Below are 57,671 nucleotides of genomic sequence, written 5' to 3' on the forward strand. Positions count from 1 at the left end.
GCGAGAGTGTGTAACAGTCACTGTTGCATTTCCAACCTTGTTGTTGCGTGACATCAAAATGCTAATGGGAGTTCCCACAATATTACTCCTCCCGATAACAACACAGTGTTTACCTTCTGTTTCAATATCGTAACGATCGAGGAGTTCTACAATTCCCCTGGGTGTTGCTGATATAAAAGAAGGCAGGTTGAGCGCCATTCTCCCAAAGTTTTCGGGGTGGAAGCCGTCAACATCTTTATTGGGATTTATAGCTGCAATGATTTCGTTTTCATCAATGTGATCGGGGAGAGGTAGTTGAACGATAAAGCCGTCAATATTATCGTCATTGTTGAGTTGATCGACTTTATCCAAAAGATCTTTTTCTGAAATAGTTGCAGGCAGATCGACAAGTGTGCTTTCGTAACCTATTTGTCGACAATCTTTGACTTTGGCGTTGACATAAGTATGGCTTGGACCATCATCTCCAACTAACACAGCCGCAAGGTGGGGCGGTCGTTCACCGTTGTTTTTTAACGATTCGACTTTTTCTTTTAGTTCTTTCCTAATTTCCTGAGCCGTGCCCTTACCGTCAAGTATTGTCATGTTACATTTTCATTCCGGGGATATTCTTCATTTTGTTCATCAAGCCGGCCATTTGCTGCTTGTTCCCCATCATTTTCATCATTTTGCGTGTTTCGCCAAATTGCTTGAGTAGTCGGTTTACTTCCTGCACTGAGGTTCCCGATCCTTTCGCAATTCTGTTTCTTCGGCTACCGTTGATGATTTGTGGTTTTTCGCGTTCTTCAGGTGTCATAGAGTGGATGATCGCTTCAATTCCTGAGAATGCATCATCGTCAACGTCAACATCTTTTAAAGCTTTACCCATTCCGGGAATCATACCAACGAGATCTTTGACGTTACCCATCTTTTTGATCTGTTGAAGTTGCTGAAGGAAATCGTTGAAATCGAATTGATTCTTCGCGATTTTTTTGTTCAGCTTTCTCGCCTGTTCAGCATCGAACTGTTCCTGAGCGCGTTCAACGAGTGACACAACATCACCCATTCCCAGGATTCTGTCAGACATCCTCGATGGATGGAAAGGTGTGAGCGCATCCATTTTCTCACCCGTACCGATGAATTTGATCGGTTTTTGAACTACGGCTCTGATCGAGAGCGCAGCACCACCGCGAGTATCACCATCTAATTTTGTGAGAATAACACCTTCGTAATCGAGTCGTTGGTTGAATTCTTTTGCTGTATTCACAGCATCCTGACCCGTCATGGCATCAACCACAAAGAGCGTTTCGTTTGGATTGAGTGCATCTTTGAGCGATGAAATCTCATTCATCATGTCCTCGTCAATGGCGAGTCGGCCGGCTGTATCGACAATAACAGCGTTAAAGCCATTTTGCTTGGCGTATTCAACCGCATCTTTGGCGATTTTTACCGGATCTTTTTCTTCTTTATTGGAGTAAACTTCAGTTCCAACCTGTTCACCCACAACATGCAACTGGTCTATCGCAGCGGGACGGTAAACGTCACAGGCAACGAGTAATGGTTTTTTCCCTTTTTTGTTTTTGAGGAAATGAGCGAGTTTACCTGAGTGAGTTGTTTTACCGGAACCCTGTAAACCGGCCATCAATATTACAGCTGGATCTCCGCTGAGGTCGAGTTCTTCATGTTCAGAACCCATTAGCTCTGTGAGCTCCTCGTGTGTGATTTTTACAAGTAACTGACCGGGAGAAACGGTGTTGAGAACATCGCGTCCCAGTGCTTTATCTTTTACTCTATTGGTAAAATCTTTAGCGATCTTGAAGTTGACGTCAGCATCGAGTAACGACCTGCGGACTTCCTTCATGGTTTCGGCTACGTTCACTTCTGTGATCTGACCGTGACCTTTTAAAACTTTAAACGAACGCTCTAATTTATCCTGTAAATTTTCAAACATGGAGTCTGCTGTTTTTGAGGGCTACAAAGGTATAAAAATGACAGCATTAATCTACTAATACTACCTGTTCAAAGACTAAAGGATATGATAGAAGTAGTAATGAAGCGCATTTTGAGGTGAGATGTGGCATATAAGAAATTGATTTTTACATTTGTAGGAAACTTAAACCTCACTGAAAACAAATGTCTAACCCCTTAAAGACAAATTTGGTTGATGATCTTTTGTCTTTTTTAACGAGTCACTCTGAACTGATTCATGACTTGTATGAAAAGATTGAGAAGGATTCAAATGGCAATATTGACCAGAGCGAACTGTTGGGTAAACTCATCGAACAAATATCTGATGTTGATGAGGGTGAATTGTCTTTGCTCAACCCCAGGATAGCTTACAGTATTCTCAAAACAATACCCGGAATCGTTTTCATGTACGATTTGGAGAAGAAAAAGAGCTTTTACATCAATAATCAAATCAATAATATTCTTGGGTATTCTGATTCTGAGCTCAATATTGATGAACGATTTAATGAATTGATTCACCCTGATGATGTTGAAGTATTTGCTCGTTTTTTTCCAAGATTATTGAGTTTGGGGGAAGATGAAGAAATGGAGTATTCCTACCGGGTAAAGCATGCTAATGGGAGTTATGTTTGGCTCTCTGTAAGGGAAATTGTTTACAGTAGAGATGAAAATGGACTCCCTTCCAAAACAGTTGGTATTGCGCAAGATGTTACTGATCAGGTGAGTAAAAAATACCGATTGAGGGAAAGTGAGATTTTGCAAAATGATTTGTTGAATAACACGAGTCAAAAATTCTTTTATCTCGATAAGAATGGCAGAATTCTCACATTGAATGAAAAGTCCAAAAATGAGTTTGTTGCCGCTAATAAAGTAGATCCAATTGGGAAGGTGTTGGGAGAATTTTTGCCAGATCTTCAAAGTGAAAATTTTTGGCATCATTTTAATCGCGCTTTAGCCAGTGAGCTTACGGTTTATGAGGATTTTCTCGATTACGGGCCAAACGAACGAAAATACTACCGCATTTCGATGAACCCGGCTCTCGATGAAGAGGGAAGTGTGAGAGCTGTAACAGTTGAGCTCACTGAAATGACTCAGGAAGTTCATTATCGGGAGAGACTGAAAAGAAGCCAGGAAAGGCTTCAATTTGCGCTGGAGAGTTCGCGCGATGCTGTTTGGGAATGGAATTTAGACAGTAATGAAGTTTTTTACACCGGCTTTTTAGTGGATATACTCGGTTATGATAAACAATCAGAACCGTTTAACCGAAAAGATTGGCTCAATCACATTCACAGGGAAGATAAAAGACGTGTTTTCAGTGAGTTTGAGAAATTGTTGAAAGGGCAACAGGATCGTTATTCTCATGAATACCGGTTGAAAGGAGACGATGATAGTCATCGCTGGATCCTGGATAGAGGTCAGGTTGTGGAATATCGCGATTCCAGGCCTGTTCGCATCATCGGTACATTTACAGATATAACCGAAAGGATTGAACAGGAACAACGACTTCAAAAAAGCGAACAGCGTTTTCAGCTCGCAGCTAAGGGGATGGGAGTAGGTATTTGGGACTGGAACATCAAAACCGAAAGGTATTACTGGTCACCACAACTTTTTGAAATACTGGGTTACGAGCCATTTGAATTGAAGTCTGGATTCGAAGGGATAGAAGGGTTTATGCACCCAGATGATAAACCCAAAGTAATTGCAACTCTCGCCCGGTATTTTAAGAAACAAATTGATGAATTCAGTGTTGAATATCGAGTGAAACATAATAATGGTGATTACATTTGGGTAAGAAGTAACGGACAGGCAGTTTTCAACAACAAAGGTGAGCCTAAGCGAATGGTGGGCTCTCTCGAAAATATTCACGATGGTAAAGTTGCACAAATTGAGTTGTCAAAAAGACAACAACTCCTCAACAATATCAATCAAAACATCAATGAAGGCATTTACCGCAGCACACCCGATCAAAAACTCCTCTACTGTAATGATGCTTTTTTGAGACTTTTTGGTGTCGAAAATCTATCTGAAGTTGAAAAGCAGGATTTTAGCACAATCGTGTTTTACGCTGATGGTAATGATCGTGAGACTCTTCGCAATGAACTCGAACAAAAGGGCTATCTCAATAACTGTGAAATAAAGTACCAAAGGAGAGATGGATCAACTTTTTGGGCACTTTTAAATTGCTCGGTCGGAACCGATGAGGAAGGCAATATGGTGTACAACGGAGCTATTCGTGATATTACGGAAATGAAAGGTATTAGGAAAGAGCTCATCGAAGCCAAGGAACGAGCCGAGGAAATGAACAAACTCAAGTCGAGCTTTTTGGCAAACATGAGCCATGAAGTACGCACCCCTATCAACGGTATTTTGGGTCTGACCGAGATAATTGAAGAAACCGATGATCTCAGCCAGCTCAAGGAGTATTCTGAAATGATCAGGGAGAGCGGAACCCGCTTATTGAATACGATTAACAGTATTCTGCATCTTTCCCAGATGGAGGCTTCATCGGGTAATTTTGATCTTAACGAAATCGAGCTGAATAACTTTGTGAAAAGCAATGTGAACCTGTTCACCATGCCGGCTCAAAAAAAGAATATCAAACTCACATTTGAGCCACATAACAAGGATGCTAAAGTTTTAGGTGATGAATCGATGATCGATCAGATCCTCAATAACCTCATAGGTAACGCAATCAAATTCACTGATGACGGTGAAGTGAAGGTTTCCATTTCTGAAAAAACGAGAAGAAAAAAGCTTTTCTATCAGATTGCAGTGAGTGATACCGGAATAGGCGTATCAGAAGACTTTTTACCGCGTATTTTCAACGAGTTTGAGCAGGAGAGCTCAGGTTATGCCCGCAAGTTCCAGGGAAGCGGATTGGGTCTCGCAATCTGTAAAAAATACACTGAATTACTGGGTGGAACCATCAAAGCCGAATCCAAAAAAGGTGAATGGACCAGGTTTATCGTGCAGTTGCCAGCTAAGTGAAAGCTTTCTTTTAACTTTATCTATTAGGGTTCTGTAAAAGTGGTGACCCTAGCAGGAGTCGAACCTGCAACCTTCAGAACCGGAATCTGACGCTCTATCCAGTTGAGCTATAGGGCCGTTTCAAGAATTTTGACAAAAGTATGCTTTTTAGAAAAAAAGAAAACCGCTCGATTGAGCGGCTTCCTTACCTTAGTAATTTTGTCTCGACCAAAAGACAAAATTAACTCTCCTACAACACACCAAAAAAGTGTAAGCCAAATATACTAATTATTTAGCATTACCGGCATTACAAGCATTAAAATTTCTTCGTTATCGTCTGAGTTATCGGGGAGTAGAATACCAGCCCTGTTTGGTGCACTCATCTCGATGTTAACCTGGTCTGTTTCAATATTGTTGAGCATTTCGAGGAGGAAACGCGAGTTGAATCCGATTTGCATATCATCACCTGCATAGTTACAGGTCAATCGTTCAACTGCTTCGTTTGAGTAATCCAAATCCTCAGCAGAAATATTCAGTTCACTTCCCGTCATTTTCAAACGCACCTGGTGAGTGGTTTTGTTCGAGAAGATACTCACACGCTTCACAGAATTGAGAAGTTCCTGGCGAGCAATTGTAAGTTTATTCGGGTTTTCTTTTGGAATTACAGCATCGTAATTCGGGTATTTACCATCGATGAGGCGACAAACGAGCTGAATGTGCTCAACTTTGAAGTGAGCGTTTGTCTCGTTGTACTGAACCTCTACGCTGCTGTCGATTCCGGAAGTGATATTTTTAAGTAAGTTGAGCGGCTTTTTAGGCATGATGAAAGAAGCCTCTTTACTGCTTTTTACATCTTTCCTGCGGTAGCGAACGAGCTTGTGCGCGTCAGTTGCTACAAAAGTTGCGCTCTCTTTGCCGAGCTCGAAAAGAACTCCGCTCATCACGGGGCGCAGGTCGTCATTACCTGTGGCGAAAATCGTTTTATCGATCGCGTTAAAAAGCGTACCCGATTCGAGCTCCAATTTGTTAGCTCCTTCGATTTCGGGAACTTTTGGAAACTCTTCACCGTCCTGACCACTCAGTTTGTATTTACCGTTGTCAGAAGAGATCTCGATACCGAAACTCTCTTCTTCAATCGTGAAAGTGAGCGGTTGGTCAGGGAACGTTTTCAAAGTGTCGAGAAGCAACTTGGCCGGAATAGCGATTAAACCATCTTTTTCAGCTTTTTCGAGCTGAATAGTGGTTGTCAATGTTGTTTCCAGATCACTCGCTGAAATCGTGAGATCCTGATCTTTGATTTCAAATAAAAAATTATCGAGAATTGGGAGCGTATTGCTGCTGTTCAGCACTCCTGATATTGTTTGCAATTGTTTGAGCAACGCACTGCTTGAAACGATGAATTTCATGTAGCTGTTTTTGTTGTGTTTCTTTTAGAGAAGAGCAAATTTATAGTAAGGTCTCAGTTTAACTGACTTTTAGATCAATAAGAATTGAACATTTTATTAACAACCTGTAAATCGGTTGTTACTTTTTGAAATAATCCAACTCTGCAGTTACCGGATCAAACACAAAGTACTGAACAACAATAAAGTTGGAGTCGTTCAGTGTCGCGTAAAAGCGGTCCAGGTCGTATTCGATTTCGTTACCATCGAGGTCTTCACCGTTTTCGATTCGCTTTTTGAATGTTTTAACTGTCGTTTTTTCTCCCGCTGTATCTGTCACGGATACGATCATTTCAGGAGTTTGTGCAGCCACGCTGTCCTGGAAACTCTGTGCTTCTATTTCTTCAAAGCTCTCGAAATTGCGTTCCTTGAACATGCTCACGTAGCTGAGGAGCTTCGGTTTGTCGATGTTTTCGACTTTTTGGCTCTGACCGTTATACAATTCAAAATTGTTGTTGCCGAGGCTTTTAATGGTGAAATCTTTTTGCGGTTCATCTGGGTATTTCGTGCTGATTTCAGCGATTTCACCAAAAGCGTATTTGAAAATATGTTTCTTGCGCCAGTCGTTTGAGCGCACGATAAAACGCGGAGTCAGATAGCCGTAAAATCCTTCAACGTGCATGAGGTAAGGGCGAGTCGCATTTTCCAAAAGCATGTAGTTTCCTGTGTGGTCGATGTTGCTGGAGCCCACATAAAACGTTTTGAAAGGCTTGTCGTGATTGTTGTTTTTGTAAATTTCAACTTTGATTCCTTCACTCGCGATTTTCTTCAGAACCGTTTCGTATTTGTTTTTGGAAACAGGTGCCTGAACAGCCAACTGATTTATCGTACTCAACAGCACATTCACGCCAGATTCTCTCGCTTCAAAATCTCCGTCAACGATCCAGTCATTTCCCTTTCTCTCAAGAGTAACATCGTTGCCGTTTTTATCGGCTAAAAACAACTTGGTAATGTTCCCGGTATCCTCAACGGCAAAAGCTGTTTGGTCGCTGACGATCGTTGAACTCGTATTTTTTTGAGAAAAATAGATGGCAACTCCGGCAATGAGTGCCAAAACTAATATTGAAATGATGGTGTTTCTTCTTCTCATCCTCTAAGTGTATAGTTTTTTGCGAATGTAAAACTGAATGACTCCAAAAATCAAGATTAATATTACAGGAGCAGCTGTATTGAGAATTTGCCAAAAACGTCTTTCTCTTTCTACTCGTGGTTTGTCGAGTAATCGCATCTTGAAATCTTTTGATCGGGCAGTGATTAAGTTGTCATCTTCAAGGAGGTAATTCATCGCGTTGAGGACAAATTCTTTGTTCCCGTATATTTTGCGCGTGTACTTGTCATAGCCCAGCGTGAAGAACTTTTCTTCACTGCGGTTCACATTGTTTCGTATGATATCAGCATCAGAAACTACAAGCATTTTGGTTGGTAAACTCTTCTCCTTGAAGCGGAATTCAGGATTCTCCGTAATTTTTCGTGTGAGTCTGTTTTTGAAAACGCTCTCAAATTCTCCTTCAAGCAGCGCTGCTACAATTTGGTGCGAGTTGTTGTACTGTCTTTGATCGGGCTCGTGACGCAAGATATTCAGAGCCACACGATGCGGAGCACTGGCAACTTTCGTGTATTTTGAGGTTCTGAGTAGTGGTGTCTTTTTGATAGCAGTATCACCAACGAGATCAATGCTACTCGCAAACTGTGTCTTGATTGCATCCAGATTGTGAACAATAGGATGTTGCGATTGCGGAAATAAGAGCGGATAGTAATACCACGGGAAAAATTCCTGCTTGGGCTGATTTCCAACCATTCCAGTAACAACCGGAATAGGAACTGCCTGCAAGTCGAGGAGGAAGTCTGAATTGATGCGAGCTCCGTATTTGAAAAGCTGATCACTCAGATTAACATCTTGCGGAACACCAAGTGTAATGCCTTTTTTACGAATACTGTCCATGCTAGCTGTAACAGGTTCTACAAACCACATTACTTTTCCGCCTTTCATGATGAACTGGTCGATCACGTATTTATCTTTCTCGCTGATTTTCTCTTTAGGACCGGCAATGACGATAGCATCGTGGAGTTGAAGTGCATCGAGCTGACCATTAATTCGCACCGAGTCAACGATGTAGAAATCGCTCAGTGATTTTTGGATATCAGCTGTTTCGAGATCATCTAATTCTCCGTGTCCTCGGACAAATCCAACACGTTTTTTCGCGTATTGTGTCATCACCTTCACCTTACTCATCAACTCGTATTCGAGCTGTTGAATCGAGTTGTTGAGCATCACCTCAGGCTTGGTTTGCATTTGGCTCTGAAGCAATTGAACAGCTTCTTCCTGATCTCTGTAAGTAACAATAGCACCCGGGAAAATAATTTGCTCGCTGCGCTTGTCGCCTTCATTGACGCGAACGTTCGTGTATTCCAGGCCTTTGTCAGAAAGCTTTTGATAAAACTGTTTCCGCTTTTCTTCATTGGGATTAGCTGACGGATCGATGAACTCGTACTGAATATTGTCGCCTGCGTAGGCTCTAAACTCATCGAGCATTTCCTGTGTGGCATCGCGCAATCGTTCATAGCCGGCCGGCAGATCACCTTCCAGGTACACTTTGATGAAAACAATGTCTTCAAGTTCCTGCAGTTTTTCTGTTGTAGCATCAGTGAGTGAGTAGCGTTTATCTTCGGTCAGATCCAGCCTTGTGAACGTCATTGTGGCGAGGTAATTCAACAGCACAATAGCAGCCACAATCGACACAAACTGAATGATATCATTGCGTTTGCGCTGGTTCGATTTATTTTGTTTGCTTGTATCCTTCGCCATAATTACCACTTTCTACTTTCCAAACGCAATTTAGTGAGCATGATAAAGACAGCTATCAGGCTCAAAAAATAGATGAGATCTCTTGAGTCGATTACCCCTCTGCTGATCGAGATGTAATGCTCGTTGATGCCCAGGTTCATGATAACACTGTCAAAACTCCCCATCAAATCAAAACTGGCTATTTGCTCAAATCCAACATAACAAAAGAATGAAAGGAACATTGCTATGATGAACGAGATGATCTGGTTCTGACTGAGAGAACTCGCAAATATGCCTATTGCTACAAAACAGCCCGCTAAAAACAACAAACCAATATAGGATCCGATTACAGCTCCGGTATCGATATTACCCGCTGTTGAGCCCAGTTCGTAAATCGAGAAATAATAGATAAGTGTTGGGAGCAGACTAAACAGAACGAGTAGGAAACCGGCTAAAAACTTGGATAAAATGATTTGTAAATCGCTGAGCGGTTTCGTGATGAGTAATTCGATGGTACCTGTTCGCTGCTCTTCAGCAAAGCTCCGCATGGTGACTGCTGGAGCCAAAAACATGAAAACCCACGGAGCGATGATGAATAATGTATCGATGTTGGCATATCCCGAGTCCATTACATTATATGAACCGGGGAAAACCCACATGAACAGGGAAATAGTAATTAAAAACACACCGATTACGATGTAACCGATTAGTGAACTCAAGAAGGCTGCAACTTCCTTTCTCAGCAATGTTAGCATGCGCTGTTTCTCTTTAAGTGACGAGCAAAAATAGATTTTCTCAACTACCTCGAATGACAACAACTTCACAAAGTCTTAAAAATTGTGAAAGTCCCCATTATATTTGCGGCAAATTAACAAGATAAAATGAAGGTACTCAAGTTTGGAGGTACATCAGTTGGAGAACCGGACCGGATGAGGCAGGTGCTCGATATCAGTTCGCAAAGTGACGAATCGAATATCGTGGTGCTATCGGCCCTTAGCGGCACCACAAATTCACTGGTGAAACTCAACTCGCTGTTGCGTGAAAACGCCAAAGAGCAATTTAGCAGGGAACTGGATAAATTGCAGAATCATTACGAAGACTTTATCCAAAAACTCTACAAGGAGGAAAAAGTCAAACGCGAGGCTGAGAAGACTATTTCCAAACACTTTGAAGTAATCAATTCTTTTGCGCAGGATGTTTACACAGCCAACGAAGAAAAGTTGATGCTCGCTCAGGGTGAGCTCATGTCAACGGCTCTGTTCAAACTACTGTGTGATGAACAGGGCGTAAATGCAGAGCTATTGCCGGCACTCGACTTCATGCGCATCAATAACAACAAAGAACCCGATTACTACTTCATTGATATCAACCTCAAGCGATTGATCGAGGAGAATAAAAGCGATGAAAAAGTCATCTTCATCACGCAGGGTTTCATTTGCCGAAATGCTTACGGAGAGGTGGATAATCTTCAAAGAGGAGGATCTGACTATACCGCATCTTTAATTGGTGCTTCGATCAGAGCCGAAGAAATACAGATTTGGACTGATATTGACGGGATGCACAACAACGATCCGCGAATCGTAAAACCGACACGCCCAATCCAGGAATTGTCATTTGATGAAGCAGCAGAGCTGGCTTATTTTGGAGCTAAAATTCTGCACCCATCGAGTGTACGCCCGGCTAAAGATGCCAATATTCCGGTTTACTTGAAAAGCACCCTTAATCCGGGAGCAAAGGGAACAATAGTGAGCCAAAAATCATCGAGCGATCGTATCAAAGCGGTTGCAGCCAAAGATGGTATTACGGCAATCAAAATAACGAGTGGCAGAATGCTTCTCGCATACGGATTCCTCCGTCACATTTTTGAAGTATTTGAGTGGTACAAAAAACCGATCGATTTGATCACGACATCAGAAGTGGCAGTTTCACTCACCGTTGATGACGATGAAAATCTGGATGCTATCGTGAAAGATCTTGAAAAATACGGATCGGTGGAGATTGACAGAGACCATACGATTATTTGTGTGGTGGGCGATTTCCTCGCTCAGTCTGCCGGATACGGAGCTCAAATTCTCACAGCTCTCAAGAATATTCCGCTCCGCATGGTTTCGTACGGAGGAAGCAACAACAACGTGTCGTTTTTAGTGGAGAGTCGCTACAAAAAAGATGCGCTCACTGCTCTTAATTCACTTTTTGAAATCGGGAGATCATGACGCGCAACGAACAGATAAAATGGTTTAAAGAGCAGGAAACGCCTTTTTACTTTTACGATTTGGAAAAACTCCGCATGGTGCTCAAAGCCCTCGATCACGAAATGGATCAATACGGCTATCACATGCATTATGCGCTCAAGGCAAATGCGAACTTCAAGGTTCTCACCGAAATGATCGACCACGGTTACGGTGCTGATTGTGTGAGTGGAGGAGAAGTAAAACGTGCACTGGAAGCGGGATTCGATCCGCAGAAAGTCGTGTTTGCCGGAGTAGGTAAGAGCGATAGCGAGATTAAATACGCGCTGGAAAATGAAATCGGTTGTTTCAATGTTGAATCGCTCGAGGAACTCGAAGTGATCGAGGAGCTCGCAAAAGAGATGAATAAAACCGCAAACATCGCCCTTCGTCTCAATCCGGATGTGGACGCCAAAACGCATCACTACATCACGACTGGTTTGAATGAGAATAAATTTGGGTTAAATCCAAACGATCTCGACAGCACGCTGGCTCTTCTCAAGAAATCGAAAAATTTGACATTCAAAGGAATTCATTTTCACATCGGTAGTCAGATCACGGAGTTGAGTGCGTTCAAGCACCTCTGCCTCAAAGCGAACGACTTTTTGCAGTGGTTCCGCGATCACAAACTCAAAGTAGAGTGGGTGAATGTTGGTGGCGGACTCGGAATCGATTACGAAAATCCGGATGAAAAACTCATCCCTGATTTTGCGAACTTCTTCCGTATTTTCCACCAGTTTTTGAACCTGGAAAACGGTCAGAGCCTGCATTTCGAACTCGGTAGGGCAATCGTAGCTCAAATGGGTGAGTTCATAACACGTGTGCTCTATATCAAAAAAGGGATTTCGCGCTCTTTTGCCATTGTAGATGGCGGGATGAGTGAACTGATAAGACCTGCACTTTACCAGGCTTTTCACAAGATTGAAAATCTTTCTCAAAAAGGCGACCCCGATCACAAGTACGATGTGGTGGGCCCCATTTGTGAAACATCAGATACTTTTGGAAAACAAGTATCTTTACCCAAAACCAAACGAGGCGATTTGATCTCGGTCAGATCCTCAGGTGCTTACGGAGAAGTAATGGCGAGCCAGTACAACCTCCGCGGACCTCTAAAAATTTTAACGTCAGATGATGAAATGGATTAATATTCTTTTTGCGTTGTGTCTTTTCCAATCGGTTACGGCACAGGAGTGGACTTGCTATTTGAACGATGAAAAAGCACAACCGCGTGAGCGACTTGTCGATTTCAAACACATTGAGCTCGATATTGAAATTATGCCTTATCAGCATTTGGTGAAAGGAAGAGCTACGTTTGATATTGAACCACTGGCCATTCCAACTGATTCTATTTGGCTGGATGCTCCCGATATTTCGGTTTTGGGTGTGAGTTCTGACCAAAACGACTCTATAGCTTTCACGCAAAACCGCGAAGGAATAGCGATAAAATTAGAGAGCCCTATTCAGCCGGGCGGAATGTTCAAATTGTATGTCGATTACAGCGCTCACCCGCAAAAAGGATTGTATTTCGTTGGTTGGAAAGACTCAGCCGATGTTCGTCAAATTTGGACGCAGGGACAGGGAATTGACAACCGTCACTGGCTCCCACATTTTGATTACATGGCTGAAAAGCAAACGACTGAGTTGATCGTGAAGTTTCCAAAAGGCTATCCGCTCTTGAGCAACGGGAAACTGGTTTCTAAAAAGGATGATGGCGATAAAACAACGTGGCATTACAAGATGGAAAAGCCACACTCCAGTTATTTGTTGATGTTGGCTGCGGGAACTTACGAGAGTGATACGATTACTAATGCACGCGGACTCGAAATTTCGCAGTGGTATTATAAAGGTCAGGAAGATATGGTTCCTTACACCTACAAAGGAACTAAAGAAATGACAGAGGTGATCACCGACTTCATGGGAGTCGATTATCCGTGGGATCGCTACAGCATGGTACCAACACGAAATTACCTTTACGGAGGAATGGAAAATACTACGGCTACCATTTTTGCTGAGACTTTTGTTTGTGATAGCCTTCAATACCATGATAAAAACTTCGTGTATGTCAATGCGCATGAATTTGCTCACCAGTGGTTTGGCGATTTAGTGACATCAGTAAGTCCGGAAGCTCACTGGATTCACGAAGGTTTTGCAACTTTTTTCCATCATTACTGGCTTGGCGAGTTCTTTGGAAAAGATGAATACTACAAACAATTAGATATTTATCGTTCAGCGAGCTTTGCTGCCAGTGAGAAGAACATCAGGCCGATATCGCACAGTGGAGCGGGAAGTGCGCGCCACTATTTCAAAGCATCAATCGTGATTGAAATGCTGCGCCAGGAACTGGGCGAAGACGCTTTTAGGACAACGCTCACCGAGTTCCTTAAACGCTACGCCCACAAAACGGTGAGCTCTGAAGATTTCCTCAGAACCGTTTACGATGTTACCGGAAAACCGATGAACTGGTTCTGGGATCAGTGGGTTTACAGAGGAGGAGAACCAATGGTCAGAGCCGAACTCACCAAAAAATGGGGTAAATCATATCTCATTTTAGAGCAAACACAACCCGATTCATTCGGAACATTTCGCCTGCCGATGAACATGAAGTTCGCGGTTGATGGATCTGACCGTGAAATGGGCATAGATTTTAATGCCAGAAAAGACACGGTTGAACTTTCTTTTGATGTTAAAGATGTGGATTATTTTATTCTGGATAACGCGCACAAACTGCTGATGCAGGAAGATAAGCAACAAAAAGAGGAACAATGGTTGAATCAGATGCTCAATGATAACCATCCGATGGACGTTGTGCAGGCGATGCGAAATTTGGAACTCACAGATTACGATAAAGAGTTGAAAAAACTCTTTGAAAAGAGCGAATTTGATTTTGTGAAAATCAAGCTCATTTCGATGGTCAGTGAGAATAAAGAGTTGGTTGACGATTTATTGAAATTAGTTAAAGAGGAATCTGTAGAGGTGCGCAAAGCTTATGTGGAAAACTGTAAAGTTACTAATGTGGGTTTCCTCGAAACTCAATTGATTGCACCGAGCTATGAGTTGCGCAGGGAAGCTCTGAAAAAAATAATTGAAGCAGATCGCGAGAATGCTGAAACCTACATGCGCATCACGGAGGAACTAAAAACAGATCACCAATTTTTGTACAGGATGGATTGGCTTCATTTGGCTCATTCGGTAGAGTACATTACTGAGGAAAAGTTCATCAGCGAAATGGAAAAATATTCTGGTCCGGGATATGATTTTGTGACGCGAAATAGAGCTTTGATGATTTTAAGGGCTAAAAATATCCAATCTGAAAAAGTTATCGACAACGCGATGGATGCCGCTCAATCTTTCAACAGGAGCTTGCGCAGCAGCGGTTGTCAGTACTTGAAAGACCTTGATGAAGACACGAGAAAAGAACTTTTGCAGAAAGTTATGCTGAGTAGCAATAGTTTGAAAATTAAAAGGTTAGAGCGTTGTTTGAAATAATTGCTTTAATTTATAGGTAGTCACATTGAAAGCATTAATTTTGCAAAATTCAAATCGCGACTCATTTTGAGTTAAAAGTAGGATTAAACAATTGAGGAGTCATTCCACACACGGAGTGACTCCTTTTTTGTTGATAAAAATGGAAGTGGCTTTATGAAGCTGTATTTTTGCACAAATATTCGATTATGAGTAAATCATTTTTAGTAAAAACACTCCGTTATTCAGCTCTTTTGGAAGGGCTTTCATTGCTTTTACTTTTGTTTATTGCAATGCCGTTGAAGTACATGTTTGATCAGCCGTTGATGGTTGAAGTAGTAGGGATGGCCCACGGAGTATTGTTTATCCTGTATTGCGTTGTCCTCTTTGGAGTAGGTGTGAAATTCAAGTGGTTTGGAATGCCACTTGTGTTGTCGTTTATCGCGTCATTTATTCCGTTTGGAACATTTTACGTTGACAGCAAATATTTTAAGAAACTCAATCCGGCTCGATGAACTTTCTAATAGAAGGAGTGTTAGTATAGTCAGGTGATTTGATTCTTCATTTCATAAAATGAAGTGTGGGTTATAACCTTGCAGAGATTGAATTCTCTGCAAGGTTTTTTTGTTTTATGCTTTCCCTTTGTACTCGTATCCGAGGTCGTGAATCGTTTTTTCTATTGTAGATTCATCGAATTGATCAGCTTCAAGTGTCACAGTGTGAGATGCTAAATCAGCATTCACTGATTTGATTCCTTCGAGCTGACCAACGTTTTTCTCTACACTTGAGGTGCAGTGATTGCACGACATTCCGTCAACTTTTATCTTGTATTCCATATTGTTATTTTTAGTTGTTTGCGTTTTCTTTTTCGGCAGGTAAGGCAGGAGGATTACGTAAATCATCATTACTCCTAAAAATACTGTGGATCCAACTTGTAACCAGTGCGGAATAATGTGATGGGCGTGGCTGGTAATCATTTCTACATCAAACCATGCAGCCGGCAGTAGTTCATTGATGATGATACCAAAAATAATAGCTCCGGAGATGATGCTCGCCATGTAAGTAAAGAGCGCTTTTTTGCCCAGGCTCTGACCGATAACTGTCATGGTTCCTGCGTTGGTTGCAGGTCCGGCCATGAGGAAAACAAAAGCAGCGCCCGGTGAAATTCCTTTCATCAAAAGTGCTGTTGCAATAGGAATGGAGCCGGTTGCACAAACATACATCGGAACAGATGCCAGCAATACCAAAAACATATTAAGGTACGGGTTGCTGAGGTAATTCTCAAAAACAGAATCAGGGATGGCAACAGTGATGAGTGCAGCAATCCCAAGCCCGATCAGGAGCCATTTGGCAATATCCTGTAAAAAATCGACAAAAGCGTAGCGCAACATTCTCTTAAACTTGTTGCCTTTATTGATGGTTTCTGTTTCAATGGTCGGAGCCGGCTCCGGTTCTGACTGAAGCGCTTTATTCGTAAAAAAACCACCTGTAATGCCGGTTATCAATGCCACAATGGGTCTGATCACAGCAAAAGGAAGCCCCATCAAAGAATACGTAGCCAAAATAGAATCGACACCGGTTTGTGGAGTGGAGATCAGGAACGAAACCGATGCTCCTTTACTCGCTCCGTTTTTGTGAAATGAAACGCCTGTTGGAATCACTCCACATGAACAAAGTGGCAGCGGTACACCAACGAGTGCAGCATTGATAACAGATTTCAGATTGCGCTTACCCAGGTATTTGTTGACTTTGTCTTTTGGGAAATAAACGTGCAGAATACCCGCTAGCAAAAAACCCAAAACGAGGTAAGGAGACATTTCACTAAAAAGATCCCAAAAAGCGACAACCAGCGATTTTAAAAAATCGAGAATCATGATTTATTCAATTTCTCCTCGTACTTTTCTTTAACCATCATAGGAATTGGTACAGGCTCTCCCGATTCATCTATACGGACAAATGTCATTTTTGTACTGCACACAATTGTTTCCTCTTCAGAGATCACGTTGTACTTGCGCGCCTCAATTTTCATTGTGAGTGAGGTATTTCCCATGCGCACGACTTCTCCGTATATCTTGATCAAAAAGCCAACTTTAACAGCCTTTTGAAAAATTACTTCATCTATTTTGAGCGTCACCATATTGGGGGAACGACAAATTTCTGAAGCTAATGTTCCGGCAGCTTCATCAATCCAGGCGAGCATGTTACCACCAAATAAGTTTCCGTGGACCCCCAGGTCCTTGCCCATGCATATCTTTTGAGTTATGAATTCCATTCTTTCAGTTTTCTGTTGCAAATGTACAGTTCCTTGTTATTTTTAATTAATCTAAATAGAATTTTTAAGTGACGTTTATCACACGATTGCCAGCAAAACGCAACCAAAACACAAATGTTCGGTAGCTTTCAAAAGTAATCTGTTCAAATCTCTAAGGGCATTTAAGCAGGAGATGGAGGCAAATTCATAATTTGCGATCAAATTCATTTAAATGAAACGAGTTATGTGAAATCTTTTTCACACAGGAGAAAGATCAAATATAACGAGTTCCATGTGGCATTAAATAATCATATGAACACATGAAAGTACATCTCATCGCGATTGGGGGAAGCGCCATGCATAACATGGCTATTGCACTCAAGGAGAAAGGATATGAAGTTACCGGGAGTGATGATCAAATCTTTGAGCCCTCGCGTTCCAGATTGAAAAAACACGGACTCCTACCCAAAAAAGAAGGCTGGAACCCGTCTTCGATCACGAAAGATCTCGATGTCGTGATTTTGGGGATGCACGCCCGCCCAGATAATCCTGAACTGAAGAAAGCTCAGGAACTCGGTTTGTCGATCTATTCTTATCCCGAGTATATCTACAATCAGAGCCGGGAAAAAGTACGTGTTGTCATAGCCGGCAGTCACGGAAAAACGAGTATCACTGCGATGGTTCTGCACGTCTTGCATCATTACAATCGCGATGTGGATTACATGGTTGGTGCACAACTCGAAGGTTTTGATACAATGGTCAGGCTGACTGATGAAGCACCAGTCATCATTTTGGAAGGCGATGAGTACCTTTCCTCACCGATTGACAGGCGGCCAAAGTTTTTGTGGTACAAACCGCACGTAGCGTTAATCAGCGGAATTGCCTGGGATCACATAAATGTTTTTAAAACCTACGAAGATTACGTTGAGCAATTTGAGTCATTTGTAGAAGACATGAAAGACAATTCAACGCTAATCTATTGTGAAATCGACCGTGAACTCAAGCGTATTACGGAGGAAAAAGCAGCTAAAAAAGTCAATAAAATTCCATACCGCACACCCTCTCACAAAATCATCAATAACCAAACTTTCCTCAAGACTGATGAAGGCGATGTTCCATTAAAAGTATTTGGAAATCACAACCTTCAAAACCTTAATGGAGCCAGGTTGATCCTCAATCAACTCAACATCACTGATGAGCAGTTTTACAAAGCTATTCAGTCGTTTACGGGAGCAGCTAACCGATTACAAAAACTCGAAGAAAATGACACAGCCTGCATTTTCAAAGATTTTGCTCACGCACCATCTAAATTGAAGGCTACAACAGCTGCTGTAAAAGCACAGTACCCTGATCGGGAGTTGATCGCAATTATGGAACTTCACACGTTCAGTAGTCTCACAAAAGAGTTTTTGAAAGAGTACAAAGGTGCCATGAACTCGGCAGATAGAGCAATCGTGTACTACAACCCAAAAACGATAGAACACAAAAAACTCGACCCAATCGAAAAAGAGGATGTTCGCCAGGCATTTGATCGCGAAGACTTATCGGTCAGAACCGATAGCGAGCAACTCGAGAATTATCTGCGTGGTTTGTCATTAGAAAACGCCAATTTGCTAATCATGACGAGCGGAAACTTTGATGGAATAGATGTTGAGAAACTGGCCGGAGAGATTATCAACAAAGGAGTAGAAACAAAAGCGAAAAACGGATAAAGTAAATCGGTTTGATGTTGACCCTCCTCATCTCAATTCGCTAATTTTGGATCGCTTCGTTGCGCTATAAAAATCACGTTATGAAATTCGATACATCCGGTTTCTCAAATGAGGAGCTACTCGATATTTACGATAAATTACTACTACCTCGTTTAATAGAAGAGAAGATGCTCATTCTTCTCCGCCAGGGAAAAATCTCAAAATGGTTTTCAGGTTACGGACAGGAGGCTGTTTCTGTCGGTTCAGCTTACGTGATGAACCCTGATGAGTACATGCTACCAATGCACCGAAATCTGGGAATTTTTACTACGAGAGGAGTTCCGCTGAATCGATTGTTTAGTCAGTTCCAGGGGAAAATGAACGGCTTTACAAAAGGACGTGATCGCTCATTTCACTTTGGTTCAAAGGAGCACAATATCGTTGGTATGATTTCTCATCTGGGACCACAAATGGGTATTGCTGATGGAATAGCACTCGCTACCAAACTTCAAAAAGAAAACAAAGCCACTCTTGTTGTTACAGGTGATGGCGGAGCCAGTGAAGGTGATTTTCACGAATCGGTGAATACTGCTGCCGTTTGGGATCTCCCTGTTATTTTCATGATCGAGAACAATCAGTGGGGATTATCGACTCCCAGTTCTGAACAGTTTCGTTGTGATCAATTTATCGATAAAGGAATTGGTTATGGAATGGATACTGAGCAGATTGACGGTAATAATATTCTGGATGTTGTTCGCGGATTGCGGAATGTAGCCGCTCGCGTGAGGGAAACAGGCAAGCCGGTTCTGACCGAAATGATCACTTTTAGAATGCGCGGTCACGAAGAAGCATCGGGAACTAAATATTACCCTGATGGTCTGCAGGATGAGTGGGCTAAACACGACCCAATTGACAATTACGAATCATTTTTGGTGGAATCCGGGGTTCTGACCGAAGAAGAAAAAGAGAAAAAACGAAAGGAAATAAAAGAGCTTATTAATGCTGAGTGGAAGACCGCGGTTGAAGAAGATGATGTTTCTTCGAGTATTGAAAATGAGCTGAATGATGTTTATGCGCCTTTTGATTTTGAGGAAGTTAAGCCTGGTAAGAAGTCAAAGGAAATGCGCTTTGTGGATGCCGTTTCTGACGGTTTGCGTGAGGCAATGAAAAAACACGATGGCCTTGTTTTGATGGGGCAGGACATTGCTGAATACGGAGGTGTTTTCAAAATAACGGATGGTTTTGTTGAGGAATTTGGCAAAGAGAGAGTTCGGAATACTCCGTTGTGCGAGTCAGCTATTTTGGGAGCCGGACTCGGACTCAGCGTAAAAGGCCAAAAGGCGATGGTAGAAATGCAGTTTGCTGATTTTGTCTCAGAGGGAATCACTCAAATTTGCAATAACCTGGCAAAGATTCATTACCGCTGGGGACAAAATGCCGATGTCGTTGTTCGCATGCCAACAGGTGCCGGAGTAGGAGCGGGACCTTATCATTCTCAATCAAATGAAATGTGGTTTGCACATATTCCGGGTTTAAAAATCGCTTATCCGGCTTTTCCTGAAGATGCAAAAGGATTGTTATTGACTGCTTTTGAAGATCCAGGCCCTGTAATGTTTTTTGAGCATAAAGCACTTTACCGGAGCAAAACCGGAAATGTATCGGAAGGCTATTACAACAAGCCATTCGGAAAAGCTTCACTCGTTAGAGAAGGTGAAGATATCACAATTGTAACTTACGGTATGGGTGTCCACTGGGCAATGGATTATCTCGATCAGAACCCGAATATCAATGCCGATTTGATCGACTTGCGAACATTGGTTCCGCTCGATTCAGAGACAGTTTATCAATCGGTTCAAAAGACATCAAAAGTGATTATCCTGCATGAGGATACACTCTTTGGCGGCTTTGGTGCTGAGCTCGCAGCTCAAATCACCGAACACTGTTTCGAATACCTGGATGGCCCCGTTAAACGTGTAGCAAGTATTGATTCTCCAGTACCATTTGCAGGGAATTTAGAAAAGGAATTTTTGCCAAATGAACGCTTTGCAAAAGCAGTGAAAGAGCTTTTGGATTATTGAATGTTGAGCGTTTGTTTGATTTGAGCGAGACGTTTTAATCTACTCGCTAAAGTTTCTTGACGCGTTACGTTTTGATTGTAATAATCATTCGTAATCACCTTTTGATAAAGGATTTGTTGTTCCAGTCTTTTAATACGATCTAGTATTTTCTTTTTCTTGTCCATAACACTAATATAACGTATTAATTTTAAATAGGTTTACTATAACTAAAACTTATTTTGTGGTCAGAGCCCTAATCAGACTGCGGTTCAGGTAGTTACTTGTAGTTTTTTTCTCCGGCTCTGACCGAAAAGTCAAGGCTGTTTTCAGGCGGAGGAATAGGACAGGAGTAGTTGTAATTGTAAGCACAATAGGGATTGTAAGCTTTGTTGAAGTCCAATAATACAGAATCCTGATCGGTTTTTGGAGGCTTTACATCCAAATAGCGACCGCCTCCATAAGTTGATACCGCTGATGTGAGATCGCTAAATGGAATGAAGTAGAGCGAATCCTGAGGGTTATCAAGGTTTTCAAAAATTGTCAATCGATGACGCATGCCTTCTACTTCGAATTTTGCAAAACCTTTCCTGATGTAAAGAGGTGTACGATCTGTTGAAGTTGGCATTTCAAATGGTTTTGCTGTGTCAATCGGGATGTACTCAGCTTTGATGCGAAAAAATGTATCGACAGGAAAGTAATTGAGACTGACGAAATTCTCTCGATCTTTTTCTTCGAGCGGACCATCAGCACTTGAAAAGAGCTTGTTCTTTTCTTTTCGTTCCTCGAGGACTTTCTTCTCGTACTTTTGACTTTTTTGGCCTCCGCAACTCAGTAAAAATAAAATTGGGACAAACAGTATTATTCGCATCATGCATGCGAATATAAAAATTGTCCTAGGAACAAATCTCAAAGTCCTTTTTGAGGTCGTCAATCATTTTTTGGGGAACGTCTTTCAAATCTAAAATCATGAGTCCGTCAAGCGCACTCTCAAACTTTGGATCAATGTTAAATCCAATAATACGTGCGTTTTGTTTCATGTACTTTTTGAGTAAAACCGGGATGGTATGTCGGTTTGGTTCAATGTCCTGAATGAATTTATCGAGTTGTAAAAAGTTGTTTTTTGAGTATTCGAGCAATACATCTGGCTCAACATTCTTGACTTTTAGTCGGAACCGTTTGCGCGGTTTTACATGCTTTGCCAGCTCATCTTTATAAAAGTGATTTTTGATAAATCCTACCATTAGAGCTCTGGACAGCTTTGAGTAGCGATTACTGATTGTAACAGGTCCCAACAAGTAGCGGTAATCAGGATTTTTGAGAAGGAAATACAAAATCCCTTTCCAAAGGATAAACAATGGAAGTCGAGCCTTTTGGTAATCTTCAACAATGAAAGAACGACCCAGCTCAATTGTATTTTCCAAAATATTGTTGAAGTCCTTTTTGAACCTGAACAGGCTATTGGTATAAAAACCACGTTTGCCGTACTGATTCATAATATCACGACCTTTTCCCAAGCGGTAAGCTCCCACAATTCTGTGTTTGTCTTTATCCCAAATAAAAAGATGTTGGTAGTAGAGGTCGTATTCATCGAGATCGAGATTGCGGTTTGTGCCTTCTTCAATACTACGAAATGTCACTTCTCTCAATCTGCCGATTTCAGTCAGGATATTGGGAATATCATTGCTCGATGCAATAAACGTTTCAAAGTTGTTTTGGCTGTGGATTTGTTTTTTGTTCTGCTTCAGGATCTCAATTTCTTCGATGAGTTTTGCGGTTGGAACCGCTTCTGCAATTTCCAGGCTAGTGGTGTTTGGCTTAAAGAATTTTTTCACCTCGAGCGGAGATCCAAGAGCATAGGTCTTTGCCCTCAGGAATCTTCCCATTTTGAGAGGCTTATTGAATTCTGAGAGTTCTTTTGTACTTACTGGTGATCCTATTCTAACCCTGATGGTTTTGTTCTTTTTGTTGAAAAGCTCAGAGGGGAGCTTTGCTGTTCGAAGGCCGGGATGTATAGATGATAGGATCTGAAAGGACAAGCTGTTCTGACCATTGAAATAAATGGGCACAACCGGAACCTGAGCGTGCTGGATCATTTTTAGTATTCCCGGCTGCCATTCGCGATCAGTAACCGTTTTGCTTTGCGTTTTGAAGCAGGAAACCTCTCCGGCTGGAAAAGTCCCGAGGGGATGACCGGCTTTTAGATGTTCGAGAGCTTTTCTCAAACCCGAATAATTTGAGCTGAGTTCTTTTTTATTTTCAAAAGGATTGAGCGGAATTAAAGCTTCCTGGATAGGTTCTATTCGTTGAAGCAGAAAGTTCGCTGTGATTTTTGCGTCATTTCTGTGCTCGAAGAGTAGTTTAATGAGGAATAATCCTTCAATTCCGCCAAAAGGGTGATTTGAAACAGTGATAAAAGCTCCGTCCTTTGGAAGTTTATCAAGATCTTTTTCATCGATCACAAAATCTATGTTCAACTCTTTAAACAGCGAGTCGATAAAAGAAAGTGCATCTTTATTGGCATTTCTCGAGTAAAAGTCATTGAGCTTATCAATAGATAGCAGATTCATTAAAAAGGATGAAAGTGGATTGTTGAACTTGAACTTGTCTAATCTCGCAGCTTGTATGAGATCGTTTTCATTAATCAGTTGATTGATCATATAAAATGAAAATTTCTTCCGAAATTACTGGCTATGATTGACTTATAGGTTAAGAAGACTTGAGCGGATCGTTAAGGAAAGGAAAATGTAATGTTAACGACTAAGAAGTGTTATGCTGAAATGGAAACAAAAAAACCAGAGCGATAAACGCTCTGGCTGTCTAAAAGGGGTCGTTAAAAATAGGGGAAATCTAACAACTTATAGACTTTACAAAGTTGCGATAAAAAAATGATTTAATAGCAAATATTTTAATTAAAATTTCAAAAATGAATTGGTTTTTAGATTGTTGCGTGGCTTTATTCCTTTAGCATAGAAGTAAAATAGGTGTGTCTAGTTCAGTAGTTAGAATTGATTGTTTCAATAAGAAGTTTATTACTGTATTTGAATAGAATTCCACTAAATCTAAATGAATCGACTTTACCTTTTCCTAATTCAACCAAATCAAAAGCCTAGTTAACTTTTTGATATTATCTGCAAACGACTGTCTATAGTTGCACTTTACATTGTTCAGGTAATTAAATCTAGATCAGTTTTATAATAACACTTTTTTAAAAATTAACTGATTTTAGTTAGTCGGTTGATCTTTGTGACTAAATGTAAGCATTCAAACTTATTAGACAGGTTAGGTGTAATAATTTCTATTAATTACGTTTGTAGACTAATTGATAAAGTTTTATAAGCCCCCAACTATTATTGACAAATGAAAAGCAATTTACCAGAAGAAGAAAAAATTGGATCAGTTGTAAATGATCTTGAAAAGCTTTTTATCAAGTTTTGGAACTCTATTAAAGTCTTACTTGCAAATCTCAAGTCTGCTATTAGTGAACTTTTTAAATCTTGGAAAAAACTAATGGCTTGGGGAGTGATTGGAGCTATTGTAGGCGTAGCCACGTTATTAATTGTACCAAGAAAATATGAGTCAAGTATAATCTTGAGGACACATATAGATGCTAATGAACAGCTTTCAAATGATGTTGATTATTTAAATTCCTTAATTAGTTCAGGTAGCCATGATCGACTTGCAACTATTTTGGGGACTAGTGACGAGGAGACTAAAAAAATAAGCTCAATTGAGATGCTTTCGGCAGCTAACATCACTGAGCGGTTGAGTAGCTTGAATAAAGTTTACAGTGGATTAGATTCTGCATTAAAGCAAAATATAATAATTGAAGATCTATTAGAGGATGATAAATACACTTTCACTAATAAATTTAGAGTGAGTATTTATTCAACTGACCCTTTTGTCTTTGAAGGGATTGAAGATGGACTAATAACCTTTTTTGAAAGAGTGCCAGAGCTTAATCGTTTAAGAAAGAATAAATTACAAATCATTAAGCAGCAGAAACATCTGTACGAAAATGAGATTCAAAACTTAGATAGTCTCAAAAAGATTCTCAATCAGGTAATGCTTGAAAAAGCTAATCATAGAGAGGGTAGTGAGATGACTATCAATATGGGGGAAAGTGGAGAAAGCGATTTAATTAATCCGCTAAGTGTTTATAATCAGGTAAGTAGTTACTCTGAAAAAATAACAGAATTAGAAGAACGCATACCTCTCTATGAGAAATGTTATTTTATCGTATCTCACTTAAATGATACTGGCCAAAAATCAGGCTTTGGAGGTTTGTTTAGAGCTTTTATAGGTGCAGTACTATTTGGTTTTTTGGGTATAATTAGAGTGCTTTCCAAGTAAGATAAGTATTTAACATTAATAAAGAGGATACATCTCATGGCTGAAGTTGAAAATGAAGGCCTTCAAAAATTAAAAGGTGTCCTTAGATTATCTTTTATTTATAAAGGGATTAATGTATTTCTTTCCTTTCTTTTGGTGCGTTACACTATTCAGTTTGCCGGAAAAGAAGTTTATGGAGTTTGGGCAACAATATTAGCTTTTCTTACTTGGTTTTCAGTGATTGAATCAGGTATTAGTAATAGTTTTAGAAATAGGATCACCGCATATTTTTCAGAAAAGAAATACAACGCAATTAGGGTGCATGTATCTTCTGCTTATCAACTTCTTACTATCGTTTATTTTTCATTAGCGATCGTATTTGTTATTATTATCTCTGCAACTCCCTTTAATACACTTTTTCAATCTGATAATGTTGTAAATACCAAGTTTGCTTTAGTGATTAGTGTATTCCTTTATTTTCTTTATTTTATTTTTCATTATCTGAATAATGTCTTGCTAGCTACACATCAAGCTGAAAAAACGTATCTCTTTCTACTCATTCAAAATGTAGTTGTTCTTTTATTTCTTTTCATTTTGGAACAGAGTGAACTTGAAGTAAGCTTACTTTTAGTTTGTTTAGCCTATACCATGGGTCCATTGGTTAGTTGGTTAGGGTTAAATATTTTTTCTTACAAGACCTTTTTATTCAAGGTTAAACCTGAGGTACTTGAAGTACTTTACTTCCAAAAAACAGGTCAGCTTTTTAAGCAGTTAACTCCATCCTTTTTCATAATGCAGTTTTTTACATTATTGATTTATTCAACCGATAGTATCATTATTCTAAATTATCTCAATGGGGTAGAAGTAGCTAAATACAATGTCAGTTTTAAGTATTTTAATATTATTACAGTCCTCTTTAATCTAGTCTTAGTACCTTATTGGGCAATTTTCAGTGAAGCTTACTACAAAAAAGACCATGAGTCTGTAAAATACAGTATTCAAAGGTTATTGAAAAACTGGACTGTGGTATTAGTTTTTGCCATTATTCTAATCATAGTTTCTCCATATGCTTATTCCCTTTGGATCGGTGAAGAAATGGATATACCAATTTCACTATCTATCTTAATGGCTGTTTCAGCACTATTGACAGCATGGGTTAATATTTTTGGGTATTATCTAAAAAGTGCTAATTTACTGAGTATACAAACTAAGCTTTTAAGCTTAGCAGGTATTGCTAACATACCTTTATCAATCTTTTTAATTTCCTATTTTCAATCAGCTGGTGTAATCCTGGCAACTATTGTTTCCATTTTACCATTAGTTATTGTACTTCCTTTACAATACAGGACTTCACTTAAAACTTTGATGTAATGAATTTCTTGGAAAAGCACCATAGAACCCTGATTGTATTGCTACTTGAACTTCTCAGTCTTTCTCCTATTTTCATGATTTTAGGAAATGTTATTCCCCCTTTTCCACTAAAAGTTCACTTTATTACTCTTGGCTTGAGTTTTATATTAATGACTCTTTTTTTAATCCAATATCATTCAAAAAAGTGGATTGCTTATATAGCATTTTTTTATTTTATCATACAATTCACTCTTTCTGGACTACACATAAAGGATTTTGTGGATTTCTTTTTTGGACCATTTGTTTTTATTACCCTAATAGATATTTTATTTAATGATAGAATATCTAACGTAGTTTTATGGAAATATCAAAAGCGCTTTTTTGCTCTAATGTTAATTCCAGTGATTATTAGTAGCCTCCAGTTTTTAGAGATTTTGCCACTCACTTTTTGGAATGCTAGCTATATCAACTACTCTGTTGTAGATGGAGTTAAAGAACCTAGACCAAATGGATTTTTGTATCATGGTTCAGAACTATCGATAATTATATTTTTCATTGGTGTAAAACAGTTGGTTAGATCTCAAAAGTATTTTTTAGTCTTGTCTTTGATTATTTTATTTATTGCTTATGGCACTTACTATAAGGCATTAACAGCGACTATTATTTTATTAATTGTCTATTATTATGTATTCATAAGACCTTTAAGCTTTTTCAATAGGGCTCAAGTTTTTTTTAAGTACGAAAAAAGGTTATACGGGATGTTGCTATTATTTGCAATTTTCAGTCTATTAACTTTTCTATATGTAGTTAAAATAAAAGGAGAAAAAGAAATATTTGATCCTGAACTCTTGACAGGGAGAGGAGCCATATGGAATGTTTATTTACAAGCTGTAAAAGATTTTTCATTTTTTGAATGGATATTTGGAGCAGGAATCGGAGCTGAGCCTATCTTATTTGAAAAATATTCAACTCCTGAACTATTTTATCCATTACAGGTTAACCCTGACAGTGATTTAACTCCTGATGGGCATAATGCTATATTATCCACTTTTCTCAATGCCGGTGTTTTTGGGGTTATGCTGTATGTTTTTTTGTTTAAAATAGTTTATTCACAGATTAGTAGATTAAAGAATATAATTAGATCAAAAGCAGTTTATTTTTTTATTTTCATAATTTCAGTTTTTACTATTGGAGTTACCATACCATTTTTTAAAAATGCTATTTACTGGATTGCATTGAGCTTTACTATTTATTTTTGGTTTATATCAGAAAAAAACGATGATTTTTATGATCATTAAATATATTTTTAACCGTAATTTTGTACTGGGAGGGTATTACTTTTTGATGCTTTCCTTTTATTTGCCTTTAAAATTTAATAGTATAGCCCTTATAGTGTGTGGTTTAATTAGTCTATTCAATATTAATAAGTCAACTCTTAAAGAGGTATTTATTTTTCCTTTAAATCTATTCTATATCCTGTTTTTAGTGTTATTGGTTGGTTTACTGTATACTGAAAATAAAGTAACCGGCTATGCTATATTGGAAAGACATTATTCTTTGATTTTTGTACCTGTAATAGCTTCTTCTTTTTCAATATTGAATACTAAGCAACAAAAAAGGATTCTTTATTTCTTTACATTAGTTACTACAGTTCTAGCTTTTTATTTTTTGGGATATGCTATAGTTGATTATTTTAATACTGGATCTATTTATATTGAAAATAGATCTGGGCATCATTTATATAATAAGTTTATGCATCATCGTTTGACAGCACCATTAGGAATGCATGCTATTTATTTTTCACTTTATTTATCTTTTTCGTTTATTTTAGTGCTACATCATTTTATGAAATATTTTCATTCACATTCTATTTTAATTAAAGTATTGTTCTTTTTTCTTTTTTCTTTTTATTCTTTAATGATAATTTTATTAAAATCAGCTTTATTTTCTTTGGCACTTCCTTTAGCGATTATTATTCTGCTTTTTTTTCATTTTGGGAAGTATGCTTTTTCTAAATCAAAATATCTTATAGGTCTAATTAGTATTATTATTATATTGTCAGCTTTTTCATTCTACGGAATGCAATCTAAAATTTTAAATTTCTCAACAAATTTAAATCTTACTGAAGAACATCCCGGCCCCCTTAAAATTCGCTTGGGAGTTTGGTACAGTAGTTGGCAAACTATACAAGATAATTGGTTACTTGGTGCTGGTACTGGTGATGGTCAAGATGCACTGGTTGAGAAATATCATAAACTTGATTTTTATATTGGTAAAAGAGATCAATTTAATGCACATAACATGTATTTACAATATTGGATTAGTAATGGTATTTTTGCTTTTTTGTTATATTTTCTGATATTAATATTATTTGGGTTGTATTTCTTGAAGAAAAAAGAATATGTGGGCTTTTTAGTTATCTTTCTTTTTGCTTCTTTTAGTTTTACAGAGTCTACAATGCTTAGGCAATCCGGGGTAGTGTTCTTTGTTTTGTTTAGTTCTTTATATATTTTCAAGTCAAGTAAAAAAAACAATGAAAATTTTATTAGTTCATAATTTTTATAAGCTTTCAGGAGGGGAAGACAAAGTTTTTAAAGCTGAAAAAGACTTGCTCATTCAAAATGGACATGATGTTATAACATATACTAAATCAAACAATGAGATTGATGAGTATCAACCTATTGAAAAATTAAAACTTATTACTAGTACTTCTTTTTCTCAAAGGGTTTATGAACAAATTGATCTTTTATTAAAGAAACATAAGCCAGATATTTGTCACGTCCATAATTTCTTACCTTTAATTAGTCCTTCTGTATTTTATGCGTGTAGTAATAATAAAATCCCCACTATTCTCACCTTGCATAATTATAGACTAATGTGTACAAATGGATTATTGTTTAGAGATGGGCATATCTGTGAAGAATGTGTTTCAAGTTCTGCTTATCATTCAGTTTTAAAAAAATGCTATCGAAATTCACATCTTCAAACCTATGCAGTGGCTAGAATGCTTGAAAAGAATAAAGATGTCTGGTTTAATTTGATTGACGGATTTTTCTGCCTATCACATTTTGCCAAGCAGAAGTTTATTGAGCATGGACTTCCAAAAGATAAGATAACAGTAAAACCTAATTTTATAGATGACGGAGAGCTTTTTAAAAAAAATGAGGCTCTAAAAAGTACTAAAAGTGAATATTTGATTTATGTTGGAAGGTTGGAGATCAACAAAGGAACTCGTTTATTGAAAAGGTTAGCTGAATCTATTGATAAGGAAATAGTAGTAATAGGAGAAGGTCCCTTAGAAAACAAACTTCACTCCTGTAGAAATATTAATATAATCGGTAAGAAGAGTAGAGAAGAAACCTTGGCCTACGTAAATAGGGCAAAAGCTTTAATCTTGCCTTCAATATCCTACGAAGGAGGTTTACCATTGACAGCACTTGAAGCTTTTTCATGTAGAACGCCTGTTATTGCAACAAATATTGGGTCTATGAAAAGTATGATTCAACACGAGGAGACTGGACTTCTTTTTGATTCAAATTCTATTGAAAGCTTTAATAGTTGTGTTAACCAGGTATATTCTAATCCTGAATTAATAGACAGAATTATAAATCAAGCATATCATTATCTTAAAACAGTTTATACTAAACAGTACAGCTATCAACTATTAATCGATAATTATAATGAAGCTATTTTATCAAATGAAAATCCTTCTTAAAAGCTTTGTCAAATCTTCCATGAAATAAAACCAATATGCCTTATTGATAGCACTTTTGGATTCATTCACTTTAATTTTTTCAAAATCAAAATCTGATTCCTGATTTAGTACTCTTTCAGTTTTATATGCATTTTCTGCATTAGTATGCATTCCACTACCATCAAAGCCTATGTTTTTCGCAAAAGATTGTTTGGGGGTTAAGCATAAGCCATTGTTTTTATAAATAACTGCATACCAGTATATAGCCCATGTATTTATTTTGCCATTTTCATTTGCTCTCAACTGTCTCCAAAAATTAGCAAGTCCCCAAAAGCTAAATCTCATTTTTTCGGTATAACTAAATGTATACATCGTCTCTTTGAGGTCACTACTATAATGATCCCATCGACTCTTCCATGTTCCCCAACCAGCAGAGCAATTCATTATTCTCCAGAAAAAGAAGTTAGGAAGTCCTTTTGAGTTAATAGCGGGAGTCCATCCGCTTATATGCCAGACTTTTGAGTTGTTTTCAAAGTGATCTAGGGCAGAATTCATATAAGTTAAAAATGTTGGACTCGTAACTACATCGTCTTCTAGTACTATTATTTTTCCATACTTACTGATAATAGCTGTCACCCCCTCAATAATAGACTTTTTTAGTCCGTAATTGCCATCTCTCTCTATTATATTTACAGATTTAAAACCTGATACCTGTTTTAAGTAACTCCTTAAATTATTTACATTACTTATATCTCGATCAGTTTTAGCCCCATCACTAAAAACATACAATTGGCTTTCCTTTGCCATTTTATTCATCTTTAAAGCATCAATCGTTTTGCGCGTGTGATCTGGTCTGTTATAGGTGAAGAGTACTATTGGTGCTAATGAGTCCATTTATCTTTTTCTAGGCTGCGAAACTATCATTTATTTCTAAGCTATATGAAAATGAGTTAGAGTTCCTTGAGGTTCAGGAAATGCGTTTATGCCAGTGATAAAGGATATTAATCCTTATTAATCAGTAGCCTATGGTTTTATTAAGAGGTGTTACTTTTTTGCTGTACTTACTTTAAGAGTTTTAAGATTGATTAAGTATCAAACCATAAATCATGATTAATAGGTTAGCTACAATAGAGGTTAAGGGCTCACTGTAGATGTAGTATCTTTTGTAATTTTGTTAAGACTAATTGTATGTATATAGTTCAATAGCATGCCATGAAACATTTTTTAACGTAAACTAACTTAACGGGAATTTTTGGAACCGAATTAATCTCTATGGGTTCTTCAGAATAGCAAAACAGCAATAAAATATTTTATTTAGTGCAAAAAACTAATATGCTGCATAATACACCTATTGATAGTCGTAAGGCTAATAACTCAATATTTGGTATACGACTTGATTCTATGCCTATGCAGGCTTTATTGAATAGAGTTGAAGAACTGGTTAAAGGTAAGGAGAGAGGGTATATTACATTTTGTAATGTACATATGTTGATGGAGGCTGAAAAAAGCACTTACTTTAAGACAGTTTTAAAGAATTCAACTTTCAACTTAACTGATGGTATGCCTCTGGTAAAGATTTTACAGTTTAAGGGTAATAAGAATGCAAGTAGAACTGCAGGCCCTGATACTATGCCGCTTTTGTTAGAATTGTCAGAGAAAAATAACTGGTCAATAGCTCTTTACGGAGGGTCCGAGAAAACATTATCCAATTTAAAAAACTGGGTTAAAGATAAATACCCTTCTCTCAAAATCGCTTGTGCTATTAGTCCTCCATTCAGGAAACTATCAAACCAAGAAGAAAAAGACTATATTCAAAAAATAAATGAAAGTGGAACGCAACTCCTATTTGTAGGGTTAGGATGTCCAAAGCAAGAAATATGGATGAGTAAGCATGTAGAACAAATTTCAGCTTTAATGTTTGGAGTAGGTGGTGCTTTTTCAATGGTCACCGGAGAAATAGCAAGAGCACCCGTATTTATGCAGAAACTTTCACTGGAATGGCTTTATAGGTTTTCTAAAGAGCCTAGCAGGTTGTTTTACAGGTATGTATGGTTAAATTTTAAGTTTTTGACACTTTTAATTTGGCGTAGCATTAGATAAGTCTGTATCTTTGATATATGATGATAGGGTAGATTTTCAAAAAAATTAGGCAACCTATTAAAACGAAATACGTTTGACCTTTGAATCGAAAATGAAAAGCTAATTTATTAATTTAACCTCCCCCAAGGTGATGAATAAACTGGAACTATTAACCAAGCGGTTGATCGATATTATTGTATCATTATCAGTAATTACTTTTGTCCTTTCATGGCTGACTCCTCTTTTAGGGATACTAATACTTCTAGAGTCCAGAGGCGGAATATTTTTTATTCAGTCTAGGGATGGAGTTAAAGGTAAACCATTTAACTTAATTAAGTTTAGGACAATGACTCCTAGCAAAACGGCTCATTTAATTCAGGCTAAGAAGAATGATGCCAGAATAACTAATTTAGGTTCATTTTTGAGAAAAAGCCATATTGATGAACTCCCTCAGTTTATCAATATTTTAATGGGAGATATGAGTTTGGTAGGACCCAGACCTCATATGCACAGAGATACTAAACATTACGAAACCATTATTGACAATTATAGGAAACGACTAGAAGTTAAACCTGGTTTTACAGGATTAGCTCAGGCAAAAGGCCTTCACGGGAATACTTCTATTGACGTACAAAAGATGAAGGATAGAGTGAGAGTTGATAATTTTTATGTTTCTAATATCTCACTTTATATGGACTTTATGGTTATCGCTTTGTCTTTTCAGGAAATCAATCGTAAATTATCTTCTTTGTTTAGTTCTGATAGAATGGCATTTATTTTAAATAGAATTTAAAGATTCCACTAAATCTAAATGAGCGGACTTTACCTTTTCCTATTCAACCAAATCAGAAATCCGGTAACTGGAAGAGCTGCGCAGATTAAGCTAATGCAAAACATGATTATTTTGCCCGGTAAACCAGCTATAGACCCAACATGAATGTCGTAATTCATGCGGATTACTTTGTCTGAAAAACTAGCGGCCGAATAATCTCCGTAAATGCTGGGAGTTGATAATTCGGCTAACGTGTTCTGATCGTAAAATCGATAATCGTTTTTGTAAAAAGTTCCTTCACGATTGGTTACTTCTACATAAATTGAACTTGAGTCTGTATGAGGATAGTGAAATTCAAAGCTGAATGCATCACTGTAAGTTTTTCTCAACTTAGGAAGTAATTGATCAATAGCAGGAACATTTTTTTCTTTGTAAGAGCCACTCTCATTAGCCGGAATAGAAAAGTTAGTTTCCTTTTCTCCGCCAATTGTATCGTAAACTACGCTTTCAAATGGATCGAATGCCATTACACAGCCGGTAAATGCAATTGTGAGCCCCAGGAGACTCGCGTAAAAACCTGATATGTTGTGATAATCGTAGTTCTTCTTTTTCCACTTTGTCCGTTTATTCCATTTGAACCAAAAGTGTCTTTTTTGAAGTTTTTTAGTTTTTGGCCACCACAATACAATTCCGGTAATAAGCATGATAGCAAAAATGGCAGTTCCCCATCTTACAACCTCGTGACCGATTGATTCAGGTAGCCAGAGGTACATATGCCCATCGAGTACGAAGTGAAAAAAGCCGTTGAGTAAGTTTTCGCTTCGTATTAATTCGCCACTTTGAGGGTGGAGGTAAACCATGCGGTAAAACTCTTCCGGTTCTGACTGATAGAATATGACTTCAACAGGGTTTTCCTGACCTGAATAAAGAGTTCCGTGAATGCGTTTATCCGGAAAAACGCTTTGTGCCATTTTTTTAGCTCTAGTGGGAGTCACCATAGCATTGTTATGTGAAACTTCATAGCTGAATGGTTCTCTTGTTAATTCTCTTATCTCCTCCTGGAAAACCCACAAGCAGCCTGTTATTGCTACAATGAAGACAATAATTCCTGTGATCAGACCCAAAAAGAGGTGCAGCTGTCTTATTACAGAACGAAATGTGATGTTTTTCTTTAACGCCATTTAATTATCAGTCAAAAAAATGCCGGGAGTGGAACTTCCAACTCCCGACATATTATCTAAAATTGAATTGATAGAGATTAAAGCTTGTAAAATCCTTTGATTGTTTTACCGTTGATTTTAGCTCCTTTTGTACCAGTAGCTGTTGCAATGTCAACCTGGTAAACGTGAGCTTCGCTGGCAGTTTCAACACTTACATAAACTTTACCATCTTCAACGAGTACAGGAGAACTGTAACGCTTTGCGTGAAGTGGGACATTCGTTACATCTGTTACTGTTTGTGCTTCAAGATCGAGAATAACGAGTTTTTGGTTGAACACATCACGGCCAAATGCTGCCCATGCACCGCCATTGTCATGCGTTAGAATACGAGCGATTGCTTTTCCATTTTCTAAATACTCAAACCAAAAGATTTTGCCGCCATTTGTAGCTTCTTCAACATTGAAAAAGTAGTTGGGGTCAAATTCAGTTGAACCATTGTTAATTCTCAAAATTCCTGATGGTTTCGTTGAAGCAGGAGCGAAGCCAGCCATCTCAGCTCCACAGGAGAATGAGTAGATATCTCCGTTATCTGCTTCAATCATACCACTTGTTGCACCATTAACACCGATGTTAGAGGTGCGTGTGTCTGTAATTATCTTTTCAGGTTGTTCACCAACATTTGGATAGTTATAAACAGCAACAAAAGCAGTGTCAGCTCTCGGTGTTGTAAAGTAACCATTCGCATCGAGCTTGTGAAATGGAACAAACAGTTTATCACCTCTTACCTGGAGTGCAGAAGGCCACGCAACAAGTGAATCAGATGTAGACTGGAATATTTTTGTTCCAACGATACGCTTTACCTGAACTGTGTTTACATCGATGAAGAAGAGTTTTTTGTCTCCAAATCCTGCACGTGGAATTTCCATTGCGAGAAGCGTTTCTTCATCATCAGATTTCCCGAACATTTCAAGCGCATTATCGAAAATAAATTCGCCTTTCTTTTCGATCTGTCCATTTGCGTTACTTGCATAACCGGCACACTGATTATCTTCACTGTAACCTGATGCGAAAAGTGTTTTTCCTACAGGGTAGTAAAAACGCCATCCTGTTTGCTCAATACCTGTTCCTTCAGCAGATATTTCACCTTCCATGATATTCTCCTTGGATATGATGAATTCAGACTCATCACCACCTGTTGTCTTGAAAGACATTGTAATACCTGATGATGATTTTGTCGTTGGAGTTGGATCATCGTCATCATCTTTGTCACAAGCTGTAAAGCCTGTTGTTAATGCTGCAACAAATAAAATGCTGCTGATTTTTCTCAGTTTGCTCTGATTGTTAATAAACATAGTTGTTGATTTTGCTATTGTAATAAGTATCTGATTTTAAAATAAATTGCTCTTCCTGGTTTTTGAATTCTAAAGTTGTCGTACACAATATTATTCGTCAGGTTATTCACCGATAAACTGAAGTTGTATTTACCATCTTTTAAACTGTATTCAGCTTCAAGGTCATGAGTTAATTGAGAAGGGATTACGTGTTTGCTTTCAGCACTTCCTAAATTTTCCCAGGTGAGAAAAAATTCATGAACATAGCGAGTGCTCCAGTAAAAACTGAGGTTTCCGTCAGTCTCTTTGTGAAAGGGTTTGATGCCGAAGCGAGCATTGGCAAAGAAATAAGGAACATTAGGAATTTTACTGTTGTAATTTACATTTTCCAATCCTTCGTCTTTTTTAGTTTGGTCAGTGATGTTTTGATATGTAGCATTTGCATTGAGTGATGCAAAGCTGTTGTAACGGATTTCAAAACCACCTTCTATTCCGGTAGATCGTACATTGCTGATGTTTTCGTATTGACCAAAAGGCCCCATTGGTCGGAACCGGATGAAGTCGTTTGAGGAACGGATGAAAGTGTTGAGATCTGACCGAAAATCCCAGTTTTCAGCGATAGATGTTCGGAACCTTAATCCCAGGTTTCCATTGTAGCTGTTTTCAGGTAATAACTGAGGGTTAGGGTTTACGTAGATTCCATCTCCAAGGATTTCATGACTTTCAGGCAACCTTAGAGCTCTCTCAAATGAAGCTTTAAACTGGAAATGTTCTCCTGCAAAGTAGCGCGAAGTGAATCCGTAACCTGTGTTGCTCAGGTCGATGTTTTCTTCGACTTCCTCATCCTGTGAATCGGTTGTGACAATGTTTCCATTGTAAAGATACTCTTTGGCAAATACTGAAACTTCCCAACGCTTAGAGTTTGGTTTGTAGGTGTATGAGCCACCTAAAATTGTTTTGTTTATGTAACTGGGCGACTGAAATGATGTGCTGAATTCATCGACATAATCTGTACCGGAGCGAGTAGTGTAGTTTTGGCTGTAACTGGCTGCCAGCTCATGGTTTTGATCAATAGTGTAAACAGCCTGAGCACTGCTTCTAAAAACCTTATCCGTTATTTCGAGCCAACTCCTGCGATCGTATAGTTCGCCTCGCTGGTCGTCTTCATCTCTTCTTATGGATTCTCCGGCCCAATTGTACTTATAAGAACTCGTGTCGATTACTTCCTCAATGATTTGACCACCTAAGGCATAGGCCGTTATTGCGAGTTTGCCAAAACGTTTTTCGTATGTAGCAGATAACAATGTTGTGTTGTTTCTGGAATGGAAGTGACCAAAAACTCGCTTGATGTTGTTGTCGGGGTGTTGATAGTTTTTGCGGTTGAGTGATTTTGTGAAGCTCAATGAAATTCGATCAGCAAATTTTTTGTCGAACAATCCCACTTCTGCCTTTACCATTCCAGATGAATATTCAGAGTGTTTTCTTCTCACATCAATGTCACCCTCATAATTTCCTAATTCGAGATCGTAGAGTGGAACATCGTACATTTTAAAATTATTGTCAGAGTAATTGATGAAAGAAGTCACCCTGGCGAAGTAACCTTTTTCTTTATTAGCGTATTGTCCATTTATTGATCCTCTGTGTGTATTGAAAGAACCAACAGTATAACCAACATCTAAAAAAGACTTTTTGCGATAAGCTGATGTGATATTAATAGCTCCACCAAGAGCATCAGCGCCAAGAGAGATAGGAACCACACCTTTATAAACTTCAATGTTGTCGATTAGGTTGACAGGGTAGTTGTTAAGGCTGAGTGATGACCCAAAACTCTCCATTGGGATGCCATCGATAAAGTAGCGAACCTGGTTACCGGACAATCCGTTGAGAGAAAGCTTAAATCCAGATCCCAATCCGCCTGCCTGTCGAATATTCACACCTGATGTTGTTTGTAACACCTGGTTGATATCAGTTGACAAGTTTTTGAGCTCTTTAGTTTCCAGCACATTTACATTGTATCCCGTTTCACGGAGCTCTTCAGCATTTGATTTACCCACAACATTGAACTCTGAAAGGTTATACTGACCTTTTTTCATCTCAAAGTTCACGGTCAGATCCGTTGATCCTCCGGGCTTAACTTCTTTAGACTGTGTTTGGTAACCAATACCGCTAATAGTGAGGTGAAAAGCTGTATCAGAAATGATATTCTCTATTTTGTATTGTCCGTTTGCATTTGAGACATCACCTTTGTTAAGACCTTTAATGTAAATTGAAAGCCCAGGAATTGGATTATTTTTCTTATCAACCACTTTCCCTGAAATAGTGACTCTGTTTCGGTTCTGACCAAAACCGTTAATACAACTTACTATAATAAAGGGGAGTAGTATTAAATAAAGGAATTTGTTTGGCTGAAAAAAGGTCCGGAGCATTTTCTTTAGACTTAATCTAAATTAAGAGAGCGCGAAAATAATTCCGGGTCGTCACTTGAACAACGATTATTTAGAATAAGTATACATAAAACTGAAAAATACCTACTTTTAGGTATAAATGCCCCCCTTCGAAAAACTAGTTCCGAAGGGGGGCATTTATTTCTATTTCAGTTTATATCGAAAGCCGATGTAGGCTATGCGACCAAAAACAGGTCCCCAAACCATAGAGGCATCAAAGTAATCGCCAAATGGTTCATCACTTGCCAATATTGGGTTTGGTTGCCTGTAGTTGAGAAGGTTTTCGGCTCCAACGTAAAAATCGAAATCTTTCCATGTTTTACTGATTTGCGTGTTGACTGTCCAGTAAGATGAACTCTTTTCATCCAGCTGGTATTCCTGTGGGTTGGAACTCGTGATGGGTAACCTTTTTTGCCCTATTCTGTTGACTGTAGCATCAAAGGACCACAACGATGGTGTTTCATATTCCAGGTTCAAAAATGCACGATGCCTTGCTACAAGTGGTTTTTGACGTAACTCGCCACTGTATGTGGTTTTGACATCGAAAAAGCGATAGGCTATTTTAGCACTTAGCCTTCGAACAACTTCGTAAGAAGCGAGTGCCTGAAAGCTGTTGGAGTAGGACTTACCATCTAGGTTGTAAAATACGGCTTGTTGCGGACTTCTATCAAAATCAACTACGATTTGATTGATGAAATCTGTACGGTACAAATCGACTGAGAAGTAACCATCGCGGTAATCGAGTGTGAAGTCCTGGGTAAGGCTGAGTCCATAATTCCAGGCAACCTCTGGTTTTAACCCGTACAAAGTATTGTCTGGATCTCCGTCAGTTTCAATCACAAACTCTCTGTTTGATGCTAACAAGCCGTTGTGCTCAGCAAAAATTGCGGGATGTCGCTGACCACGACCGGCACTGGCTCTTAGTATTGTTTTGTCGGTAATTGCCCATCTCGAGTGAAAACGAGGTGTAGCAAAGAATCCAAACTGGTTGTGGTGATCGGCTCGTAAACCAAATACCAGACTCAGTTGATCAGATTGGGTAAATGTGTATTCTGAGTAAACTCCAGGTATAATCTCTTCACGTTCATAAATGCGATCATTCAGTACTTCATCGTAGTAATCGTACATCAGGCTGGCTCCGGCTCTGAGTTTGTGATTGGTGTTGCCGAGGAAGTCCTGATAAATAAAGTTGGCATATCCGCTTTTTTGATCGGCATCATAACGTCTTTTACCAAAATAGCTTCGCTGTTCGTGAATGGCACCGCTCAACTGCAGTGCAATTGATTGTTGTTTTCGATTTGGATTGATATAGCCTAGCTTGTACCAGCCATCGAGTCGTTTAATGTCGAGTGCCATGCCCCAAACTGATTCTCCACCTTTGTGCTCACTGCGATTAAAGCTTTCCTGTCCTGATGTACTTTCTTTCATTGTTCCCTTAATGCCGGCCTGCATTACCCAGGCTTCGTTAGGCCTGTATTTCCAGCGGTTGGCTACAGTGTATAATTCTCCAACCGGCATATCGAGGAAGTTATCATCATTGCGATCAAAACGATTTTGGTTGGTTTTGGCATGTACCAAAATTGCTGTGCTGAGTGAATCTGTAATACGGATACCTGAGTGAGCATTAGCTTCAAACCTGGAACCCTCATTTGCATAAAGGTTGAGATATAGTCTATGAGTGGATTCTGGTTTACGCAACTCTGTATTGATTTGTCCTGCAATACTCTCGTAACCGTTTACAACTGATCCTGTGCCTTTATTGAGCTGAATGCTTTTTATCCATGTTCCGGGAGTAAAAGTGAGTCCGTAGAGAGCTGATAACCCGCGAACATTGGGCATATTTTCACGCATGATTTGCGTGTTTGGACCTGCGAGTCCTAACATCTCAATTTGTCGGGTTCCTGTTACGGCATCGCTGAAAGAAACATCTACACTTGGACTCGTTTCAAAACTTTCAGAGAGGTTGCAACAAGCTGCTTTCATCAGTTCATCTTCACCCATTTTTTCCACTTTGATCGGGTTCATGTAATCGATTTTCGTGGATTGTTCTTTAGAACTAACCTCAAACTCCTTGAGGGTTACAGTACGAGATAAAACAAACTGGTTTCCAATACTCTGCGATATGGTAAAAGTATCGGTGACAAATTGAAAAGCGCTAATTATCAGCTCGTCAGTTTCTTCAACTTTCTCAAGTTTGAATTTTCCGTTTTCATCGGTCAGAGCACCAATTGTCGTTCCTTTCCAAACCACTGTTGCTCCGGGGATTGGCGATTTAGAATCATCATCTTCAAGCCCCAGTACGGTTCCGCTCACTTGATTTTTCTGCGCATGAGCTATTGTACTCCACAAGCTAAAGCTCATGAAGATCAATAATATACTACGTGCCATAATTAATGAGTTTCGAGTTCTCGATATCGACAGCACTCATCAATTGACATGTAATCCTCTTTTTTTGCTTTTTGATCGCCCGCATCGTGACCGGCAGCGAGGATGTTCATCTTGATTCGCTCTACTGATGTTCTTTTTGTCTTGTAAATGACTGTGATTTCTCTTTTGTTTTTGTCCCATTCGACAAATTTCACACCTCTTTGATATGCAGCATTTTCAATGCGGTCTTTGCACATATCACAAACACCATCAACAAAGAATTTTGCAGTATCAATCCGGTTGTTTTGGGCCTCAGCCTCATTAGAGAGTATGAAGAAAAATACAGTTACAATACCTATTAAATATGTCTTTAACATGTTGTTCAATTTTGTTGTTTCGAATATAAATGCAGGAGGAAAGTAGCGTAGTTGAACAACATTTTCTACAACAGGTAACTTTCAAATAAGACATACCTATCTAGCCGTAGATTGGGCCGGAGGTAATGAAAGATTTTAGCATAACCACCAAATTTCAGCTGGTTGAGGTTCTGACCAATAACAGGTGAATAAGCGAAAAAATCATCCTGAATCTGCTCAACTTTTTTGATGTTGATGATTTCAGGAATTGTGATTTGGTAGTCATTGCCAATTACAGAAGTGATTTCACGTTCACAACATCCAGAGTTAGATTTCTTTTTATCGTGATCGTGATGTTGACAGCCTTTTTTGGGCTTCTCAGCTTTGTGGCAATTGTTGCAGTTTGATTGGTGAACCTCGCAGGATGCCTCAGTGAAAATGGCACTATCTACATGCTTTCCAGAGCAAAAGTGTCTTTCGATGGTAAACGAAAAACTACTTGCAATGACAACAAGTGATAATATTGAAATAAATGCCGACTTCAACTTTAGCATATTACAAAATTAACGCAATACGGGTTAAAATGTCAAGTTCTACTCCTTTATGACGGTTTTTTAACAAAAAGGATGGTTTGAATTACGGTAAATACCGTATTGAAAATCAGTTATTGCGGAAATAGATTTGTTTTCAAAAAGCAATGAAACACTGTACAATATTAACTCTATTTTTGTCCGTTTTTGTGATGGGGTCTATGGCTCAAAGTGTCAATGACCTGGGGTGGTTCAGAGATTCTTATACAGATCAAACTTATATTGGCTTAGGATTAAACCATACATGGATTTCAAATGATGAAGCTCCCAATCCTGATGCTCATAAAAGAAGCGGCTGGACGGTTAAACTTGAATCAAGAAAGATTACCTATGAGCAATGGAAGTCAAGCAGATACTGGGAACACAAAATGTTTGGTGATATTATCAATTACTACGCTAATTACAGAAAAGGAGATGCTTCGATTTATGTTTCAGAATCGAGTCATATCAGTACCGGATTATTCGGTTGGTGGTCGTGGGTTTGGAATGTGACTAAGCCGGGAAGGTTTTCAGCAGCGGGCGGACTCAACCTCAATGATTTCTTTTTGCATTCTTCATATGTAAAAGATGAAAACTCTCAGTATGATCGTATATCAAACAAAACACGAATAGAACCCAATGGCTATTATTTTGCAACTGGTCCATCAATTCGCATGAACTACATGATTACCAGTGGTATTCAGTTGGAATACTTCGGGTCGTTATCCATTCCGTTTGGTAGAGTGACACCTGAAGATTTCGAGAACCAAAATGACGATTATCCAAATCCGTTTTTTCTGAATAACAATGTTGAAATCATCAGTTCCTATGGCTTTTATGCAGGCTTCTCGTTCACTGATATCATCAATAGGGGAGACAACCCAAACAGCTCTATGCGAAGAGATGCTTACCTGGGGTTCAGAATAAAGCTTTGATTTTATGGTCAGAGCTCGTTCTTCAAAAACATGCCGGTGTAAGAGTAATCGAGTTTAGCGATTTCCTCAGGCGAACCTGTGGCAACGATTTGGCCTCCGCTTACGCCACCTTCAGGTCCTACGTCAATAATGTGATCAGCAACTTTGATGATGTCCATGTTGTGCTCGATAACTAGAACCGTATTCCCTTTTTCAACCAGACTATTCAACACATCCAGCAAAATACGGATGTCCTCAAAATGCAATCCTGTTGTGGGCTCATCCAAAATGTAGAACGTATTTCCGGTGTTCTTTTTCGATAGCTCAGTAGCCAATTTCACTCGTTGCGCTTCACCTCCGGATAGTGTAGTGCTCGCCTGCCCGAGTGTAATGTAACCGAGCCCCACATCTTGTAGCGTTTCAATTTTTTGCCTGATTTGCGGAATCTTATCGAAAAACGGCATCGCATCGTCAATCGTCATTTCCAGCACGTCACTAATCGATTTTCCCTTGTAGCGAACTTCGAGTGTTTCGCGGTTATAGCGTTTTCCTCGACAAGTTTCACACTCCACATAAACATCGGGGAGGAAGTTCATCTCGATGGTTTTTAGTCCCGCACCCTGGCAGGTTTCGCATCGGCCACCTTTTACGTTGAATGAGAATCTTCCCGGTTTGTAACCCCTGATTTTCGCTTCGGGTAAGTTGGCGAAAAGCTGGCGAATATCGCTGAAAACTCCGGTGTAAGTTGCCGGGTTTGATCTCGGTGTACGGCCAATTGGCGATTGATCGATATCAATCACTTTGTCAATATGTTCGAGGCCAGTAATTTTGTCGTGCTCAAGAGGTCTGCGGCTCGAGTTGTAGAGGTTCTGACTGAAATAAGGATAAAGCGTTTCATTGATAAGAGTCGATTTTCCACTTCCTGAAACACCAGTCACGCAAATGAATTGTCCAAGCGGAATCGAGATATCAACATTCTTGAGGTTGTGGCCTTTAGCACCTTTTATTTCAATCGCCTTGCCGTTTCCTTTTCTCCTTTCGGTCGGAACCGGAATTTCCTTGCGGCCCTGTAGGTAATCGGCAGTGAGAGAATCGGCCTGTTTGATTTGATCAGGTGTTCCTTCAGCTACGATCTTTCCACCGTGCACACCAGCATGCGGACCGATATCCACAACGTGGTCAGCTTCGAGAATCATGTCTTTATCGTGCTCCACCACAATAACGGAGTTCCCTACATCTCGTAATTCTTTAAGCGCTTCGATGAGTCTGTGGTTGTCGCGTTGATGCAAACCGATACTCGGCTCATCGAGGATGTAGAGCACACCAACGAGCTGACTTCCAATTTGTGTTGCTAGCCTGATTCGCTGTGCCTCACCACCAGAAAGTGATTTGGAGCTACGGTGAAGCGTGAGGTAATTGAGCCCAACATCCAGTAGAAAATCAATACGTGAACGGATTTCCTTTAAAACCTCTTTAGCAATGATTTTTTGGGTTTCGCTCATGCGTGACTCAACATCACTGAACCATTCTTTCAGTTGAATGATGTCGAGCTGAGCCAGGTCAGCGATATTTTTATCGTCAATCTTAAAGTGTAAAGCCTGCTTTTTGAGTCGGGCACCTTTGCACGAAGGGCAGGGGACTTTATTCATGAAGCCCTGCGCCCAGCGCTCAAATGCTTTCGTTGGTTTGTCGTTGTATTGCTGCACAATCCAGTTGACAACACCTTCAAACTTGATCGTGACATTTTTGCTGATGCCAACATAATCATCTTTGTAAGTGAATTGCTCATCGGTTCCGTAGAGGACTGCTTCGAGCGCTTCTTCCGGGATTTTATTGATCGGATCTGAAAGTTTAAAACCGTATTTCTTCCCGATTAGCGCAATCTGCTTGAAAATCCATGTGTTCTTTTCTTCTCCGAGTGGAGCAATTCCGCCACGCTTGATCGAGATTTTTTTATCCGGAATGATTTTATCGAGATCTACTTCGCTCACATCACCAAGGCCGTTACATTTTTTGCAGGCTCCGTAAGGTGAGTTGAAAGAGAAGAGGTTAGGAGCGGGGTCGTCATAAGAAATACCGGTTGTGGGACACATCAGGTTGCGCGAATAATGTTTCACATCACCACTTTCGTGATCCATGAGCGAGATGAGTCCGCCACCTTGTTTCATTGCCGTTTTCACGCTGTCGCCAATTCGCTTGCGCGTATCGTTTTCAACTTTAATGCGATCGACAACAATTTCGATATCGTGAACTTTGTAGCGATCGAGTTTCATCCCGTGAGTGATCTCTTTTACTTCGCCATCCACGCGAACGCGTAAATACCCGCGCTTAGCAATATTTTCAAAGAGTTCACGGTAATGTCCTTTTCGGCCTCGCACTACAGGAGCTAAAACAAGCACACGTTTTTGGTTGTAATCGTCCATGATCAGATCCAAAATCTGCTCATCAGTGTACTTCACCATTTTTTCTCCCGTCTTGTAAGAGAAAGCTTCTCCGGCTCTGGCAAAAAGGAGACGCATGAAGTCGTAGATTTCGGTTATGGTTCCGACCGTAGAACGTGGACTCCTGTTAACCGTCTTTTGTTCGATTGAGATGACCGGAGCCAAACCGGTTATTTTGTCCACATCAGGACGCTCCATTTTACCCAAAAACTGACGGGCATAGGATGAAAAGCTCTCGATGTAGCGTCTTTGTCCTTCAGCGTAAATGGTATCAAAAGCGAGGCTCGACTTACCAGATCCTGACAGACCGGTAATCACAACGAGCTTTTCGCGCGGTATGGTGACGTTTATGTCTCGGAGATTGTGAGCACGGGCGCCATACACCTCAAGTGTTTCTTCCTCGTTAATCGCAATCTTCATTTCCGGATCAATCTCTTTCATATTCAATTCTAAAAGGCTGCAAAGGTAAATTGTTCACGCCTCTTAAAAAGTGTTTGAGTAGAATTTCGCTAACTGATCTGGAAATTAGTTGAAAAGCAGTTTATTTTTTTGCTGAAAAACTGGCAAACCAGCCAAATTTAATCCACGTTCTATGCCTTATGGATTGAGCTGAAAACTTATCAGTGCGGTAGTCTATAGCCACTTGCACCTTTTGATGCTTAGTGAGTAATTTACCAACACCTAATACGAATCTGTTTTCAAAACCGGTGTCGTCATTTTGATGACTGATGATTCCTTCATCTGATAATATGCAATAGAATTCGGTCGGATCCAGCGATTGGCCTGATAACGGGATTTCAGCTGAGAGGCGATATCTACCGCGAAATTCGGGGTTTTCTTCAGCGGCAAAAGTTTGATCGGTTCTAATTCGATGACCGAGTTTGATTCCTGTTAACGGCTGTACAAACGAAATTTGTTGAATTGAGCGGTTACTGTTGTTTGATTGAGGGTCAATGCGGTATTGATATCCTATTGTAACCGAAACAAACGGGTTGATAGACTTTCCAATAAATCCCTGGAAATCTGTTTGGTTGTGGTAATAATTATAGTGGGGATTCATATCTGGCGAAGTGTTTATTATACCTTGCTGTGATTCGATTTTTGTGCTGATCTTGAACTCGTTAGCTGTTTTGTAACTAAGTTGCGCTTCAGGGAAAAAACCGAAGATGGAGGTTGGGTTCTGACCAAAACTGAACAGGTTGATGAACAGAAATATGGAAAATAAAAAGGTCCGCATTAAAAGTTGAGGTTGTTAGATGTGTTGAGGATTACTTCTCTTTTTTGGATGTATTTACCTTCATCATCAAAAAGGGCTTCCCAAATTTTTTTGTCCTGCTCTGTTTTGCCGTAGAATTTGATCTCGTAACGGATTGTGAGATCTTCAAACTCGTTTTCATCAATCAAATCTTCAAGGTCATCTTCGTCTCCTGTGTATTGGATTTGAATTTTGCGGATTTTGAATTTTTTGAAATTCGATTGGAAGTAGTTTTGAAGGTTTTCTTTCACTCCCGGTAGAAGTTCATCCCATTCTTTAATGATCTCGATATCCTGGATATTTCCGAGCGTATCAAACTCAACACTGTGAAGATCGTCCATGAATTTCACCTTTGCTTCATAGCTGTAACTGCCAGATGTTTCTTCAAAGTACCATTTGATTTGGTTTTCGAGATCTTCGTAAGCATCATCCATCCATTCGATTGCTTTGGATGGTACTTCATTTGATTTTATGCGCTTTTCACGCTCAATTTTTTCCTGAGCCAGACTCAAAATTGGAATAAAACTGATCAATGCAACTAACAGAGATTTCATGTTGCAAAAGTAGTATGGCTTTTTCAATCACATAAAATGTGCAGTTGATTTAACCGGAATTTACATGACTAATCAACAGGTTTGGTGCAAATGAAAAACAATTCCCTGCCTCTCCTGGGCAAAATAGAATTGTGAGCAGTTTCCATCAGATCCACTTTTAGTTTGTGACTGAAATAGTTGAGGTATTCTGTTTTAGAACCTCCAAAAGGTGGACGGTCTTTTGATAGTGGATCGTCAAATAGTAGTCCAACAAGTTTTCCACCGGGTTTTAGAAGGGAGTACATTTTATGGACATAGTCTTTTCGTTGAGCAGGTTCAAGCGCACAAAAGAAAGTTTGTTCCAGTATTAAATCATATTCTCCTTTGTGATCGAAAAAATCTTCATTGTGAACATACTCTTTGGGGAAGTTTGGGTTAGCTTCTTTAAACTTTTCAAGTGCTATTGTTGATAGGTCTAGTGTGTGGACGTTTGTAAAACCTTTTTGATGAAGATAAGCCGCTTCGTAACACTGTCCGCAACCGGGAATTAAGATGTGCTGTTTATAATTCTTTAATTGATCAATATAAAGCTTGAGCGGAGGAGAAACTTCACCAATATCCCATCCGGTTTCACCGTTTTTCCATTTACTTTCCCAAAACTTCTTCCCAAATCTCGTTTCTTTCATGATCTTTTACTCTTTCTCAAACAAGCTAACTGTTTCAACGTGTGCTGTGTGTGGAAACTGATCCACTACACTAAACTTTTGCAGAATATAGCCACTTTCGTTTAGATGGACAAAATCCCGAGCCTGAGTTGCCGGGTTGCACGATATATAAACGATTCTTTTTGCATCCAGTTGTATAACTCGCTTGAGCGTTTTTGGTGCAATTCCTGATCTTGGCGGATCTAAAACAAGCGTTTTAATGTTGTTTTTGTATTCCGGATATTCGAGTAAAAACTTGCCCACATCAGCAGCAAAAAACTTCAGGTTTTTCAACTTGTTGAGCTCAGCATTCTTTCGCGCATTTTCAATTGCACTTTCCACGATGTCTACACCAATGATTGATTTTGCACCATTGCTTTGATGAGCGAGGATTTGACCAATAGTTCCTGTACCGCAAAAGAGGTCGAGAATTACTTCTTCATCGTTTCGGTCAGAGCCGGAAAGAGCGTAGTCAACGGCTTTTTGATAGAGCTTTTGTGCAGCAGCCGGGTTGGGTTGAAAAAAGCTGTTGATACTCATTTCAAACTCCAAATCGAGGAGGTTTTCATGAATAATCGATTTCCCGTAGAGCAAGTGTGTTTCTGCGTCTTTGTCAAAAGCTCTGTCTCCCAGGCTGTCGTGGATCGTATGCATGATTCCGGCCAGGCGATCTTTTCCAAATAATTCAATCAGCTTTGAAACGAAACTCTCTTTGTCAAATTCCTCAAGATGAGAAGATGAAGTCGTGAGGTTGAAGAGTAGTTTATCTTCACTAAAACTCTTTCTTATATTGATGTAACGATAAAACCCTTTGTGACGAGCAGGATGCCAGGCGGGTAGACCAGTGCTTTTCAAATATTCGCGCAATTCACCGAACTGATTTTCAACATCGGCATCGAACAGACCGGAATCAGCATTCATGTTTTCAACGCTGAGCCATTGTCCGCGATGTTTGAACCCAAGACCAAAGTCGTTGTAGTTTTCGTTTTTCTCAGTATCCCAAATCACTTGCGAAAAACTGTATTCCATTTTGTTGCGGTAATGCCAGTCGCGCGGTGACGGAATGAACTCATCGAACTTTGACTCGAGGTTTTCCTGTTCGCCTATTCGTTTGTAGAGTTCAAATGTGGAATTTTTTTTATGAGCGTGTTGCTCTGCTAAGGGCCAGTTGGCAAAAGGAGCTCCCGGAATAGACTGATAGGGTGTTTCCACTTCATTTGAAGATCGCTCGAGGACCTCAGCGAGTTTGCATTGAGCGTAATTCTTTTTGCGTTTCACGACCTTGGCTCTGACCGTTTGTCCCGGAATTGAGTTTGCTACAAACACTGTGTAGTTTCCATTCTCAGTAGGGATACGAGCAATGCCTTTTCCGCCAAAAGCCATGTCCTCAATGTGAAAAGTGAAATAGCGACCTTTTTTGAGGTCTTTTATGGAGATGTTTTCCTGTGCCAAATCAATAAATTTTGGCAAAAGTAGAATTTAGTTAAGAGTTCATAGGGTATTAACAACCTACATTTACAATCCGATTAAAAAGTTAAGTTTGTATTGAAATAAAGTTCAATGGGGAAATAATCTTTTAACTGCTCAATGTCTACAAGGTTTTTTATTTTATTCTTTTTCATTTCCAAAATAATACTTTCACAGGGAAGTGGTAATGCACTGGTTTTTGATGGCAATGATGACTACGTGAATATTGGGAATCAGGTAGCTAACAATTGCAGAACAATTGAAGTTTGGTTTAAGCCAGCCATCAATATTACTTCTTCACTTCCTAATCCATCCTGTTTAGTTGTAAGGGATTTTGATAATGGTAATGGAGCAAGTACTGACGAGTTTGGTTTAGCTTTCCACCCATCAGGTTGGGGAAGCAATGCAGGAAGGTTGGTTTTTGTTAGAAGAATTGGCTCAACTTCCTATGATATCGCTTCAGATCAAAACAACTGGCAGGCTAATCACTGGTACCATGTTAGTGTTTCGATTGATGCTACATCAGGGATGAAAATGTATATCAACGGAGTTTTGCAGCAGAATACAAATCCTTCTACAGCTCCCATTGGCACTCAAACAGGCTCATCTTCTGATAATGTCTCGATCGGAAAGTGGGGGAACTTGAATCAGAATAGGTATTTTGAAGGTGAGATCGATGAGGTAAGACTATGGGATGTATCCAGAACGCAACAGGAAATCCGTGATAATATGTGTTCTTCATTATCTGGAAATGAGCCTGGCTTGCGGGCTTACTGGAATTTTGATAGTGGATCGGGAAATACATTGATCGATAATAGTCAGAACAACTATGATGGTACATTGAATAACATGACTAATAGTAATTGGGTTTTTTCCGGAGCGCCAATCGGTGATACGAGTACACATACTTATTCAGCAAACTTATCAACTACGACAACTATTCTTAATACTGGTATAGGAGATGAGTTAACAGTCGATAATATCAACTCTAATGCTGATGGTGTTCATATTTACAAGGTTGATACTCTGCCGAATGATACAGTCGGAATCGGTAGTCCGCTCGGTAATTATTACGGTGTATTCTTAACAGATATCAGCGGAACTTTTGATGTTTCATATGATTACAGTTGGCATGGTTGTACTAACTGTGATCAAATTCACTCCAGAAATGATAATGCTGATACGAGTTGGCAATTATTAACTACACCTCCGGCAAACTGTGAGTTTAATCTTTCAAATCAGAGCACAGTTGGTTATGACTATCGTGCAGAGTTCATCATAGATACGAGCCCATTATTGACGCTAACTAATTTTTTGGGTAGTGACACTACAATTTGCCAGGGCGATAGTTTTGATTTGAGTGCTTCATTTCCCGGAGCTACATATTTATGGCAGGACAATTCTACAGATTCTACCTTTACAGTTACGCAGGGTGGTATTTACTGGGTTGAAATTACGCTTAACGGTTGTACGGTTAGTGATACTATCAATGTTTCTGAAACTATCATTGATCCGTCCCTCGGTAATGATACCGCTATATGTATTGGTTCTAGTTTTGATCTCAATGCTTTTAACCAGGGAGCTACATATTTATGGCAGGATAATACAACTGACTCTATTTTTACAGTAACACAAGGAGGCACTTATTGGGTAGAAGTTTCGAAAAATGGTTGTTTAGATAGCGATACAATAAATGTTACAGTCCTCGATCCTCAACCAAACTTCCCCAATGATACTAGCTTTTGCCAGGGAGATAGTATCACACTAAACGCTGCTTTTCCAGGTGCTACTTACTTATGGCAAAATGGCTCAACTGACTCTGTGTTTACAGCTCAACAAAGTGGGACGTATTGGGTAGAGGTAACAGCAGGGAGCTGTGTTGCAAGTGATACAGTTGATGTAACTGAAGTTTCTCTCAACCCTGACTTAGGTAACGATACTACTATTTGTCCTGATGATAGCATTGTTTTAAATGTTCAACATACCGGAGCAAATTATCTCTGGAATGATAACTCTACAGATTCGGTTCTGACCGTTAATCAGTCAGGTATTTATTGGGTGAGTGTTTCGCTAGGAGGCTGTTCGCAATCAGATACGATCTCGGTTTCAGAATACAACTTCAATCCCTATTTAGGAAATGACACTACAATATGCCCGGATTCAAGTCTTTTACTCGAAACACAATATCCAACTGCCGGACATTTGTGGCAGGATAACTCTACGGATTCTACATTCTTAGTAAATCAGCCAGGGACTTATTGGGTTGAAGTGACAGGTAACAACTGTGTTTCCAGCGATACCATTAATGTGGATGTTTTTGATTTTGACTCATTTCTCGGAAATGATACCACCTTGTGTTTAGACTCGAGTATTTTATTGAGTGCTCCATTTGAGGATGCGTCATTTATTTGGCAGGATAATTCCACAGACTCTACTTACCTTGCAGATCAGGGTGGGACGTATTGGGTTGAAGTGCAGGTTAACAACTGTTTAGCTTATGATACTGTAGAAATTGAAGAGATCGATTTCAGCATTTCTCTAGGAAATGATACAACGATTTGTGCCGATTCGAGTTTGGATCTGACCACAGGATACCCCGGACTGAGTCATATTTGGCAGGACAACTCAACAGATACGTTATTTTCAGTTTCTCAATCTGGTATCTACTGGGTTGAGGTCGATTCTCTCGGATGCAAGGAAAGTGACACAATTCAGGTACAGGAATTCAATTTAAATCCATTCCTCAGTAATGACACTACAATTTGTGCGGATTCAAGTTTGACGTTTACTTTGCAGTATCCAAACTCAGCTTACTTGTGGCAGGATAATTCAACTGACTCTGTTTACACCGTTAGTGAGCCCGGAATGTACTGGGTTGAAATTCAGGGTGCTGTATGCTCATCAACTGATACAATTGTAGTTGACCAGTTATCTGTCAATCCAAACCTAGGGCCAGATACTGCATTTTGTAGAGGAAGTGGCATTTACCTCAATACATTAGATTCATATGGATCTTATTTATGGCCTGATAATTCAACAGCCACAACTTACTTTGTTTCAGAGCCCGGATCTTATTGGGTTCAGGTTCGCGATCAGGGATGTGTTGGGAGAGATACAGTTGAAGTTGATACGATCAATTGTGATACATTACTTTCAGAACCTGAAGTAGTACTAGAATTGCCAAACGTTATAACCCCCAATAACGATATGATCAATGATGTATTTACCCCAAAGAAAGTTAGAGGTATTCGATCAATGAATACTGTCATCTACAATAGGTGGGGTGAAAAAATGTTTGAAAGCGATTTCACAACAATTATGTGGGATGCTTATAAAGCATCTGACGGAACCTACTTCTGGATTATAGAGTATACCGATGTCAACGGGAACTCAGGAACCAAAGAAGGGGATTTGATGATATTGAGGTAAATCTCAAACTATTTGATCATGTCTAAAATATATTTCTCATCTAATAAATAAATCACTCCTAAGCTGACTGGAATATATTGAAAGTCGCCTGCTATTGCATACCCGGCACTAAACTCAACTCCAATTTCTTCTGATACCATGTAGTCGCCACCTATTTTTGGGACTATTGTAAACTCATTATTTTTAACTACTTGTGACTGTGGAGCAAGAAATGGTCCTGAATAAACTATATATTGTCTAATTAGGTTGACTCCAATATTCAAACCAGCGTAGATATTGATATCTTCATTAGGCATTAAGTGGTAGCTACCTGTAAGATATATGTTGTTCATTGTTAAAGGATCAATTTGTGGAGGAGTTGTATTTATCCCAGTAAAATCTGGCTGTTCAGCAATGTATCCCATTCTTTCATACTTTAGACCAACACTGATGTTTTCCTTTACCATATATTTTGCTGAAACATTACCACCAAAACCAATACTGTACGTGTTACTGAAGTCACCTAATGCTACTCCTGACATGAAACCACCCCCAAGCCTAATTTGAGCGTTTGCTGTTATTGAAGACAGAGTAAAGAGCATAAGAGAAATGAAGAAAATATTGAAACTTTTCATAGTGTAGAATATTTTTAGTTTAGATAAAGCCAAATATCACTTTTTTAGAATAAATACCACCCTGGTGATCTATGTTTTTTAAAAATAATTATTAACATCTAATCCAAATTATTCAAAAACATGAAAGACTAGGATGCGTTCAATATATTTGCCATTTATCAAAACGGATTCATGATCATTTCTCACAAGCACAGGTTTATTTTTATCAAGACCGAAAAAACTGCCGGCACAAGTATTGAAATTGCTCTTTCTAAAATTTGCGGACCAAACGATGTTATAACTCCAATAGAACCAGTTGATGAGGAATACAGGAAAGAAATAGGGGTTAGATCTTGTCAAAATTACCGAATACCATTTTCTAAATGGAGCTTTAAAGATTTCTTGAATTCATTGAAAATTCTTAGACTGCCTTCATTCTACAATCATATGCCCGCTAAAAAGATAAAGCAATATGTAACAGAGGACCAATGGAATGATTATTACAAGTTCACATTTGAACGCAATCCATTTGACAAGTTGATCTCTTATTACTTTTGGACGAACACAAACAACGACTACAGTTCTATTCAGGAGTTTATCGACTCTGGTAAAGCAAAAGGTATAGCGGGATATGACCTTTACACGATCAATGATGAAATTGTAGTCGATAAGGTTTACAATTATGAAAACCTTAAAGAAGCTATGCTTGATATTAGTTCAAAACTAAAACTTGATGAAGAATTAAAACTCCCCCAAAGAAAAGCTAAAGGTCACGTACGTAAGAATCGTGATCATTATAGCAAGGTGCTCAACAATGATCAAATCGAATGGGTGAAGAAAGAGTTTTTTAAAGAAATCGATTTATTCAACTACGCTACCTAACTGGAAACTCGATGAGCTATGAAACTGTAAAAAATACTGATGCAGGAATTTATGAAGACTTATCCGGTTCTGATAAATTACTAGTGACGTTTGGTGGTGTAAATCAGGGTGTTGGGGTTCCTGTTTTCGAGTTTTTTAATACGATTTCTAACATTGAATGCGATAAAATATTGATTCGTGATCATCATCAAGCATGGTATCAAAAAGGTGTTGATAATGAGCTGAACTCTTTTGATAAAATTAAGTCCTATTTAGAAGAACTAATTGAAAAGAACGATTACAAAAAAGTGCTCTTTTTAGGGAATTCGATGGGAGGATATGCTGCTATCTTACTCGGTACTTTAATTGATGTACATCATATCATTGCGTTTGCACCCCAATCGTTTATCGATCCATTCTACCGTTTTATTTATCGTGACAAACGATGGAAAGAGCAAATGAAAAACGTACATAATTGCGAACAATCTCATAAGGAGTATTTCGATCTCAAAGCTTACCTGAAACAAAATCAATCTTACAAATCAAGTATTCTGATTTATTTCTCATCTTCAGACAGGCTTGATAAAATCCATGCTGAGAGACTAAAACTCCTGAATGGTGTGAGTACAATTAAAGTTTTGGAAGGTGGTCACACGCTGGTAAAAACACTTCGCGATAGAGGTGAGTTAAAGCGCATTATTGAGGGCAGTCTATAGTTCACCATAGAGTTGAACATTCTTTCAAAACCAATAATCAATAGTCTCAACCACTTATAAAATTAGAGGTTTGTTTTATTTCTATTTTATTAAATTCGATGAGCGAATTAAACAATCTATCGAGATGGAAATCAGGGATCTGACCATTAAGGGTGAATTTGAAGGTGATGAAAAGCTTGAAAAGCGTATTGACAATTTTCAGGATTACCTCAATCTTATCAATAGCCGTGATTTAGATGAAGAAGTCGTGAATTCAATAAATTCTTCAATCGATGAATTAAATCAGTTTATCGGGACGAAAAGAGGTTATAAAAATAAGCTCGTCAAGGTGAGATCCAAAATTGTGAGACTCGTTGAAAAGCAAGCCAAACTGGTACCACAAAACTATTACCGCAAATTATGGCTTGCTCTTGGAATGTCAGTTTTTGGGATGCCCATTGGAGTAGTTTTTGGTACTTCTTTTGGAAGCATGGCTTACCTTGGAGTAGGATTGCCAATTGGTATGGCTGTTGGTATTGCTGTAGGTGCAAGTATGGATAAAAGAGCACTTCAGGAAGGTCGTCAACTCGATATCGAGATCTTTTCATAAATGTTATTTTACGTGTCAATTAATAGCGTCAATATTTTATTTACATTTGTATCGTGCACGATTAAAACGTAAACGATTAAAATATGAATAACATTAATACAACTAAGGCTCAACTGATTTTCAGGATATTGCTGGGGCTGGCAATGATGTATGCCGGGATAGGACACATGACATTTCAACGGGCAGAGTTTCAGGCTCAGGTTCCTAATTGGGTACCATTGAGTAAAGATTTAGTCGTCATTCTTTCTGGGATAGTAGAAATTTTGCTCGGAGCGGGAATGATCTTTTTGTCAAAGTACAAAGTTCAGGTTGGTCTGGCTTTAGCGATTTTTTATGTTCTCATTTTTCCGGGAAACATCGCTCAATACATGAACGAAATTGATGCTTTTGGTCTCGATACAGATAGAAAGCGATTCATCAGGTTATTCTTTCAACCGGCTCTTATACTCTGGGCTCTTTGGTCATCTGGAGCTCTAAAATATTTGATCAACAGATCTAAAAAGAAGTAATTTGAAACGAAATTGAAATGGGAGATAAGTACGATTCATTAAAACTCGGGAATCAAATATGCTTCCCGCTTTACGCTACTTCTCGATTTATCACAAAGCTCTATACTCCGCTGTTAAAAGAGCTTGATATCACATATCCGCAGTATTTGGTTTTATTATCCCTTTGGGAAAATGAGCAATTGACGGTCAGAGCCATAAGCGAAATTCTGTTTCTCGAATCTAACACGCTAACTCCGCTTCTCAAACGAATGGAGAAAAAAGGAATTTTGATCAGGAAGCGATCTGATGAGGATGAGCGCGTTGTTGAAGTCATTTTAACAGAAAAGGGGTGGAGCATACGAGATAAAGCTGTTTGTATTCCTCAGCAAATTGTGGATAGCTTGAGTAGTAGCAATTTGAGCAGGGAGGATATCGTCCATTTCAAAAAAACTCTCGATCAATTGTTACCTGAGGTAAGGCAAAAAGCAGAAAATATAACTTGATTAAAATCTGAATCCGGTTGCGATCAAAAAGCCATTAGCATAAATTGGTTTTGATGGAAGTTTCTCGGCAGTTGAACCACTTCCAATTCCGCCAAGCTCAATGAAGTAGGAAGGAACACGCTTCCCCGTTCCAATAAAAAATTCAAATCCAAATAGACCAAATCCACCCGGACTGAAATCCTGATCACTAAAATCGGGATTAGGAACGGCTACAAATAAACCTCCTTCAGCGTAAATACCAACTTTTTCACTTATAGGTGATCGGTACCTGATCGCGATCTGACCATTGTAATAATGATACCAGTTCTGGTTTTCAGTTTTAGGAGAGATTCCCTGTAGCCAGTTTGTATTGGCTTTTAAGGATATGCTCAGGTTTTTAAATTCAGGGGAAATTACATGAATACCAAGGCCAAAATCGTCTTGAAATTGATTGATTTGAAAACCGAATTTAACTTGTTTAGTATCCCGAATTTGACCGATTAAAGTAAATGGAATTAAAACGAGTATCAGCGATATTTTTAATTTCATAATTATTCAAAAATTTCTGTTTTTTTAATCCCATTGATAGCTTTCTTCCTTGAAATCAGGAAAAAGATAAAATGGATCGCTAAAAATGCTCCCCAAATGAGGGCAGTGAGGTGAACTGTGAAAATGTTTTCATATTTAGAATGAAAATCGGAGAGGAGCCACAACTCACCAATTACGTTACAAATCAGGTACGTTGCAAAATGAAATCTGAATCCTATATCGTACAGAGGTAGGTCATTACCGTCTTTTTTACCAAAATACCATCCTAGGAAAAATGCTCCTAAGCCATATGCTGTAGCCATTATCCATACCTCCCAAAACAATTTGGCATCGAGCATTGAGCTTAGTGTATATCTGAAAATAACGGTGAGTATTGTCATGCTAATGATGAAGTAGATGAGATTTTTTGTAAATACTTTCATTTTAATGTCCTCCTTATTTTATGAGTTTTTGAATTCTATCGTTGAAAAAGAGATTGATATTTCTCTTAATGAATGTTTCAAGTAGTTCAGATCCAACATCGGTGAGATAGTAATACTTGCGATCAGGACCTTTGTTTCCTTCACGAGTTTCGAAATCCACAACGCCAACGTGTTGATATTTTCTGAGGTTTCTATATAGGCTCTGGCTTTCACAACTCATTGTTTCTTCAGACTGTTCCTGAACAAACTCACGGATTTCATCTACATATTTCTTTCCGTCTTTCAATGCTAAAAATATCCACAGTGTAAGCTGTCCTTTCTTATAGGTATCCTCCCAGGCACTAAGGAGTTCTTGTGTTTTGTTTGTTTGTTTCATTGATGTTCTCATCATGTATTAAACAAGTTGAATAATACAAATGTAATAAAAGGTTTTTTATTCTTCCAAATTTTATGGAAGCAAAAGTTTTCAGTTTTCATTACATTTGAGGATATGAAGTCAAAGTATGTAGATGTATTGATGATTTTGGTCATCACCGTTTTTCTCATTGCAATGAATGAAATTGGGATACTTGAGAAATATGTAGAATTCATTATTATCCCGATGTTAGCTGTCTATTTTGTAGGTAAATATGTTCAGCGAAAATTTTGTAAATAAACCAATCCCTTATTATGAAATCGCTATTGCTTACCCTTTTGACAACATGCTTTATTTCAATTTCATTTGCTCAATCTTTTGAAGTTCCTGAGAATTATAAACTTGAAAAAGGAGAAGATTATGAGCGCTATGAAGATGAAATAATCGATTGTATCGACTGGCTTATGAGTACTCCACCCAATGAAGAAACGGAAAAAAGAGATAGAGCCAGTAAGTTTTATCTCGAATGGATAGCCGGCACACCTGATGTTACAATAGAACTCAATCTCGATGTGGCTCCATTTGCAGAAAAGTC

At 38.9% G+C, this 57,671-nt stretch carries 50 protein-coding genes and 1 tRNA gene (2 of these 51 only partly in view); 23 read left to right on the plus strand and 28 right to left on the minus strand.

What is annotated here, in order from left to right; genetic code table 11:
- Nucleotides 1-582, minus strand: the 5' portion of a protein-coding gene (gene folD, locus F3059_RS05655) for a bifunctional methylenetetrahydrofolate dehydrogenase/methenyltetrahydrofolate cyclohydrolase FolD (protein WP_151167161.1). 294 nt of this gene lie to the left of the window's left edge; only the first 582 of its 876 coding nucleotides appear in the window; it begins with the start codon at nt 580-582; the stop codon falls past the left edge of the window.
- 1 nt (nt 583) lies between these two features.
- Entirely contained in the window at nt 584-1,927 is a 1,344-nt protein-coding gene (ffh, locus tag F3059_RS05660; RefSeq protein WP_151167162.1) for a signal recognition particle protein, read from the minus strand.
- A 182-nt stretch (nt 1,928-2,109) separates the two neighbouring features.
- Here ffh and F3059_RS05665 point away from each other — a divergent pair, with 182 nt between their 5' ends.
- Nucleotides 2,110-4,932 carry a sensor histidine kinase gene (locus F3059_RS05665; RefSeq protein WP_151167163.1) on the plus strand — a complete coding sequence of 941 codons (2,823 nt, stop codon included), beginning with the start codon at nt 2,110-2,112 and terminating at the stop codon, nt 4,930-4,932.
- 40 nt (nt 4,933-4,972) lie between these two features.
- Here F3059_RS05665 and F3059_RS05670 read toward each other — a convergent pair.
- The 5 genes from F3059_RS05670 to gldF all read right to left on the minus strand — a co-directional run bounded on the left by F3059_RS05670 (nt 4,973) and on the right by gldF (nt 9,893).
- A tRNA-Arg gene (locus tag F3059_RS05670) sits at nt 4,973-5,049 on the minus strand.
- Between the two features lie 146 nt (nt 5,050-5,195).
- A complete protein-coding gene (dnaN, locus tag F3059_RS05675) occupies nt 5,196-6,317 on the minus strand; it encodes a DNA polymerase III subunit beta (protein WP_151167164.1) in 1,122 nt (373 codons plus the stop codon).
- A 118-nt stretch (nt 6,318-6,435) separates the two neighbouring features.
- A complete protein-coding gene (locus F3059_RS05680; protein ID WP_151167165.1) occupies nt 6,436-7,443 on the minus strand; it encodes a DUF4340 domain-containing protein in 1,008 nt (335 codons plus the stop codon).
- 3 nt (nt 7,444-7,446) lie between these two features.
- A complete protein-coding gene (gene gldG / locus F3059_RS05685; protein ID WP_151167166.1) occupies nt 7,447-9,159 on the minus strand; it encodes a gliding motility-associated ABC transporter substrate-binding protein GldG in 1,713 nt (570 codons plus the stop codon).
- 2 nt (nt 9,160-9,161) lie between these two features.
- Nucleotides 9,162-9,893 (minus strand): gliding motility-associated ABC transporter permease subunit GldF, encoded by a 732-nt coding sequence (gene gldF, locus F3059_RS05690; RefSeq protein ID WP_151167167.1) that lies wholly within the window; start codon nt 9,891-9,893, stop codon nt 9,162-9,164.
- 126 nt (nt 9,894-10,019) lie between these two features.
- On the opposite strand from gldF, the gene F3059_RS05695 reads away from it, so the two are divergent.
- From F3059_RS05695 to F3059_RS05710, 4 genes are all read left to right on the plus strand, one after another.
- Nucleotides 10,020-11,351, plus strand: a complete 1,332-nt coding sequence (locus F3059_RS05695) for an aspartate kinase (protein ID WP_151167168.1) — start codon at nt 10,020-10,022, stop codon at nt 11,349-11,351.
- Complete coding sequence (gene lysA, locus F3059_RS05700; RefSeq protein WP_151167169.1) at nt 11,348-12,511, plus strand: diaminopimelate decarboxylase; 1,164 nt, start codon at nt 11,348-11,350, stop codon at nt 12,509-12,511. Before F3059_RS05695 ends, lysA begins: the two co-directional genes overlap by 4 nt.
- Nucleotides 12,498-14,852 carry a M1 family metallopeptidase gene (locus tag F3059_RS05705; protein WP_170265060.1) on the plus strand — a complete coding sequence of 785 codons (2,355 nt, stop codon included), beginning with the start codon at nt 12,498-12,500 and terminating at the stop codon, nt 14,850-14,852. The genes lysA and F3059_RS05705 overlap by 14 nt, the downstream gene beginning before the upstream one ends.
- Nucleotides 14,853-15,037: 185 nt before the next feature.
- Nucleotides 15,038-15,343, plus strand: a complete 306-nt coding sequence (locus F3059_RS05710; RefSeq protein ID WP_151167171.1) for a DUF3817 domain-containing protein — start codon at nt 15,038-15,040, stop codon at nt 15,341-15,343.
- Between the two features lie 114 nt (nt 15,344-15,457).
- Here the strand turns inward: F3059_RS05710 and F3059_RS05715 are convergent, their stop codons facing one another.
- Together F3059_RS05715 and F3059_RS05720 are read right to left on the minus strand one after the other, a co-directional pair.
- Nucleotides 15,458-16,702, minus strand: a complete 1,245-nt coding sequence (locus F3059_RS05715) for a permease (RefSeq protein ID WP_151167172.1) — start codon at nt 16,700-16,702, stop codon at nt 15,458-15,460.
- Nucleotides 16,699-17,100: an acyl-CoA thioesterase gene (locus F3059_RS05720; RefSeq protein WP_151167173.1), complete on the minus strand. Its 402-nt coding sequence runs from the start codon at nt 17,098-17,100 to the stop codon at nt 16,699-16,701. Before F3059_RS05720 ends, F3059_RS05715 begins: the two co-directional genes overlap by 4 nt.
- A gap of 299 nt (nt 17,101-17,399) precedes the next feature.
- Between F3059_RS05720 and F3059_RS05725 the strand changes: the two genes are divergently transcribed.
- Together F3059_RS05725 and F3059_RS05730 are read left to right on the plus strand one after the other, a co-directional pair.
- A complete protein-coding gene (locus F3059_RS05725; protein ID WP_151167174.1) occupies nt 17,400-18,791 on the plus strand; it encodes a UDP-N-acetylmuramate--L-alanine ligase in 1,392 nt (463 codons plus the stop codon).
- An 80-nt stretch (nt 18,792-18,871) separates the two neighbouring features.
- The gene (locus tag F3059_RS05730; protein ID WP_151167175.1) at nt 18,872-20,848 is read left to right on the plus strand and encodes an alpha-ketoacid dehydrogenase subunit alpha/beta; all 1,977 of its coding nucleotides are present in this window, start codon (nt 18,872-18,874) and stop codon (nt 20,846-20,848) included.
- On the opposite strand, the gene F3059_RS13660 is transcribed toward F3059_RS05730, so the two are convergent.
- From F3059_RS13660 to F3059_RS05740, 3 genes are all read right to left on the minus strand, one after another.
- Nucleotides 20,842-21,012, minus strand: a complete 171-nt coding sequence (locus F3059_RS13660; RefSeq protein WP_170265062.1) for a hypothetical protein — start codon at nt 21,010-21,012, stop codon at nt 20,842-20,844. The two genes, F3059_RS05730 and F3059_RS13660, sit on opposite strands and share 7 nt — an antisense overlap.
- Nucleotides 21,013-21,104: 92 nt before the next feature.
- Nucleotides 21,105-21,698 (minus strand): DUF1684 domain-containing protein, encoded by a 594-nt coding sequence (locus F3059_RS05735; protein ID WP_151167176.1) that lies wholly within the window; start codon nt 21,696-21,698, stop codon nt 21,105-21,107.
- Nucleotides 21,699-21,720: 22 nt separating this feature from the next.
- Nucleotides 21,721-23,484 (minus strand): lysophospholipid acyltransferase family protein, encoded by a 1,764-nt coding sequence (locus tag F3059_RS05740; protein ID WP_151167177.1) that lies wholly within the window; start codon nt 23,482-23,484, stop codon nt 21,721-21,723.
- A gap of 700 nt (nt 23,485-24,184) precedes the next feature.
- Between F3059_RS05740 and F3059_RS05745 the strand changes: the two genes are divergently transcribed.
- From F3059_RS05745 to F3059_RS05765, 5 genes are read left to right on the plus strand one after another with little or no spacing between them, the layout of a single operon-like run.
- Complete coding sequence (locus F3059_RS05745) at nt 24,185-25,177, plus strand: YveK family protein (RefSeq protein ID WP_151167178.1); 993 nt, start codon at nt 24,185-24,187, stop codon at nt 25,175-25,177.
- Between the two features lie 36 nt (nt 25,178-25,213).
- The gene (locus F3059_RS05750) at nt 25,214-26,527 is read left to right on the plus strand and encodes an MATE family efflux transporter (RefSeq protein WP_151167179.1); all 1,314 of its coding nucleotides are present in this window, start codon (nt 25,214-25,216) and stop codon (nt 26,525-26,527) included.
- Complete coding sequence (locus F3059_RS05755; protein ID WP_151167180.1) at nt 26,527-27,804, plus strand: O-antigen polymerase; 1,278 nt, start codon at nt 26,527-26,529, stop codon at nt 27,802-27,804. Before F3059_RS05750 ends, F3059_RS05755 begins: the two co-directional genes overlap by 1 nt.
- Nucleotides 27,794-29,062 (plus strand): O-antigen ligase family protein, encoded by a 1,269-nt coding sequence (locus F3059_RS05760; protein ID WP_170265064.1) that lies wholly within the window; start codon nt 27,794-27,796, stop codon nt 29,060-29,062. The genes F3059_RS05755 and F3059_RS05760 overlap by 11 nt, the downstream gene beginning before the upstream one ends.
- Nucleotides 29,040-30,221, plus strand: coding sequence for a glycosyltransferase family 4 protein (locus tag F3059_RS05765; protein ID WP_151167182.1), 1,182 nt, complete (start codon nt 29,040-29,042; stop codon nt 30,219-30,221). The genes F3059_RS05760 and F3059_RS05765 overlap by 23 nt, the downstream gene beginning before the upstream one ends.
- On the opposite strand, the gene F3059_RS05770 is transcribed toward F3059_RS05765, so the two are convergent.
- On the minus strand, nt 30,201-31,094 hold the full coding sequence (locus tag F3059_RS05770) for a glycosyltransferase (RefSeq protein ID WP_151167183.1): 894 nt from the start codon (nt 31,092-31,094) through the stop codon (nt 30,201-30,203). The genes F3059_RS05765 and F3059_RS05770 overlap by 21 nt on opposite strands.
- Nucleotides 31,095-31,532: 438 nt before the next feature.
- Between F3059_RS05770 and F3059_RS05775 the strand changes: the two genes are divergently transcribed.
- On the plus strand, nt 31,533-32,300 hold the full coding sequence (locus F3059_RS05775) for a WecB/TagA/CpsF family glycosyltransferase (protein ID WP_151167184.1): 768 nt from the start codon (nt 31,533-31,535) through the stop codon (nt 32,298-32,300).
- Between the two features lie 130 nt (nt 32,301-32,430).
- Nucleotides 32,431-33,072 (plus strand): sugar transferase, encoded by a 642-nt coding sequence (locus F3059_RS05780; protein ID WP_151167185.1) that lies wholly within the window; start codon nt 32,431-32,433, stop codon nt 33,070-33,072.
- A gap of 29 nt (nt 33,073-33,101) precedes the next feature.
- Here the strand turns inward: F3059_RS05780 and F3059_RS05785 are convergent, their stop codons facing one another.
- The 6 genes from F3059_RS05785 to F3059_RS05810 form a co-directional block, all read right to left on the minus strand.
- Nucleotides 33,102-34,232 (minus strand): PepSY-associated TM helix domain-containing protein, encoded by a 1,131-nt coding sequence (locus F3059_RS05785; protein WP_151167186.1) that lies wholly within the window; start codon nt 34,230-34,232, stop codon nt 33,102-33,104.
- Between the two features lie 77 nt (nt 34,233-34,309).
- On the minus strand, nt 34,310-35,563 hold the full coding sequence (locus F3059_RS05790) for a DUF4374 domain-containing protein (protein WP_151167187.1): 1,254 nt from the start codon (nt 35,561-35,563) through the stop codon (nt 34,310-34,312).
- Nucleotides 35,564-35,577: 14 nt separating this feature from the next.
- A complete protein-coding gene (locus F3059_RS05795; RefSeq protein WP_151167188.1) occupies nt 35,578-37,968 on the minus strand; it encodes a TonB-dependent receptor in 2,391 nt (796 codons plus the stop codon).
- A 162-nt stretch (nt 37,969-38,130) separates the two neighbouring features.
- Nucleotides 38,131-40,374 (minus strand): TonB-dependent receptor, encoded by a 2,244-nt coding sequence (locus F3059_RS05800; protein ID WP_151167189.1) that lies wholly within the window; start codon nt 40,372-40,374, stop codon nt 38,131-38,133.
- 2 nt (nt 40,375-40,376) lie between these two features.
- Complete coding sequence (locus F3059_RS05805; protein ID WP_151167190.1) at nt 40,377-40,730, minus strand: heavy-metal-associated domain-containing protein; 354 nt, start codon at nt 40,728-40,730, stop codon at nt 40,377-40,379.
- A gap of 65 nt (nt 40,731-40,795) precedes the next feature.
- Nucleotides 40,796-41,263, minus strand: a complete 468-nt coding sequence (locus tag F3059_RS05810; RefSeq protein WP_151167191.1) for an HYC_CC_PP family protein — start codon at nt 41,261-41,263, stop codon at nt 40,796-40,798.
- Between the two features lie 143 nt (nt 41,264-41,406).
- Between F3059_RS05810 and F3059_RS05815 the strand changes: the two genes are divergently transcribed.
- Complete coding sequence (locus F3059_RS05815; protein WP_151167192.1) at nt 41,407-42,213, plus strand: hypothetical protein; 807 nt, start codon at nt 41,407-41,409, stop codon at nt 42,211-42,213.
- 8 nt (nt 42,214-42,221) lie between these two features.
- On the opposite strand, the gene uvrA is transcribed toward F3059_RS05815, so the two are convergent.
- The 5 genes from uvrA to rlmD form a co-directional block, all read right to left on the minus strand.
- Complete coding sequence (gene uvrA / locus F3059_RS05820; RefSeq protein WP_223274551.1) at nt 42,222-45,074, minus strand: excinuclease ABC subunit UvrA; 2,853 nt, start codon at nt 45,072-45,074, stop codon at nt 42,222-42,224.
- Nucleotides 45,075-45,174: 100 nt separating this feature from the next.
- A complete protein-coding gene (locus F3059_RS05825; RefSeq protein ID WP_151167193.1) occupies nt 45,175-45,870 on the minus strand; it encodes a DUF2490 domain-containing protein in 696 nt (231 codons plus the stop codon).
- A complete protein-coding gene (locus F3059_RS05830; RefSeq protein WP_151167194.1) occupies nt 45,870-46,442 on the minus strand; it encodes a hypothetical protein in 573 nt (190 codons plus the stop codon). The genes F3059_RS05825 and F3059_RS05830 overlap by 1 nt, the downstream gene beginning before the upstream one ends.
- Nucleotides 46,443-46,510: 68 nt before the next feature.
- A complete protein-coding gene (locus tag F3059_RS05835) occupies nt 46,511-47,107 on the minus strand; it encodes a methyltransferase (protein ID WP_151167195.1) in 597 nt (198 codons plus the stop codon).
- A gap of 6 nt (nt 47,108-47,113) precedes the next feature.
- On the minus strand, nt 47,114-48,577 hold the full coding sequence (rlmD, locus tag F3059_RS05840; protein ID WP_223274552.1) for a 23S rRNA (uracil(1939)-C(5))-methyltransferase RlmD: 1,464 nt from the start codon (nt 48,575-48,577) through the stop codon (nt 47,114-47,116).
- A 135-nt stretch (nt 48,578-48,712) separates the two neighbouring features.
- Between rlmD and F3059_RS05845 the strand changes: the two genes are divergently transcribed.
- Nucleotides 48,713-52,021, plus strand: a complete 3,309-nt coding sequence (locus F3059_RS05845; RefSeq protein WP_151167196.1) for a LamG-like jellyroll fold domain-containing protein — start codon at nt 48,713-48,715, stop codon at nt 52,019-52,021.
- 8 nt (nt 52,022-52,029) lie between these two features.
- On the opposite strand, the gene F3059_RS05850 is transcribed toward F3059_RS05845, so the two are convergent.
- Nucleotides 52,030-52,668 (minus strand): outer membrane beta-barrel protein, encoded by a 639-nt coding sequence (locus F3059_RS05850; protein WP_151167197.1) that lies wholly within the window; start codon nt 52,666-52,668, stop codon nt 52,030-52,032.
- Between the two features lie 138 nt (nt 52,669-52,806).
- On the opposite strand from F3059_RS05850, the gene F3059_RS05855 reads away from it, so the two are divergent.
- From F3059_RS05855 to F3059_RS05875, 5 genes are all read left to right on the plus strand, one after another.
- Complete coding sequence (locus F3059_RS05855) at nt 52,807-53,496, plus strand: sulfotransferase family 2 domain-containing protein (protein ID WP_151167198.1); 690 nt, start codon at nt 52,807-52,809, stop codon at nt 53,494-53,496.
- Nucleotides 53,497-53,507: 11 nt separating this feature from the next.
- Nucleotides 53,508-54,191: a YqiA/YcfP family alpha/beta fold hydrolase gene (locus F3059_RS05860; protein WP_151167199.1), complete on the plus strand. Its 684-nt coding sequence runs from the start codon at nt 53,508-53,510 to the stop codon at nt 54,189-54,191.
- 124 nt (nt 54,192-54,315) lie between these two features.
- On the plus strand, nt 54,316-54,780 hold the full coding sequence (locus F3059_RS05865; protein ID WP_223274553.1) for a hypothetical protein: 465 nt from the start codon (nt 54,316-54,318) through the stop codon (nt 54,778-54,780).
- Between the two features lie 83 nt (nt 54,781-54,863).
- Nucleotides 54,864-55,289, plus strand: coding sequence for a DoxX family protein (locus tag F3059_RS05870; protein ID WP_151167200.1), 426 nt, complete (start codon nt 54,864-54,866; stop codon nt 55,287-55,289).
- A gap of 17 nt (nt 55,290-55,306) precedes the next feature.
- A complete protein-coding gene (locus F3059_RS05875) occupies nt 55,307-55,771 on the plus strand; it encodes a MarR family winged helix-turn-helix transcriptional regulator (protein WP_151167201.1) in 465 nt (154 codons plus the stop codon).
- On the opposite strand, the gene F3059_RS05880 is transcribed toward F3059_RS05875, so the two are convergent.
- From F3059_RS05880 to F3059_RS05890, 3 genes are read right to left on the minus strand one after another with little or no spacing between them, the layout of a single operon-like run.
- Nucleotides 55,772-56,299 (minus strand): hypothetical protein, encoded by a 528-nt coding sequence (locus F3059_RS05880; RefSeq protein WP_151167202.1) that lies wholly within the window; start codon nt 56,297-56,299, stop codon nt 55,772-55,774.
- Nucleotides 56,300-56,301: 2 nt separating this feature from the next.
- Nucleotides 56,302-56,721: a hypothetical protein gene (locus F3059_RS05885; protein WP_151167203.1), complete on the minus strand. Its 420-nt coding sequence runs from the start codon at nt 56,719-56,721 to the stop codon at nt 56,302-56,304.
- Nucleotides 56,722-56,734: 13 nt separating this feature from the next.
- Entirely contained in the window at nt 56,735-57,112 is a 378-nt protein-coding gene (locus F3059_RS05890) for a PadR family transcriptional regulator (protein ID WP_223274554.1), read from the minus strand.
- Between the two features lie 99 nt (nt 57,113-57,211).
- On the opposite strand from F3059_RS05890, the gene F3059_RS13665 reads away from it, so the two are divergent.
- Together F3059_RS13665 and F3059_RS05895 are read left to right on the plus strand one after the other, a co-directional pair.
- Nucleotides 57,212-57,376 carry a hypothetical protein gene (locus F3059_RS13665; RefSeq protein WP_170265066.1) on the plus strand — a complete coding sequence of 55 codons (165 nt, stop codon included), beginning with the start codon at nt 57,212-57,214 and terminating at the stop codon, nt 57,374-57,376.
- A gap of 14 nt (nt 57,377-57,390) precedes the next feature.
- On the plus strand, nt 57,391-57,671 hold the 5' portion of the coding sequence (locus F3059_RS05895) for a hypothetical protein (RefSeq protein ID WP_151167204.1). Its footprint extends 220 nt past the window's final position; only the first 281 of its 501 coding nucleotides appear in the window; the start codon lies at nt 57,391-57,393; its stop codon lies beyond the right edge, outside the window.

The sequence above is a fragment of the Salibacter halophilus genome (assembly GCF_008806325.1).
GTDB classification, from domain to species: Bacteria; Bacteroidota; Bacteroidia; order Flavobacteriales_G; family Salibacteraceae; genus Salibacter; species Salibacter halophilus.

What these genes read in the sequence shown, in the direction of transcription:
- ffh (WP_151167162.1), bottom strand. Translation starts at nt 1,927, where the DNA reads ATGTTTGAAAATTTACAGGATAAATTAGAGCGTTCGTTTAAAGTTTTA.
- F3059_RS05665 (WP_151167163.1), top strand. Translation starts at nt 2,110, where the DNA reads ATGTCTAACCCCTTAAAGACAAATTTGGTTGATGATCTTTTGTCTTTT.
- dnaN (WP_151167164.1), bottom strand. Translation starts at nt 6,317, where the DNA reads ATGAAATTCATCGTTTCAAGCAGTGCGTTGCTCAAACAATTGCAAACA.
- F3059_RS05680 (WP_151167165.1), bottom strand. Translation starts at nt 7,443, where the DNA reads ATGAGAAGAAGAAACACCATCATTTCAATATTAGTTTTGGCACTCATT.
- gldG (WP_151167166.1), bottom strand. Translation starts at nt 9,159, where the DNA reads ATGGCGAAGGATACAAGCAAACAAAATAAATCGAACCAGCGCAAACGC.
- gldF (WP_151167167.1), bottom strand. Translation starts at nt 9,893, where the DNA reads ATGCTAACATTGCTGAGAAAGGAAGTTGCAGCCTTCTTGAGTTCACTA.
- F3059_RS05695 (WP_151167168.1), top strand. Translation starts at nt 10,020, where the DNA reads ATGAAGGTACTCAAGTTTGGAGGTACATCAGTTGGAGAACCGGACCGG.
- lysA (WP_151167169.1), top strand. Translation starts at nt 11,348, where the DNA reads ATGACGCGCAACGAACAGATAAAATGGTTTAAAGAGCAGGAAACGCCT.
- F3059_RS05705 (WP_170265060.1), top strand. Translation starts at nt 12,498, where the DNA reads ATGAAATGGATTAATATTCTTTTTGCGTTGTGTCTTTTCCAATCGGTT.
- F3059_RS05710 (WP_151167171.1), top strand. Translation starts at nt 15,038, where the DNA reads ATGAGTAAATCATTTTTAGTAAAAACACTCCGTTATTCAGCTCTTTTG.
- F3059_RS05715 (WP_151167172.1), bottom strand. Translation starts at nt 16,702, where the DNA reads ATGATTCTCGATTTTTTAAAATCGCTGGTTGTCGCTTTTTGGGATCTT.
- F3059_RS05720 (WP_151167173.1), bottom strand. Translation starts at nt 17,100, where the DNA reads ATGGAATTCATAACTCAAAAGATATGCATGGGCAAGGACCTGGGGGTC.
- F3059_RS05725 (WP_151167174.1), top strand. Translation starts at nt 17,400, where the DNA reads ATGAAAGTACATCTCATCGCGATTGGGGGAAGCGCCATGCATAACATG.
- F3059_RS05730 (WP_151167175.1), top strand. Translation starts at nt 18,872, where the DNA reads ATGAAATTCGATACATCCGGTTTCTCAAATGAGGAGCTACTCGATATT.
- F3059_RS13660 (WP_170265062.1), bottom strand. Translation starts at nt 21,012, where the DNA reads ATGGACAAGAAAAAGAAAATACTAGATCGTATTAAAAGACTGGAACAA.
- F3059_RS05735 (WP_151167176.1), bottom strand. Translation starts at nt 21,698, where the DNA reads ATGATGCGAATAATACTGTTTGTCCCAATTTTATTTTTACTGAGTTGC.
- F3059_RS05740 (WP_151167177.1), bottom strand. Translation starts at nt 23,484, where the DNA reads ATGATCAATCAACTGATTAATGAAAACGATCTCATACAAGCTGCGAGA.
- F3059_RS05745 (WP_151167178.1), top strand. Translation starts at nt 24,185, where the DNA reads ATGAAAAGCAATTTACCAGAAGAAGAAAAAATTGGATCAGTTGTAAAT.
- F3059_RS05750 (WP_151167179.1), top strand. Translation starts at nt 25,214, where the DNA reads ATGGCTGAAGTTGAAAATGAAGGCCTTCAAAAATTAAAAGGTGTCCTT.
- F3059_RS05755 (WP_151167180.1), top strand. Translation starts at nt 26,527, where the DNA reads ATGAATTTCTTGGAAAAGCACCATAGAACCCTGATTGTATTGCTACTT.
- F3059_RS05760 (WP_170265064.1), top strand. Translation starts at nt 27,794, where the DNA reads ATGATCATTAAATATATTTTTAACCGTAATTTTGTACTGGGAGGGTAT.
- F3059_RS05765 (WP_151167182.1), top strand. Translation starts at nt 29,040, where the DNA reads ATGAAAATTTTATTAGTTCATAATTTTTATAAGCTTTCAGGAGGGGAA.
- F3059_RS05770 (WP_151167183.1), bottom strand. Translation starts at nt 31,094, where the DNA reads ATGGACTCATTAGCACCAATAGTACTCTTCACCTATAACAGACCAGAT.
- F3059_RS05775 (WP_151167184.1), top strand. Translation starts at nt 31,533, where the DNA reads ATGCTGCATAATACACCTATTGATAGTCGTAAGGCTAATAACTCAATA.
- F3059_RS05780 (WP_151167185.1), top strand. Translation starts at nt 32,431, where the DNA reads ATGAATAAACTGGAACTATTAACCAAGCGGTTGATCGATATTATTGTA.
- F3059_RS05785 (WP_151167186.1), bottom strand. Translation starts at nt 34,232, where the DNA reads ATGGCGTTAAAGAAAAACATCACATTTCGTTCTGTAATAAGACAGCTG.
- F3059_RS05790 (WP_151167187.1), bottom strand. Translation starts at nt 35,563, where the DNA reads ATGTTTATTAACAATCAGAGCAAACTGAGAAAAATCAGCAGCATTTTA.
- F3059_RS05795 (WP_151167188.1), bottom strand. Translation starts at nt 37,968, where the DNA reads ATGCTCCGGACCTTTTTTCAGCCAAACAAATTCCTTTATTTAATACTA.
- F3059_RS05800 (WP_151167189.1), bottom strand. Translation starts at nt 40,374, where the DNA reads ATGGCACGTAGTATATTATTGATCTTCATGAGCTTTAGCTTGTGGAGT.
- F3059_RS05805 (WP_151167190.1), bottom strand. Translation starts at nt 40,730, where the DNA reads ATGTTAAAGACATATTTAATAGGTATTGTAACTGTATTTTTCTTCATA.
- F3059_RS05810 (WP_151167191.1), bottom strand. Translation starts at nt 41,263, where the DNA reads ATGCTAAAGTTGAAGTCGGCATTTATTTCAATATTATCACTTGTTGTC.
- F3059_RS05815 (WP_151167192.1), top strand. Translation starts at nt 41,407, where the DNA reads ATGAAACACTGTACAATATTAACTCTATTTTTGTCCGTTTTTGTGATG.
- uvrA (WP_223274551.1), bottom strand. Translation starts at nt 45,074, where the DNA reads ATGAAAGAGATTGATCCGGAAATGAAGATTGCGATTAACGAGGAAGAA.
- F3059_RS05825 (WP_151167193.1), bottom strand. Translation starts at nt 45,870, where the DNA reads ATGCGGACCTTTTTATTTTCCATATTTCTGTTCATCAACCTGTTCAGT.
- F3059_RS05830 (WP_151167194.1), bottom strand. Translation starts at nt 46,442, where the DNA reads ATGAAATCTCTGTTAGTTGCATTGATCAGTTTTATTCCAATTTTGAGT.
- F3059_RS05835 (WP_151167195.1), bottom strand. Translation starts at nt 47,107, where the DNA reads ATGAAAGAAACGAGATTTGGGAAGAAGTTTTGGGAAAGTAAATGGAAA.
- F3059_RS05845 (WP_151167196.1), top strand. Translation starts at nt 48,713, where the DNA reads ATGTCTACAAGGTTTTTTATTTTATTCTTTTTCATTTCCAAAATAATA.
- F3059_RS05855 (WP_151167198.1), top strand. Translation starts at nt 52,807, where the DNA reads ATGATCATTTCTCACAAGCACAGGTTTATTTTTATCAAGACCGAAAAA.
- F3059_RS05860 (WP_151167199.1), top strand. Translation starts at nt 53,508, where the DNA reads ATGAGCTATGAAACTGTAAAAAATACTGATGCAGGAATTTATGAAGAC.
- F3059_RS05865 (WP_223274553.1), top strand. Translation starts at nt 54,316, where the DNA reads ATGGAAATCAGGGATCTGACCATTAAGGGTGAATTTGAAGGTGATGAA.
- F3059_RS05870 (WP_151167200.1), top strand. Translation starts at nt 54,864, where the DNA reads ATGAATAACATTAATACAACTAAGGCTCAACTGATTTTCAGGATATTG.
- F3059_RS05875 (WP_151167201.1), top strand. Translation starts at nt 55,307, where the DNA reads ATGGGAGATAAGTACGATTCATTAAAACTCGGGAATCAAATATGCTTC.
- F3059_RS05880 (WP_151167202.1), bottom strand. Translation starts at nt 56,299, where the DNA reads ATGAAATTAAAAATATCGCTGATACTCGTTTTAATTCCATTTACTTTA.
- F3059_RS05885 (WP_151167203.1), bottom strand. Translation starts at nt 56,721, where the DNA reads ATGAAAGTATTTACAAAAAATCTCATCTACTTCATCATTAGCATGACA.
- F3059_RS05890 (WP_223274554.1), bottom strand. Translation starts at nt 57,112, where the DNA reads ATGATGAGAACATCAATGAAACAAACAAACAAAACACAAGAACTCCTT.
- F3059_RS13665 (WP_170265066.1), top strand. Translation starts at nt 57,212, where the DNA reads ATGAAGTCAAAGTATGTAGATGTATTGATGATTTTGGTCATCACCGTT.